At 67.8% G+C, this 56,123-nt stretch carries 48 protein-coding genes, 5 tRNA genes and 2 rRNA genes (2 of these 55 only partly in view); 20 read left to right on the forward strand and 35 right to left on the reverse strand.

Going from position 1 to position 56,123, the window contains the following annotated elements; genetic code table 11:
• The 3 genes from O5O43_RS00215 to O5O43_RS00225 all read left to right on the forward strand — a co-directional run.
• Positions 1-1,439: ribosomal RNA gene (locus O5O43_RS00215) — 23S ribosomal RNA — on the forward strand (it extends 1,344 nt beyond the left edge of the window).
• Between the two features lie 118 nt (positions 1,440-1,557).
• A 5S ribosomal RNA gene (rrf, locus tag O5O43_RS00220) occupies positions 1,558-1,672 on the forward strand.
• Between the two features lie 69 nt (positions 1,673-1,741).
• Positions 1,742-1,818: transfer RNA gene (locus tag O5O43_RS00225), tRNA-Met, on the forward strand.
• A gap of 412 nt (positions 1,819-2,230) precedes the next feature.
• On the opposite strand, the gene O5O43_RS00230 is transcribed toward O5O43_RS00225, so the two are convergent.
• Both O5O43_RS00230 and O5O43_RS00235 read right to left on the reverse strand, forming a co-directional pair.
• The gene (locus O5O43_RS00230; protein WP_271084924.1) at positions 2,231-2,455 is read right to left on the reverse strand and encodes a hypothetical protein; all 225 of its coding nucleotides are present in this window, start codon (positions 2,453-2,455) and stop codon (positions 2,231-2,233) included.
• Between the two features lie 332 nt (positions 2,456-2,787).
• Positions 2,788-2,861 (reverse strand) — tRNA-Gly (locus O5O43_RS00235).
• A 291-nt stretch (positions 2,862-3,152) separates the two neighbouring features.
• Here O5O43_RS00235 and O5O43_RS00240 point away from each other — a divergent pair.
• Both O5O43_RS00240 and O5O43_RS00245 read left to right on the forward strand, forming a co-directional pair.
• Positions 3,153-4,670 carry a hypothetical protein gene (locus O5O43_RS00240; protein WP_271084925.1) on the forward strand — a complete coding sequence of 506 codons (1,518 nt, stop codon included), beginning with the start codon at positions 3,153-3,155 and terminating at the stop codon, positions 4,668-4,670.
• Between the two features lie 78 nt (positions 4,671-4,748).
• A complete protein-coding gene (locus O5O43_RS00245; RefSeq protein WP_271084926.1) occupies positions 4,749-7,385 on the forward strand; it encodes a TonB-dependent receptor in 2,637 nt (878 codons plus the stop codon).
• 57 nt (positions 7,386-7,442) lie between these two features.
• On the opposite strand, the gene O5O43_RS00250 is transcribed toward O5O43_RS00245, so the two are convergent.
• Positions 7,443-9,107, reverse strand: a complete 1,665-nt coding sequence (locus O5O43_RS00250) for an amidohydrolase (RefSeq protein WP_271084927.1) — start codon at positions 9,105-9,107, stop codon at positions 7,443-7,445.
• Between the two features lie 672 nt (positions 9,108-9,779).
• Between O5O43_RS00250 and O5O43_RS00255 the strand changes: the two genes are divergently transcribed.
• Complete coding sequence (locus O5O43_RS00255) at positions 9,780-10,211, forward strand: DUF488 domain-containing protein (protein ID WP_271084928.1); 432 nt, start codon at positions 9,780-9,782, stop codon at positions 10,209-10,211.
• 29 nt (positions 10,212-10,240) lie between these two features.
• Here O5O43_RS00255 and O5O43_RS00260 read toward each other — a convergent pair whose 3' ends face one another.
• The 3 genes from O5O43_RS00260 to O5O43_RS00270 all read right to left on the reverse strand — a co-directional run bounded on the left by O5O43_RS00260 (position 10,241) and on the right by O5O43_RS00270 (position 13,934).
• Complete coding sequence (locus O5O43_RS00260) at positions 10,241-12,199, reverse strand: M1 family metallopeptidase (RefSeq protein WP_271084929.1); 1,959 nt, start codon at positions 12,197-12,199, stop codon at positions 10,241-10,243.
• A 72-nt stretch (positions 12,200-12,271) separates the two neighbouring features.
• Positions 12,272-13,522, reverse strand: coding sequence for a multidrug effflux MFS transporter (locus O5O43_RS00265; protein WP_271084930.1), 1,251 nt, complete (start codon positions 13,520-13,522; stop codon positions 12,272-12,274).
• Between the two features lie 91 nt (positions 13,523-13,613).
• On the reverse strand, positions 13,614-13,934 hold the full coding sequence (locus O5O43_RS00270) for a hypothetical protein (RefSeq protein ID WP_271084931.1): 321 nt from the start codon (positions 13,932-13,934) through the stop codon (positions 13,614-13,616).
• Between the two features lie 131 nt (positions 13,935-14,065).
• On the opposite strand from O5O43_RS00270, the gene O5O43_RS00275 reads away from it, so the two are divergent.
• On the forward strand, positions 14,066-15,433 hold the full coding sequence (locus tag O5O43_RS00275) for a DUF6880 family protein (RefSeq protein ID WP_271084932.1): 1,368 nt from the start codon (positions 14,066-14,068) through the stop codon (positions 15,431-15,433).
• Between the two features lie 4 nt (positions 15,434-15,437).
• Here the strand turns inward: O5O43_RS00275 and O5O43_RS00280 are convergent.
• Positions 15,438-15,522, reverse strand: a tRNA-Leu gene (locus tag O5O43_RS00280).
• Between the two features lie 144 nt (positions 15,523-15,666).
• On the opposite strand from O5O43_RS00280, the gene O5O43_RS00285 reads away from it, so the two are divergent.
• Both O5O43_RS00285 and O5O43_RS00290 read left to right on the forward strand, forming a co-directional pair.
• Positions 15,667-16,620, forward strand: a complete 954-nt coding sequence (locus O5O43_RS00285; RefSeq protein WP_271084933.1) for an alpha-L-glutamate ligase — start codon at positions 15,667-15,669, stop codon at positions 16,618-16,620.
• Entirely contained in the window at positions 16,617-17,681 is a 1,065-nt protein-coding gene (locus O5O43_RS00290) for an LLM class flavin-dependent oxidoreductase (protein ID WP_271084934.1), read from the forward strand. Before O5O43_RS00285 ends, O5O43_RS00290 begins: the two co-directional genes overlap by 4 nt.
• On the opposite strand, the gene O5O43_RS00295 is transcribed toward O5O43_RS00290, so the two are convergent.
• From O5O43_RS00295 to O5O43_RS00330, 8 genes are all read right to left on the reverse strand, one after another.
• Complete coding sequence (locus O5O43_RS00295; protein ID WP_271084935.1) at positions 17,678-18,466, reverse strand: hypothetical protein; 789 nt, start codon at positions 18,464-18,466, stop codon at positions 17,678-17,680. The genes O5O43_RS00290 and O5O43_RS00295 overlap by 4 nt on opposite strands.
• 24 nt (positions 18,467-18,490) lie before the next feature.
• Complete coding sequence (locus tag O5O43_RS00300; protein ID WP_271084936.1) at positions 18,491-19,027, reverse strand: CcdC protein domain-containing protein; 537 nt, start codon at positions 19,025-19,027, stop codon at positions 18,491-18,493.
• A 73-nt stretch (positions 19,028-19,100) separates the two neighbouring features.
• Complete coding sequence (locus O5O43_RS00305) at positions 19,101-20,108, reverse strand: fumarylacetoacetate hydrolase family protein (RefSeq protein WP_271084937.1); 1,008 nt, start codon at positions 20,106-20,108, stop codon at positions 19,101-19,103.
• A gap of 56 nt (positions 20,109-20,164) precedes the next feature.
• A complete protein-coding gene (locus O5O43_RS00310; RefSeq protein ID WP_271084938.1) occupies positions 20,165-20,866 on the reverse strand; it encodes a hypothetical protein in 702 nt (233 codons plus the stop codon).
• An 86-nt stretch (positions 20,867-20,952) separates the two neighbouring features.
• A complete protein-coding gene (locus O5O43_RS00315) occupies positions 20,953-21,210 on the reverse strand; it encodes a hypothetical protein (protein WP_348637145.1) in 258 nt (85 codons plus the stop codon).
• A complete protein-coding gene (locus O5O43_RS00320) occupies positions 21,207-22,358 on the reverse strand; it encodes an isoaspartyl peptidase/L-asparaginase (RefSeq protein WP_271084939.1) in 1,152 nt (383 codons plus the stop codon). The genes O5O43_RS00315 and O5O43_RS00320 overlap by 4 nt, the downstream gene beginning before the upstream one ends.
• Positions 22,359-22,541: 183 nt before the next feature.
• On the reverse strand, positions 22,542-23,648 hold the full coding sequence (gene hppD / locus O5O43_RS00325) for a 4-hydroxyphenylpyruvate dioxygenase (RefSeq protein ID WP_271084940.1): 1,107 nt from the start codon (positions 23,646-23,648) through the stop codon (positions 22,542-22,544).
• A 325-nt stretch (positions 23,649-23,973) separates the two neighbouring features.
• Positions 23,974-24,606 (reverse strand): exopolysaccharide biosynthesis protein, encoded by a 633-nt coding sequence (locus tag O5O43_RS00330; RefSeq protein ID WP_271084941.1) that lies wholly within the window; start codon positions 24,604-24,606, stop codon positions 23,974-23,976.
• Positions 24,607-24,695: 89 nt separating this feature from the next.
• Between O5O43_RS00330 and O5O43_RS00335 the strand changes: the two genes are divergently transcribed.
• Genes O5O43_RS00335 through O5O43_RS00345 form a run of 3 tightly spaced genes read left to right on the forward strand, consistent with a single transcriptional unit; the run spans position 24,696 to position 26,413 of the window.
• Entirely contained in the window at positions 24,696-25,271 is a 576-nt protein-coding gene (locus O5O43_RS00335) for a YqaA family protein (RefSeq protein WP_271084942.1), read from the forward strand.
• Positions 25,272-25,314: 43 nt separating this feature from the next.
• A complete protein-coding gene (locus O5O43_RS00340; protein ID WP_271084943.1) occupies positions 25,315-25,851 on the forward strand; it encodes a disulfide bond formation protein B in 537 nt (178 codons plus the stop codon).
• Positions 25,829-26,413: a demethoxyubiquinone hydroxylase family protein gene (locus O5O43_RS00345; RefSeq protein WP_271084944.1), complete on the forward strand. Its 585-nt coding sequence runs from the start codon at positions 25,829-25,831 to the stop codon at positions 26,411-26,413. The genes O5O43_RS00340 and O5O43_RS00345 overlap by 23 nt, the downstream gene beginning before the upstream one ends.
• Here the strand turns inward: O5O43_RS00345 and O5O43_RS00350 are convergent.
• The 6 genes from O5O43_RS00350 to rpmH all read right to left on the reverse strand — a co-directional run bounded on the left by O5O43_RS00350 (position 26,397) and on the right by rpmH (position 32,494).
• Positions 26,397-27,350: an esterase-like activity of phytase family protein gene (locus tag O5O43_RS00350; protein ID WP_271084945.1), complete on the reverse strand. Its 954-nt coding sequence runs from the start codon at positions 27,348-27,350 to the stop codon at positions 26,397-26,399. The genes O5O43_RS00345 and O5O43_RS00350 overlap by 17 nt on opposite strands.
• Positions 27,350-29,236 carry a cobaltochelatase subunit CobT gene (cobT, locus tag O5O43_RS00355; RefSeq protein ID WP_271084946.1) on the reverse strand — a complete coding sequence of 629 codons (1,887 nt, stop codon included), beginning with the start codon at positions 29,234-29,236 and terminating at the stop codon, positions 27,350-27,352. Before cobT ends, O5O43_RS00350 begins: the two co-directional genes overlap by 1 nt.
• A 211-nt stretch (positions 29,237-29,447) precedes the next feature.
• Positions 29,448-30,089 carry a ribosome biogenesis GTP-binding protein YihA/YsxC gene (gene yihA / locus O5O43_RS00360; protein WP_271084947.1) on the reverse strand — a complete coding sequence of 214 codons (642 nt, stop codon included), beginning with the start codon at positions 30,087-30,089 and terminating at the stop codon, positions 29,448-29,450.
• Positions 30,086-31,912, reverse strand: coding sequence for a membrane protein insertase YidC (gene yidC / locus O5O43_RS00365; RefSeq protein WP_271084948.1), 1,827 nt, complete (start codon positions 31,910-31,912; stop codon positions 30,086-30,088). The genes yihA and yidC overlap by 4 nt, the downstream gene beginning before the upstream one ends.
• Before the next feature lie 5 nt (positions 31,913-31,917).
• Positions 31,918-32,328: a ribonuclease P protein component gene (gene rnpA / locus O5O43_RS00370; RefSeq protein ID WP_271084949.1), complete on the reverse strand. Its 411-nt coding sequence runs from the start codon at positions 32,326-32,328 to the stop codon at positions 31,918-31,920.
• Between the two features lie 31 nt (positions 32,329-32,359).
• Positions 32,360-32,494 (reverse strand): 50S ribosomal protein L34, encoded by a 135-nt coding sequence (gene rpmH / locus O5O43_RS00375; protein WP_013268133.1) that lies wholly within the window; start codon positions 32,492-32,494, stop codon positions 32,360-32,362.
• Positions 32,495-32,637: 143 nt separating this feature from the next.
• Between rpmH and O5O43_RS00380 the strand changes: the two genes are divergently transcribed.
• Positions 32,638-33,360, forward strand: a complete 723-nt coding sequence (locus O5O43_RS00380; RefSeq protein ID WP_271084950.1) for a TVP38/TMEM64 family protein — start codon at positions 32,638-32,640, stop codon at positions 33,358-33,360.
• On the forward strand, positions 33,357-34,814 hold the full coding sequence (locus tag O5O43_RS00385) for an ATP-binding protein (RefSeq protein ID WP_271084951.1): 1,458 nt from the start codon (positions 33,357-33,359) through the stop codon (positions 34,812-34,814). Before O5O43_RS00380 ends, O5O43_RS00385 begins: the two co-directional genes overlap by 4 nt.
• Positions 34,815-34,878: 64 nt before the next feature.
• On the opposite strand, the gene O5O43_RS00390 is transcribed toward O5O43_RS00385, so the two are convergent.
• Positions 34,879-36,630 carry a gamma-glutamyltransferase family protein gene (locus O5O43_RS00390; RefSeq protein ID WP_271084952.1) on the reverse strand — a complete coding sequence of 584 codons (1,752 nt, stop codon included), beginning with the start codon at positions 36,628-36,630 and terminating at the stop codon, positions 34,879-34,881.
• Between the two features lie 136 nt (positions 36,631-36,766).
• Here O5O43_RS00390 and O5O43_RS00395 point away from each other — a divergent pair.
• A tRNA-Arg gene (locus O5O43_RS00395) sits at positions 36,767-36,843 on the forward strand.
• 230 nt (positions 36,844-37,073) lie between these two features.
• Here the strand turns inward: O5O43_RS00395 and O5O43_RS00400 are convergent.
• The 7 genes from O5O43_RS00400 to O5O43_RS00430 form a co-directional block, all read right to left on the reverse strand.
• Positions 37,074-38,540: a mannitol dehydrogenase family protein gene (locus O5O43_RS00400; RefSeq protein ID WP_271084953.1), complete on the reverse strand. Its 1,467-nt coding sequence runs from the start codon at positions 38,538-38,540 to the stop codon at positions 37,074-37,076.
• The gene (gene uxaC / locus O5O43_RS00405; RefSeq protein WP_271084954.1) at positions 38,537-39,952 is read right to left on the reverse strand and encodes a glucuronate isomerase; all 1,416 of its coding nucleotides are present in this window, start codon (positions 39,950-39,952) and stop codon (positions 38,537-38,539) included. The genes O5O43_RS00400 and uxaC overlap by 4 nt, the downstream gene beginning before the upstream one ends.
• A gap of 80 nt (positions 39,953-40,032) precedes the next feature.
• Positions 40,033-40,917: a tryptophan 2,3-dioxygenase gene (locus tag O5O43_RS00410; protein WP_271084955.1), complete on the reverse strand. Its 885-nt coding sequence runs from the start codon at positions 40,915-40,917 to the stop codon at positions 40,033-40,035.
• Positions 40,875-42,506, reverse strand: a complete 1,632-nt coding sequence (locus tag O5O43_RS00415) for a TadG family pilus assembly protein (protein WP_271084956.1) — start codon at positions 42,504-42,506, stop codon at positions 40,875-40,877. Before O5O43_RS00415 ends, O5O43_RS00410 begins: the two co-directional genes overlap by 43 nt.
• A gap of 1 nt (position 42,507) precedes the next feature.
• Positions 42,508-42,951, reverse strand: a complete 444-nt coding sequence (locus tag O5O43_RS00420; protein ID WP_348637146.1) for a TadE family protein — start codon at positions 42,949-42,951, stop codon at positions 42,508-42,510.
• Between the two features lie 488 nt (positions 42,952-43,439).
• Positions 43,440-43,514 (reverse strand) — tRNA-Val (locus O5O43_RS00425).
• A gap of 105 nt (positions 43,515-43,619) precedes the next feature.
• On the reverse strand, positions 43,620-43,979 hold the full coding sequence (locus O5O43_RS00430) for a response regulator (protein WP_271084958.1): 360 nt from the start codon (positions 43,977-43,979) through the stop codon (positions 43,620-43,622).
• Between the two features lie 124 nt (positions 43,980-44,103).
• Between O5O43_RS00430 and O5O43_RS00435 the strand changes: the two genes are divergently transcribed.
• Positions 44,104-44,976 (forward strand): N-formylglutamate amidohydrolase, encoded by an 873-nt coding sequence (locus O5O43_RS00435; protein ID WP_271084959.1) that lies wholly within the window; start codon positions 44,104-44,106, stop codon positions 44,974-44,976.
• Positions 44,977-45,238: 262 nt separating this feature from the next.
• Here the strand turns inward: O5O43_RS00435 and O5O43_RS00440 are convergent, their stop codons facing one another.
• The gene (locus O5O43_RS00440) at positions 45,239-45,940 is read right to left on the reverse strand and encodes a DUF599 family protein (RefSeq protein WP_271084960.1); all 702 of its coding nucleotides are present in this window, start codon (positions 45,938-45,940) and stop codon (positions 45,239-45,241) included.
• A gap of 116 nt (positions 45,941-46,056) precedes the next feature.
• Here O5O43_RS00440 and ppa point away from each other — a divergent pair, with 116 nt between their 5' ends.
• Together ppa and O5O43_RS00450 are read left to right on the forward strand one after the other, a co-directional pair.
• Positions 46,057-46,620 carry an inorganic diphosphatase gene (gene ppa / locus O5O43_RS00445; RefSeq protein WP_271084961.1) on the forward strand — a complete coding sequence of 188 codons (564 nt, stop codon included), beginning with the start codon at positions 46,057-46,059 and terminating at the stop codon, positions 46,618-46,620.
• A 253-nt stretch (positions 46,621-46,873) separates the two neighbouring features.
• On the forward strand, positions 46,874-47,875 hold the full coding sequence (locus tag O5O43_RS00450) for an LLM class flavin-dependent oxidoreductase (RefSeq protein WP_271084962.1): 1,002 nt from the start codon (positions 46,874-46,876) through the stop codon (positions 47,873-47,875).
• On the opposite strand, the gene O5O43_RS00455 is transcribed toward O5O43_RS00450, so the two are convergent.
• The 5 genes from O5O43_RS00455 to O5O43_RS00475 form a co-directional block, all read right to left on the reverse strand.
• Complete coding sequence (locus O5O43_RS00455) at positions 47,872-48,525, reverse strand: hypothetical protein (protein ID WP_271084963.1); 654 nt, start codon at positions 48,523-48,525, stop codon at positions 47,872-47,874. The two genes, O5O43_RS00450 and O5O43_RS00455, sit on opposite strands and share 4 nt — an antisense overlap.
• 4 nt (positions 48,526-48,529) lie before the next feature.
• Entirely contained in the window at positions 48,530-49,663 is a 1,134-nt protein-coding gene (locus tag O5O43_RS00460; RefSeq protein ID WP_271084964.1) for a polysaccharide biosynthesis/export family protein, read from the reverse strand.
• A 90-nt stretch (positions 49,664-49,753) separates the two neighbouring features.
• The gene (locus O5O43_RS00465; RefSeq protein WP_271084965.1) at positions 49,754-51,007 is read right to left on the reverse strand and encodes a glycosyltransferase family 1 protein; all 1,254 of its coding nucleotides are present in this window, start codon (positions 51,005-51,007) and stop codon (positions 49,754-49,756) included.
• The gene (locus O5O43_RS00470; protein WP_271084966.1) at positions 51,004-52,341 is read right to left on the reverse strand and encodes a glycosyltransferase family 1 protein; all 1,338 of its coding nucleotides are present in this window, start codon (positions 52,339-52,341) and stop codon (positions 51,004-51,006) included. The genes O5O43_RS00465 and O5O43_RS00470 overlap by 4 nt, the downstream gene beginning before the upstream one ends.
• Positions 52,342-52,535: 194 nt before the next feature.
• Entirely contained in the window at positions 52,536-53,531 is a 996-nt protein-coding gene (locus O5O43_RS00475; RefSeq protein ID WP_271084967.1) for a KpsF/GutQ family sugar-phosphate isomerase, read from the reverse strand.
• A 207-nt stretch (positions 53,532-53,738) separates the two neighbouring features.
• Between O5O43_RS00475 and otsB the strand changes: the two genes are divergently transcribed.
• Together otsB and O5O43_RS00485 are read left to right on the forward strand one after the other, a co-directional pair.
• The gene (gene otsB, locus O5O43_RS00480) at positions 53,739-54,512 is read left to right on the forward strand and encodes a trehalose-phosphatase (protein ID WP_271084968.1); all 774 of its coding nucleotides are present in this window, start codon (positions 53,739-53,741) and stop codon (positions 54,510-54,512) included.
• On the forward strand, positions 54,509-56,123 hold the 5' portion of the coding sequence (locus tag O5O43_RS00485) for a glycoside hydrolase family 15 protein (RefSeq protein ID WP_271084969.1). The gene runs 185 nt beyond the window's last position; only the first 1,615 of its 1,800 coding nucleotides appear in the window; the start codon lies at positions 54,509-54,511; the stop codon falls past the right edge of the window. Before otsB ends, O5O43_RS00485 begins: the two co-directional genes overlap by 4 nt.

The raw sequence follows: 56,123 nt of genomic DNA on the forward strand, positions 1-56,123 counted from the left end.
GCGTAAAGCTAATCTGCGCAGGGTTAGTCGGCCCCTAAGGCGAGGCTGAAAAGCGTAGTCGATGGGAAGCAGGTAAATATTCCTGCACCAGCTGGAAGTGACGGATGGCGCAACTTGTCAGGGCTTATTGGATTGTCCTGGCAGGGAAGTTGTCCCTGGAAATAACTCCAGCAGAGACCGTACCCGAAACCGACACAGGTGGTCAGGTAGAGCATACCAAGGCGCTTGAGAGAACTGTGCTGAAGGAACTCGGCAAATTGCACGCGTAACTTCGGAATAAGCGTGACTCTGCTAAGGGCAACCTCTGCAGAGTGGCACAAGCCAGGGGGTAGCGACTGTTTAGCAAAAACACAGGGCTCTGCGAAGCAGCAATGCGACGTATAGGGTCTGACGCCTGCCCGGTGCCTGAAGGTTAAAGGGAGATGTGAAAGCGTCGAACTGAAGCCCAGGTAAACGGCGGCCGTAACTATAACGGTCCTAAGGTAGCGAAATTCCTTGTCGGGTAAGTTCCGACCTGCACGAATGGCGTAACGACTTCCCCACTGTCTCCAGCACAGGCTCAGTGAAATTGAATTCCCCGTGAAGATGCGGGGTTCCCGCGGTCAGACGGAAAGACCCTATGAACCTTTACTATAGCTTCGCCTTGGCGTTAGCGACCGTATGTGTAGGATAGGTGGGAGGCTATGAAACCGGGGCGCCAGCACCGGTGGAGCCATCCTTGAAATACCACCCTTACTGTCGTTGACGTCTAACCGAGGGCCGTTATCCGGTCCCGGGACATGGCGTGGTGGGTAGTTTGACTGGGGCGGTCGCCTCCTAAAGTGTAACGGAGGCGCGCGATGGTGGGCTCAGACCGGTCGGAAATCGGTCGTCGAGTGCAATGGCATAAGCCCGCCTGACTGCGAGACTGACAAGTCGAGCAGAGACGAAAGTCGGCCATAGTGATCCGGTGGTCCCGAGTGGAAGGGCCATCGCTCAACGGATAAAAGGTACTCTAGGGATAACAGGCTGATTTTGCCCAAGAGTCCATATCGACGGCAAAGTTTGGCACCTCGATGTCGGCTCATCACATCCTGGGGCTGGAGCAGGTCCCAAGGGTTCGGCTGTTCGCCGATTAAAGTGGTACGTGAGCTGGGTTCAGAACGTCGTGAGACAGTTTGGTCCCTATCTGCCGTGGGTGTTCGAAGCTTGAGAGGATCTGTCCCTAGTACGAGAGGACCGGGATGGACATACCTCTGGTGGACCTGTCATGGCGCCAGCTGTGCAGCAGGGTAGCTAAGTATGGAATAGATAACCGCTGAAAGCATCTAAGCGGGAAACTAACCTCAAAACAAGGCTTCGCTGAGGATCGTGGAAGACTACCACGTTGATAGGCCAGGTGTGGAAGTGCGGCGACGCATGAAGCTTACTGGTACTAATAATCCGATCGGCTTGATCGTTTCTCAGCAAAACTCATTCGATCTTTTGATCACCGACAATGTCTTCTCGACATTCTTCTTTGGCCTCACGCGCGTTCGCGCTGCGCGAGCCCAAGGATCTGCATATCCGCTCGGTTGACCTGGTGGTTATGTCGGAGGTTCCCCACCCGATCCCATCCCGAACTCGGTCGTTAAGCCCTCCAGAGCCAATGGTACTATGTCTCAAGGCATGGGAGAGTAGGTCGCCGCCGGGTCTACCCAGCGGATATGCAGATCAAGAACGAATGCCTCTCTCGAACGTCTTCCTTCACCCTACCGTTCGCCGCGGGATGGAGCAGCCCGGTAGCTCGTCAGGCTCATAACCTGAAGGTCGCAGGTTCAAATCCTGCTCCCGCACCCAAACAACATAAAGCCCCGCCGCCCAGTGCCGCGGGGCTTTTTTTTGCCGCCTGCGACGCGGGCGGGTTCCCCCGGCACGATGATGGCGGCGTCCCAACGCTAGAGCCTGCCCCCAGTATTTCCCTCCGGACGCGTGAGAGACCTGCGGTGCATTCACGCCCCAGACCTGACGGTTAGCCAACCGCTGCACGGGCGACAGGGCGGGACTTCGAGCTGGCGCGGAGCTTACCTGCGCCGCGCATTGTCTTGGCCTGGACGAAAGAGGACGGCAGAAACCGTGCAAGCTCGGAACAGCAGAGTTCAAATCGATCGGGCGATAGCGCGCAATCGATTGCGAAGGGTCAATGCCTAACCCGTAGTCCGCCTCGTCGCATGCATCGAGGCGTCCCTTTGTGGGGTCGCTGACCTGCGTTTCAGACGGCCAAGCCCGCACGGGCCAGAATGGAAGCCGTACCCAGGGAGAGGCTGAACGTGGCGTCGCCGAACGTGTCGCCGAGCAATCCCATGGCGAGCGGGACAAGGACGGCGCTCACGTATGTGAAGAAGAGCAGCAGGCCCGCCGTTTGGCTCTGGCGACTTTGCTCGAAGCGACGGATGCCCTTTGAGTTGATGGTCGGATAAAGGACCGACATGAACATGCCCGAGGCGGGAAGAACGAGGGCGGCGACGCCACGACCGCAAATGCCGCGGCGACGAAGCAGACCAACACTCCGAGGCGGTAAATCGCCAACACCCTCTGCCAAGGCAGCCGAGCCAGGAGCCAGGCGCCTGGGAACCTGCCGGCCCTCGCAGGACGAAGACCATCGATACCGCGTAGAGGGCGAACCACACGAGCGGTCGGTCGTAGCCGAGCAGACAGGTCGGGGCCTCGACGTAAAGCGCTGCCTCGGCGGCGATGTTCGGGAAAGACTCAGATAGACGAACGATCTGCTCCGTGGTCGGACCCACGCCTGTGTAAGTCATTGATTTATGGAGCGGGCGGCGGGAATCGAACCCGCACGAAAAGCTTGGGAAGCTTTCAGGCTACCACTACATCACGCCCGCGGAAGCACGGGGCAACCTAGCGGAAAGTGTCGCCGGCTCAAGGCCTGGAGGCTGATTTAATCGCTTCTGTGACAATCGCTCCGCGTCCAGAAACAATGTCGCCGAAGTGACGTCAAGTATTCGTCGCGAAAGTTCGGTGAACATAAATCAGAGCTCGGATCGACTGTAATATTCGAGCGATTTTCTGTCATTTCAGCTTTGCAATGACCTCTTAAAGGCGGCCCTCGGGATCGCTGGGAACGTGTCGAACGGCGCGTGGCGATCAAACATTTCCAACCCGAGGGGATCTCGATGCTTCGTCTGACCAAGGTTCTGATGGCCGGTGCGGCCGTGATGGCGCTGGCCGCCTGCGGCTCCGCCGAAGTGGCCTCCCCCGGTGAGGGCGATTTCGGCAACGGCGGGACCGGCGGTGGCGGCACCGGTCCGACCACGCCGCCTCCGGGCACCCCGGCCGCTGACTGCCCCACGGGTCTGACCAACGTCGGCACCGTCGCCAACAACACCCTGCGCGCCTGCCAGCTGCCCGAGACGATCACGGGCTCGCTGACCCTGTCGGTCCGAGCCGGCACCATCTACGCCATCTCGGGCCGCACCCAGGTCGGCACCGACCGCGGCGCGGATCCGGCCGCTCCGGTCGCCGGCAGCGTCCAGGGCATCCTGACCATCGATCCGGGGGTGAAGGTCTTCGCCTCGGGCGGCTCGGACTACCTGCTGATCAACCGCGGCTCGCAAATCTTTGCTGAGGGCACCGCGACCCAGCCGATCGTCTTCACGAGCCGCCAGAACATCGAAGGCCAGACCAACCTGAGCTCACAAGGCCAGTGGGGCGGCATCGTGATCGCCGGTCGCGCCCCGACCGCCGTCTGCCCGGCGGGCGTCACCGCCCCGAGCGCCTCGTGCGTCGGTCAGGTCGAAGGCACCAGCGCCAACTACGGCGGCAACACCCTGGCCGATAACTCGGGTCGCCTGCGCTACGTGCAGGTCAACTACTCGGGCTTCGAACTGTCGCCGAACAACGAGCTCCAGGCCCTGACCCTGGCCGGCGTGGGCTCGGGCACGACGGTGGAGTTCTTCCAGTCCTACAACTCGTCGGACGACGGCATCGAAATCTTCGGCGGCACCGTCAACCTGCGCAACATCGTCATCAACGGCGCCGACGACGACGGCCTGGACACGGACACGGGCTGGAAGGGCGGCGCCCAGTTCGGCATCATCACCCAAAAGCCGACGGCCGTGACCAACGGTTCGCGCGGCCTCGAATGGTCGGCCGCTCCGTCGGGCACGACCTTCTACGCCGAGCCCAAGATCTCGAACTTCACCATCGTCGGCCGCAACGCCGCCGTGGCCGCCGACGCGATCATCACCCTCAACACCGGCACCAAGCCGACGATCATCAACTCGGTCTTCACCAACCCGACGACCTCGGCCGCGGCCTGCCTGGACATCGATGACGCCCAGACGGTCACCAACGCCCCGATCTTCCGCTCGGTCTACTTCGCCTGCTCGCGTCCCTACGAAGACGACTCGAACGTGAACGCCGCCGCCACCGCCGCCGTCTTCATCTCGGCGACGAACACCAACAACACGGCCGCCGGAACCTCGACGATGACGGCCCCTGCCGGCGCGACGATGACCAACAACGGTCTGAACTTCATCAACGGCGCCAACGAGACGGCGGTCGTGGCGACCAACGGGAACGCGCTGTACCCGTTCTTCACCTCGGTCACCTACATCGGCGCCGTGCGCAATGCTGCCGACACCTGGTACCTCGGCTGGACCTGCGGTCTGGCGGCCGGTTCGACCTGCTGATGACGGAGAACGGGGCGGCCCATGCGGGTCGCCCCGGCTTCGCTCTCTTTCGTTGAACCCCCCTTCAAGGCGCAGATCATGAAGACGCTCTCCCTGACCCTGAGCGGGGTCCTGCTGGCCACCAGCGCGTTGATCGCGCCGGCGTTCGCTTACGCTCAAACCGCCCCGGCTGAAGGCCCCGCACGGGTCGGGGTCCCCGCCGATCCCCAAGACGAGTCGACCCAGGTCGACGAGATCGTCGTGCTGGGCCGCTACATCCCCGAACCAAACCGCGAGAGCCCGGAAGTCGCGGCCTTCCTGACGGCGGAAGACCTGGCCCGCACCGGGGATTCCAACGCCGCCGAAGCCCTGACCCGCGTCACCGGCCTGTCCATCGTCGAAGGCCGCTTCATCTACGTCCGCGGTCTGGGCGAGCGCTATTCCTCGGCCCTGCTGAACGGCTCGCCCCTGCCGAGCCCCGAACCGCTGCAGCGCGTGATTCCGCTGGATTTGTTCCCGTCGGACATCCTGGCCGGCGTGACGGTCCAGAAGACCTATTCGGCCAACTATCCCGGCGAGTTCGGCGGCGGTCTGATCGACCTGCAGACGATCGCGACGCCGAACGAGCCTTTCTTCACCCTGAAGGCGGGCATAGGCGGCAACACCGAAACGACGGCGCAAGACAGCCTGATCTACATGGGCTCGCGGACGGACTTCACGGGCTTCGACGACGATACCCGCGACGTCCCGGGTCCGATCGCCCTGGCCTTCAACTCGGGTCGCCGGATCAACGCCAACAATTATTCGGCCGCCGAGCTGCGTCGCATGGGCCAGTCGCTGGTCAATGCGCCGCTGCGTCTGCTGCAGCGTGAAGAGGCGCCGGTGAACTTCAGCCTCGGCGCCACCGGCGGCGCGTCCATGGACACCGGCATCGGCGCCGTGGGCGCCGTCTTCGTGGCCGGCTACGATAACGCGTGGAAGACCCGCCAGGGCGTTCGCCAGACCGGCCGCCTCGACGCCGGCAATCTGGTGGTCGCCAATGACTTCGGCTTCCAGTCGACCCAGAACGACATCGGTCTGAACTTCCTGGGCGGTCTCAGCCTCGAGAGCGGCGAGAACACGATCAAGTGGACCAACCTCTACGTCCGCAACGTCACCAAGGAAGCCCGGACCCAGGAAGGCGTCGACGACGCGGCCGGCTCGACCCGTCGCACGGATCTGACGGCCTGGTATGTTCGCCAGCTGCTGTCGACCCAGCTGACCGGCGAGCATTTCTTCGGTGACGCGTGGCAGCTGAACTGGCGGGCGGCCTACGCCAAGACCTCGCGCGACGCTCCCTACGAGACCCAGTTCGGCTACGGGCTGAACGCCCAGGGCGCCTACATCCACTCGATCCAGTCGAACTCGATCGCCTTCAGCGAGCTGAACGACGACGTCGTGTCGGGCGGTGCGGACCTGTCGTACATCCTGCCGCTGTCGGACTACCGCGAAGCCAAGTTCACGGTCGGCGCCTCGACCTACGACAACAACCGCGACTCGGCCGAGCGTCGTCTGCGCTTCAACGCGATCAACACCCTGACCGCGGACCAGCTCGAATCGCGCGTCGACTATCTGTTCTCGGACTTCAACATCGGGCCGTATCTGCAGCTCGAGGAGGTCACGGGCTCGAACGGGGCCGCGGCCTATGACGGCCAACTGACGGTCAACGCCGTCTATGGCCAGGTCGAGGCCGAGGTGATCCCGCTGGTCAACCTGACCGTCGGCGTCCGCTACGAGGACGGCGAACAGACGGTCAACCCGCGCGACCTGTTCGGCGGGGTGACCGGCCTGCCGCGCACCACGATCGCCGAGCAGTACGTCCTGCCCGCCGCGACCGTGACGTGGAACTTCGCCGAGGACATGCAGCTGCGTCTGGCCGCATCGAAGACCATCGGCCGTCCGCAGTTCCGCGAACTGGCGCCGCAGCAGTACCGGGACATCGAGACGGACCGGACCTTCATCGGCAACCAGTTCCTGGTCGACACCGAGATCACCAACCTGGACGCCCGGTTCGAGTGGTATTTCGCCCGCCAGCAGTTCATCACCGCCGGCGTCTTCTACAAGGACCTGTCCAAGCCGGTGGAATCCAGCGTCGTGGATCAGGGCTCGAACATCTCGCAGACCTTCCTGAACGCTCCGAACGCCCGGATCATGGGCGCCGAGGTCGAGGCGAAGAAATACTTCGAGTTCCCTGATTCGAGCATGGAGTTCATCGCCAACAAGCGCTGGCTGGTGCAGGCCAACTACACCTTCTCGGACTCCGAGGTTCAGGTGGAGGCGGGCGACACCGTCCTGACCCAGAGCGGTCTGGGCGTGCCGGAGAACGCGGCCTTCTACGTCGTCGACGGCAGCCGCCTGCAAGGCCAGTCGGATCACGTCGCCAACCTGCAACTGGGCTGGGAAGACGATGTGGCCCGCTCGCAGGCGACGTTCATCCTGAACTACGTCTCGGAGCGGACCTCAGCCCGCAACATCGCCGGCAACCCCGACCTGGTCCAGGATCCGGGGACCTTCCTGGACTTCGTTTACCGCAAGGACTTCGACGTCGCGGGTCGCGAGCTGGGTCTGGCGATCGAACTGCGCAACCTGCTCGGCAACGACTACACCGAGTATGAGGAGCTGGGTTCGACCAAGATCGACGTCAACTCCTACGACCTGGGCCAGAGCGCCTCGATCAGCCTGACCGCCCGCTTCTAAGCCGGCGTACGATGTCAAAGACCTGGGCCGTCCACCGCGAGGTGGGCGGCCCTTTTTCTAGTCCGCCCGATAAGCGATCTCGCCGTCGACGACGGTCAGGACCGCGTGGCCCCTGGGGATGTCGGCTTCCGGAACGGTCATCAGGTCGATGTCGAAAGCGGTGAAGTCCGCGCGCTTGCCGACCTCGATCGTGCCCAGCTCATCCTCGCGGAAGGAGGCGTAGGCGGGCCAGGCGGTGAACATCTTCAGAGCCGTGGCGCGGTCGACGGCCTCGTTCGGACGCCAGTCGGGACCCTGGAAGCCTTCGAGGTCGCGGCGGGCGATAGCGGCGTAGAACTCGATCAGGGGATCGCCGCGCTCGACCGGGGCGTCGGAGCCGCCGACGACCACGACGCCGAGCTCGACCAGGCTGTGCCAGGCGTAGGCGCCGTCCAGGCGGGCGTCGCCGAGGCGGGCGGGGGCGAAGTGGAAGTCGCCGATGGCGTGGCTGGGCTGCATCGAGGCGATGACGTGCAGGTCGCGGAACATCGGCTCGTCGGCGGGCCGCAGGATCTGGGCGTGCTCGACGCGCCAGCGCGGCTCGGCGATGCCGCGCTCCCCGGCCGGGACGGCGGCCATGGCGTCGCGATACCAGTTGAGCACCTCGGTGTTGCCCCGGTCGCCGATGGCGTGGGTGGCGACCTGGATGCCGCCGCGCAGGGCCGCCTGATAGAGGGGCCCCATCTCGGCGGCGTTGGTCTGCATCAGACCCGAGGTGTGGGGCGCGTCCGAATAGGGGGCGTGGAGGGCGGCGCCGCGAGAGCCCAGGGCGCCGTCGACGTAATATTTGATGGCGCGCGTGATGATCCGGCCATCGGCGACGTCGCGCGGCCCGGAGGCGATCAGGGCGGCGGCGCCGTCGGGCGTGACGGCGTTATAGACCCGGATCGAGGCCTCCCCGTCGCGAGCCATGTCTTCCAGGAGATCGATGTCGCCGGCGGGGGCGCTCATGAAATGGACGCCGGTCCAGCCGTAGCGGGCCTCGACGCGGAAGCCGGCGCGATAGGCGTTCCGCTTCGCCTCGGGATCGGCCTGGGGCATCAGGGGCGCGAGAAGGGCCGTGGCGGCGTCGACGATGAAGCCGGTGGGCCGGCCGTCCGCGCCCCTGGCGATCTCGCCGCCCGACGGGGCGACGGTGGAGGCGGTGATGTTCGCTGCGGCGAGGGCGGCCGAGGAGGCGGTGATGGCGTGGCCGTCGGCGCGCTCCAGAAGGACGATGCGGTCCGGCGCGGCGGCGTCCAGGTCGGCGGCGGTCAGGAAGCGGGCGCCGTTCGCGCTCTCGGGCCAGCGGGTCTCGATCCAGCCGCGACCGATGATGGGGCCGTCGGGGTGGGCCTCGGCCCAGGCAGCGAGCCGGGCCATGGCGTCGGCGACCGAGGTCGAGCCTTCGAGGTTCAGCGTCAACTCCCGCCAGCCGATACCGTCGAGGTGGGCGTGGCCGTCGGTGAAGCCGGGAAAGAGGGTCGCGCCGTGAAGGTCGACGATCTCGAGGCCTTCGGCGGAGGGAGCGCCGGCCGCCGGACCGACGTAGGCGATGCGGCCGTCGCGGGCGATGACCACCTCGGCCGTCGGGGCGCTTTCGACGCCGGTGTAGATCGTCCCGCCCCGGATCAGCAGGTCCTGCGCCTGGGCGGGCAGGGCAAGGGCGGCGAGAGCGGCGGCGGTCAGGAAGGCGCGGAACATGGGGGTCACCGGGCTGGTGCAAATCGGAGGGCGGAGTTGCGGCCAAGGCGAGGGCGAGGTCAAGATTGGCCGGGCCCTTTCTCCCTCTCCCGAGGGGAGGGGGAGGCTTTTGCTCCAGGCACGCCTCATCGCTCCTCCGCTGCGAACGGGTTGGGGAAGTCGACGGAGCCTGGGCGGTCGCCCGGAACCGAGGTGGCCCCCTGCTTTCGCGTTACGGGGACCGATGAAATGTTTTTCGGCTCGCGCCGAGGCTCCGTCCCCGACCGGGTCCGCGAGCGTCGCCCAGCGGGTGTACGGACACCCCGGGAGGGGTCTGCATCATCGTCGCAACGATGATTGACCACAGGTCCCGGGTCCTTTGGACCCTCAGGCGATAGGCCCGCGACGGGCGGCGGGCTCAGGCCCGCCGGGCTCCGAGGTTTCACGCCCCTCGAACATTCGCTTCGGGAGCCAAATCGTTGGCTCCCTCCACGACTACCCGCTACGATCGGCCCCGCCGCACGTCCGGGTCCTGGGCCCAGGACGCCTTCCCCAACGACGGGATGGGGAAAAGTATACGCCCGGTTTGAGGGGCGCCTGCGATAAAGACCTTAATCAGAGCCGGGCGTTGAATTCGTTGGGCGAATTCGGGTGTCCGTTGATGGGTATAGCGATGGCCCCCATATCCCACCCATGAAACTGTTCACCATCGGATACGAAGGCGCGACCCAGGCCGATGTCATCGCGCGGCTGAAGGCGGCGAAGGTCGAGACCTTGGTCGACGTGCGGGCCGTGGCGGCGTCGCGGCGGGCGGGCTTTTCAAAGACCATCCTCGGCGAAAGCCTCAGGGCGGAGGGCATCGACTACCTGCATCTGCGCGCGCTCGGCACGCCCAAGGCAGGACGGGATGCGGCGAAGAAGGGCTATATCCGCGAGATGCGGGCCATCTTCGCCGATCACCTGGCCGAGCCGGGGTCGCAGCTTCAACTGGCTCAGCTTAAGGCGCTGGCGGGTGAGAAGCGGGTGGCGATGCTGTGCTTCGAGGCGGACCACGCGGCGTGTCACCGGGCGGTGCTGGCGGAACAGTTGGCGCGCGAGGACGGGTTCGAGGTGGTGAACCTGTGAACGATCCCTCTCCCGCCGGGAGAGGGTCCTCAAGAAGCCGGAACCCCGACGACGCCGTCCACGGAGCCCGTCGTGACCGGATGATACCCCGGACGCGCCTGGGCGTAGATGCGCGTTGCGATGGGGCGGCCCCAGTCGCCCTGGGCCCAGAGCGAGGTGTAGAGCGGCAGGACGAATTTGCGGCGGCCTTGCGAGGTCAGGAACCGCTCCAGCGTCGGGACGGCCGGCTGATAGCGGTGGGCGACGGCGATCTGAAGCCACTGGAACAGGACCTCGGCATTGCCTTCGGCGCGCAGGTTCAGGGTGGTTTCCAGGTCCGCCAACTGGGCGTTGGTGAGCCAGGGACGCGTCGCGGCGGCGCCTTCGGGACGCCAGGCGAGGAAGTGCTGGCGCTCCTGCGTCGACCAGCGCGCCCACGGAATGGCCGAGGCCGGCCCCTTGTCCTTGAAGAAGGCGCCGGCGGCGGTGTCGACGGCGGTCAGGGCGATGGAGACCGGCGCCTGGGCGTTCGAGGGCAGGCCGGGCTGATAGACCCAGTTGTCGAGCTGGAGCTCGCGTTCGAGCGCCGCATCGCCGCGCACGAGGTTGGCGCGGATATCGGTCAGGAAGCCGGCGGCCGTCATCGGCTGGAAGGCGTGACGTTCGAAATAGCCCTTGAGCCAGGCGTCGAACCGTTCGCGGCCGACGATCCGCTCGATGGTGCGCAGGAAGGCGGCTCCCTTCTCGTAGGGGATGTCGTTCAGGCCGTCGTCGGGATCGCGGCCCTCCAGATCGATGTGCAGACGGGTGTCGAGCGGCGGCATGTCGGCGAGCGACGCCTGAAGGTCGTTCCAGCCGAGAACCTGGAGCATCAGGGCGCGATCGCGGCCGTAGACGGCCTCCATGATGCGGTTCTCGAAATAGGTGGTCGTGCCCTCGTTGAGCCAGATGTCGGACCAGGTGGCGTTGGTCACGAGGTTGCCCGACCAGCTGTGCGCCAACTCGTGCGCGACCAGGGAGACCAGAGACTTGTCGCCGGCGACCACGGTCGGGGTGGCGAAGGTCAGGCGCGGGTTCTCCATCCCGCCGAAGGGGAAGGAGGGCGGCAGGATCAGCAGATCGTAGCGACCCCAGCGATAGGGGCCGTAGAGGGCCTCGGCGGCATCGACCAGCTGGCCCATTTCCGAGAACTCGGCCTTGGCGGCGTCGAGGCGGCTCGGCTCGGTCCAGACGCCGACGCGGGCGCCCTCGGAAGCGAACTTCAGGTCGCCGACCGCGAGCGCGATCAGATAGGGCGGGACCGGGTTGGTCATGCGGAAGCGATAGGAATGCTGGCCGGCGGCGGCGCTTTCGCCTTCCGGGGTCAGCATCTCGGCGGACATGACGGCGGTCAGGGCTTCCGGGACGGTGATCCGGGCGCTGTAGGTCTGGCGGATGCCGGGGCTGTCCTGGGTCGGAACCCAGGTGCGGGTCAGGATGGCCTGGCCCTGGGAGAAGAGGAAGGGCTGCCGGCCGCCGGCGGTCTGGGCCGGTGTCAGCCACTGGAGCGCCGCCGCGTCGGGGCGGGTGGAATAGGTCACGACGATCTTCTGGACCTTGCCGTCCTCGAAGGCCGGGACGGTGACGGTCAGGGGCTGGCCCTTGATCGGGTCCTCGGCGCCGAGGGCGAACTGCAGCGCATCGCCCTTGTCGTCCGTGACCGAGCGGATCTCCAGGTTCTTGACGTCGAGGATGACCTGGGTCGCGCCGGCGACGCCGGTGACGTCCAGGGTGGCCTTGCCCGAGAGGGTCTTGGTCGCGAAGTCGGCGGTCAGGTCGAGATCGACGTGCTTGACCCGGGCGACGGCGGGCTGGGCGTAGGAGTGGATGTCCGCCTCGTAGGTGATCGGGGCGGTGGCCGAGGCCGGCAGGGGCGGCATGTCGGACTTCACGTCGCCCTGGGCGCAGGCGGCGACGGCGGCGAGCAGGGCGGCGGTGGAGGCCATGACGAGAAGGCGGGCGCGGGACATCTGAGGCGAACTCCGAAACGTTTGGCGCGGAGGGAGCCCTGAAAGCGTGGCCAGATCAAGGGGGCGGGCGGACTATTCCGCCGGGGCCGGGACCCGGTTCCGGGCCACGAACAACCTGCCGCGCTCGGCCAGCAGGACGAACAACAGGGCCGCGATGCCGCAGGCCGTGATGCCCGCCGTCATCGGCACGACCGTGCCGTTGAAGGCCTGACCGATGGCGAAGCCGATCAGGGAGCCGACGATGGTCGAGATGAAGCCCTGGGCCGAGGAGGCGGTGCCGGCGATATGGCCCATCGGCTCCATGGCCATGGCGCCGAAATTGCCCGCCAGCAGGCCGAAGCAGAACATGGTGCAGGCCTGAAGAATGCCGAAGGTCCAGATGGTCTCGTGTCCGCTGAGGCAGACCATCAGATGGATGGCGCCGAAGGAGATGAAGCCCAGCAGCGCCGTGTGACCGATCATGCGCGAGCCCAGTTTCTCGACCAGTTTCGCATTGGTGATGGAGGCGAGCGCGATGCCCCCGGCGATCAGGGCGAAGACGGTGGTGAACAGGGCCGGGGCCTCGAACACGTCGAAGAAGATCTGCTGCGACGAGTTGATGAAGGCGAACAGGGCGCCCGTGATCGCCGTCATGGCCAGGGTGTAGCCGATGGAGGTGCGGTTGGTGAGCGCCTCCCTGAAGGCCAGCGCGATCCGCCGGGCCTCGATCGGGAGGCGGTCCTGCGGATGCAGGGTCTCGGGAAGGCGCAGGCCCGCCCATATCATCAGGGCGACGCCGGCGAAGGCGAGGACGCCGAAGATGGCCTCCCAAGGGGCGACCAAAAGAATCACCTGACCTAGCGAGGGCGCGATGATCGGCACGCCGAGGAAGACCAGGAAGCTGAGGCTCATCACCCGCGCCATGGTCCGGCCGGAGAACCGGTCGCGCACGATGGAGACGGCCAGGACGCGGGTCGCGGCCGAGCCCAGGCCCTGACCGACACGGGCCAGGATCAGGGTCTCGAAGGTGGGGGCCAGCATGGCGACGAGACTGAAGGCGACATAGAGGCCAACGCCGATCATGAGGATCGGCTTGCGCCCGAACCGGTCAGATAGAGGGCCATAGGCGATCTGCATGGCGCCGAAGCCGAGCAGATAGGCGGTGATGACCCACTGGCGGCTGTTCTCGTTGGCGACGCCCAGCGCATTCCCGATGTCGGGCAGGGCCGGCAGCATGGAATCGATGGCCAGCGCATTCAGCGCCATCATCAGGGCGATCATGCAGACGAACTCGGGGAAGCCCGGGCCCTTTGCGGCGGGGGGAGCGGCGCTGGGGGAGGTCATGGGGTACAGATGAGCCTCGGGCGGCTGCATCGCAACCGCCCGCGCTGTAACTTTTCGCAACTGCGAGATGGCTTGGCCGTGACGGCGAGCGCTACGGCATGAACTGAATGGTGCGGGCGAACTGATGGTCGGCGGGCGAGCGGTCGGTGGTGGCGTCACGCATCAGGGCGATGGCGGCCTCGCCGAAGCCCATGCCGGGGTGCGTCTCTTCGAGCACCTTGCAGTCGCCGACGCGGCCGTCCGCGAAGGCCGTGCACTCCAGGGTCACGGCCACGCTTTGAAGCACCGGCGGCGGGGTCGGGGCCATCGACACGGCCGGGGTCGGCTGGGCCGTCAGCGCCGCACGGGTGAGCGACGGGGCGCCGACGGTGGGATCGGCGAACAGGGCGAGGGCGACGGTGATGGCGATCATGGGACTGGCCTTTTGAACTCATTTACAAATGTTCAACGAACTGGTGCGTTCCCGAGGTTCGCGGCGCCGGTCGGAGCTAACGGGCGGGCGTGTCGTTGGGCACACTACGCTAGCGGACAGAAGGGCGACCCATGGCGAAGCGACCGGCGACGGCGAAGAAGACCCTGTCGGCGGCGAACCTGAAGGCGCTGGGCGCGGACCGTCTGGCCGATCTCCTCATGGAGATGGCGGGGGAGGACGCCGGCTGGAAACGCCGGCTGCGCATGGAACTGGCGGCCGAGGTCGGGGCCGCCGATCTGGCGCTGGAGATCGACAAGCGGCTGAACACGCTCGCGACCAGCCGGGCCAAGGTGTCGTGGCGCAAGCGGCCGGAGCTGATCTCGGACCTCTGGACCGTGCGGCGGATCATCGTCGACCGGCTGGCCGTCATGGACGCGCGGCTGGGACTGGACCGGCTGGTCGCCTGGTTCGATCTCTATCCGGGACTGTCGGCGCGGGTGAAGGACCCCAAGGGCGAACTGGCGACGATGTTCGACGCGGCTTCGGCCGATCTGGCGGCGGTCGGGGCGCTGGCGGGGGTCGAGGTCGCGGCGCCCGTCTTCGTCGAGGCCCTGAGCACCCGGCTGTCGGAATGGGCGTCGTGGGTCGGGCGCGGGGCCGCAGGCATGGAGCCCGAGCTGGCGCGGGCGGTGCTGATGGGGATCACCGACGGCAAGCCCAGGCCGACCGGGCGGCTGGCCCTGGTGGTGCGGAAACTGGCGGACCGGTCCGGCGACCTCGACGCCTGGGTCGCCTCCCTGCCCGACGAGGATCGGACGAAACCCGAGATCGGCGCCGAAGTCGCCCGCCGTCTGGCCGAGGCCGGACGGGCCGCCGAGGCGCGGGCGGCGCTGGAGGCGTCTCGGCCGGTGGTGAGGGAGACCTCGCGCTGGGGCCGGCGCGAGCCCGAACCGCCGCCCCCGCCTCCCGAGAGCTGGCTGGCCGCCGAGGTCGCCGTGCTCGAGGCCGAGGGCGACCAGAAGGGGGCGTCCGACGCGCGCTGGATGCTGTTCGAGCGGACCCTGGCCGAGGCGCCGCTGCGAGCCGAGATCGCCAAGCTGCCGGATTTCGAGGATGTCGTCGCCCTGGACCGCGCCTTCGCCCACGCCGCCGCCTATCCGGACGCCACGGCGGGCCTGCGCTTCCTGATGAACTGGCCGGCGCTGCGCGAAGCCGGGGAGATGGTCGTGGCCCGGGCAGGCGAGATTCGCGGCTCGGCCGACGAGGTCCCGCTGTGGGCCTCACGTCTGGAGGGGCGTAATCCTCAGGCGGCCCTGGCCCTGATCCGGTCCCGGGCTGTGGCGCTGACGCGACTGGCGCTGGGTTCCGGCGGGGACGAGGTGCAGCAGCTGGTCCAGCAGGCCCAGGCCCTGTCCGACCAGGTCGGCGACGAGGGGCAAGAGGGGTTCTTGCTGGCGCTGGAAGAGGCGGGGCGGCCGGTTCGGCGTGGCTGGCGCTGACCGTTGGTGCCCCCGGTCGGACTCGAACCGACACTCCTCGCGGAACCGGATTTTGAGTCCGGCGCGTCTACCAATTCCACCACAGGGGCTCTGTGCGGACGGACTGTTTAGTCGCCAGTTGGGGTTCGCGCTACGTGACCGGAAGATTTTTTGGAGGCGGCGAGAGAAACTCTGGCGGCGATTGTGCGTCCCGCCTCTTGCGTTCCATCGTGGTGTAACGCATCTGCCCTCCCATGACCGACGCATTGCCCGATCTCGCCATCGTCTATGAGCATCCCGAATGGTTCGAGCCTCTGTTCGCGGCCCTGGACCGGCATGGGGTCAGCTATGTGAAGGTCCCGCTGGCGGGCGACACCTTCGATCCGGCCGGGTCGCCGGCGCCGGGGACGGTGGTGTTCAGCCGCGTGGCCATGTCGTCCTTCCTGAGGGAGCCCGAGCATCCGATCTTCTACGCCCAGAGCCTGTTCGAGCACTGGCAGGGGCAGGGGACGCGGGTGGTGAACGCATCGGCCATGAACATCGATACGTCCAAGGCGCGGCAGATGTCGCTGATCGCCCGCCTGGGTTTGAAAGGGCCGGCGACGCGGGTGGCGCACCGGCAGGCGGACATTCCGAAGGCGGCGGAAGGGTTGCGCTATCCCCTGTTGGTCAAGGCGGACATTGGCGGGGCCGGGGCCGGCATCACCCGCTATGAAGACGCCGAGAAGCTGGCCGAGGCGGCGGGCGAGAAATGGTGCCCCGTCGGGGTCAACGGGATTTCCCTGGTGCAGGAGTACGCGCCGCGGCGAGACGGCAAGGTCACCCGGGTCGAGACCCTGAACGGCAGATATCTCTACGCCATCGACATCGAGAGCCCCGGCGACGCCTTCGACCTGTGTCCGGCCGATGCGTGTCTGGTGCGGCCCGGCGCGCCGACCCTGACCATGACGAAGACGACGCCGCCGCCCGAGATCATCGAGGCGGTCGAGCGGTTGGCCGTCGCGGCCGAGCTGGAGGTCGGGGGGATCGAGTATCTGATCGACGACCGGGACGGATCGATCCTGTTCTACGACATCAACGGCCTGTCGAACTTCGTCGCCAAGCCGGTCGAGGTGCTGGGCTTCGACCCGCACGACGACCTGGTCGAATGGCTGAAGGGCATCGTCGCCGAGGAGAAGGCGAAGCGAAACGGGGGAGCGGCGGCATGAGGTACGGATACTGGGCGCCGGTCTTCGGCGGGTGGCTGCGCAACGTCGACGGCGAGCGCGAGGCCTCGTGGGAGAACGCCTCGCGGCTGGTGAAGCGGTCCGAGGCCCTGGGCTATGACCTGACGCTGATCGCCGAGCTGAACCTGAACGACATCAAGGGGATCGAGGCGCCGGCGCTGGACGCCTGGTCGACGGCGGCGGCCCTGGCGGCCGTGACCGAGACGATCGAGCTGATGGTGGCGGTGCGGCCGAACTTCCATCAGCCCGCCCTGTTCGCGAAACAGGCGGCCAATATCGACCGGATTTCGGGCGGACGGTTGGCTTTGAACGTGGTGTCTTCGTGGTGGGCCAAGGAGGCCGAGAGCTACGGTCTGCAATTCGACCAGCATGACGACCGCTATGCGCGCACGACGGAGTGGCTGCAGGTGCTGGATCGCCTGTGGACGGAGAAGCGGGTCGATTTCGAAGGGCGCTACTACACGCTGAAGGACGCCATCGTGGAGCCGAAGCCGACGTCGAGCCCGGAACGGCCGCGTCCGGTCATCTATGCGGGTGGGGAATCCGAGGCGGCCAAGACCCTGATTGCCAGATACTGCGACGCCTATGTCATGCACGGCGACGAGCCGGAGCATATCGCGGCCAAGATCGCCGACATGCGGACGCGGCGCGAGGCGTTCGGCCTGCCGCCGATGCAGTACGGCATGGCCGGCTATGCGATCGTGCGCGACACCGACGCGGAGGCGATGCGCGAGCTGGAGCGGATCACGACCATCCCCGGCCTGGCCGAAGGAGCGCCGCCAGCCGGGTTCGCCAACTTCGACCAGTGGCTCAGCGGCACCGAGCTGGAGCGGGAACTGAAGATCCGCGAGTACAGCGTCTCGAACCGGGGTCTGCGTCCCGGCTTCGTCGGCACGCCCGAGACCGTCCGTGACCGGATGGAGGCGTTCGAAGACGCCGGTCTGGATCTGGTCCTCCTGCAGATGTCGCCGCAGGAAGAAGAGATGGAGCGGTTCTCCGCCAAGGTCATTCGCCCGAGCCAGCCGAGACGCCTCCGATCCTAGTTGGCCATCCGATAGTTGACCCGGAAACCGATCATCCGGGGCGCGTACTGGCCCACGGTCTCGCCCGGGCTGACGATGCGGGCGTCGGTCGTGGCGCGCAGCGCATTGCGGCCGAACCGGCCGTCGTCGGGATGTTCGGACTCGATCTGGCACTGGGCCAGGGCGCCGTCCGGCTGGACCACGCAGGTGACGACTGCGAAGCCCTCGGCATAGTTGGTCTGGGGATAGGACGGACGGGGCGCGCGCGCCCAGGTCACGCCGTCGGGCAGGCCGCTCTCCTCGATCTCGGGCAGGAGGGCGTCGCGGGGGTCTTGCGTCGGCCGGTTGCAGGCCGTCAGGGTCTCGTCCACGGCGGCCGAGGACGCCGGAAGCGTCAGGTTGTGGCGCAGGTTGCGACCCTCTCCGCCGCCGCCGGGAATCACGATGCCGATCTCACCGCCCTCGCGCAGATTGCGGGCCAGGCTGGCGGGGTAGTCGGCCAGGGCGACGGTGCGGTCGGTGGTCACGCTCCAGGTCGTTGAATGCGACTCGCCGTCCTCGTCTATAAACTGAAGAGTGCGGATGCGGGACCCGCGGGGGGCCTCGGGCAGGCCCCCGATCACGGCGCCGAAGCTCCCGTCCACACATCGGAAGCCAATCGTCAGGCCGGTGGTCGTCGGGACGAAGGCGAAAACGGTCTTGCGCTCCGGCTGGCGTATGATCTCCCAATCCTCGACCGTGTCCTGGGCGAGAGCGGAGCCGGCGCCGGCGAGAAGGGCGATGGAGGCCAGGGCTTGAAGACGCATACGCTTACTCTCGACAGGGGTGGATCAGGCGGCGGCCTCGACGTGACTGTCCGTTCCGCCCGCCAGAACACGCCGCGCGCGAATGAACATCTCGATACGTTGCACCACGATCATGCCGACGACAAACACCAGGAAAGCGTCGGCGATGGCGAGGGCGTTCAGACCCCAGGCGGCGGCGTGCGGCTCCAGCACCGACCGCAGGGCGCTGCGGCCCAAAAAAAGCCCGATAATCAAGATGATGCCAAGCGGCGAGGCCTGGGCCTTCAGCGTGCCGTCGGCGTGTTTCTCGATGGTGGTCATTTTGCCGCGCCACCAGCCGGCCGCGCAGCCGAGGCCGAAGCCGACCAGAAGGATCATCCAGGAGACGGCGTCGAACGGGGTGTGATCCGCGCCCGGCTCCATGCTGGTCCCCCATAGGGCCAGACCCATCAGGGGCACGATGACGGCCGGGGTGACCCACATCCATTGCGGCCGCAGGGTCCGGGGCGCGCGGTTCCTGAGCAGGATCAGCGGCAGGATGACCAGAATGACGATGAGCGGTGCGTACTGTTGCGGCGTCATGCCGAAAAATCCCCCTGCGGCGGCTTGCCGCAGGGCGCACATTAGGCCGGTCGCGGGCTGGCTGGGAAGGGGTTCAGATCGGCTGAACGGTCTGTTCGATGGCGCCGAAGATGGAGTGGTGTCTGTCGTCCAGCATCTCGATGCGGACGGTGTCGCCGTGCTTGAGGAAGGGGGTCGTCGCCGCGCCGGTGTTGATCGTTTCGACCGTGCGGATCTCGGCGATGCAGGAGTAGCCGAGGCCGCCCTCGGAGACCGGCTTGCCGGGACCGCCGTCGGCGCCCTTGTTGGACACTGTGCCCGAACCGATGATCGTGCCGGCGACGAGGCTGCGCGTCTTGGCCAGGTGGGCGATCAGGACGCCGAAGTCGAAGGTCATGTCGACGCCGGCGTCGGCGCTTCCGAAATCCTTGCCGTTCAGCTGGACCGTGAGGGCGCCCGAGAGCTTGCCGTCCTTCCAGCGGTCGCCAAGCGCATCCGGGGTGACGAAGACGGGCGACAGGGTCGAGGCGGGCTTGGACTGGACGAAGCCGAAGCCCTTGCCCAGTTCGCCGGGGATAAGGTTGCGCAGGGACACGTCGTTGACGAGGCCGACCAGACGGATGTGATTGCGGGCCTCTTCCGGCGAGACGCCCTGCGGCACGTCTCCGGTGACGACGACAATCTCGGCTTCCAGGTCGCAGCCCCAGCTTTCGTCGGCGAGCGGGATCGGATCGCGAGCGCCCATGAAGTGGTCGGAGCCGCCCTGATACATCAGGGGGTCGGTCCAGAAGCTCGTGGGCATCTCGGCGCCGCGCGCCTTACGCACCAGTTCGACGTGGTTCACATAGGCCGAGCCGTCCGCCCACTGATAGGCGCGGGGCAGGGGGGCGGCGGCGTCGCGTTCGTGGAAGCGGCCGCGTGGCACGGCCTCGTGGTCGAGGCTCTCGGCCAGGGCGCGGAGTTTGGGCTCGACCTGCTCCCAGTCGTCCAGCGCGGCCTGTAGTGTCGGGGCGATCAGGAAGGCGTCGGTGAACCAGGCGAGGTCCGAGGAGACGACCACGAGGCGACCGTCGCGGCCGTGTTTGAGCGAGGCGAGTTTCATGGCGGCAGGCTAGGCGCTTTCGCACAGCGTGCAAACCGCCGGCGGCGCGGATCGTCTCAGCGGGCGGACAGTTCCCTGTGGGCGGCCGCGATCTCGTCGATACGGGCCTCCTTGAGGCGCCAGTGATCGTTCAGGTCGGACACGGCCTTGCGGATGGCGTCGCGACGCTGGGCCTCGGTCGGAGGGGGCGCAGGCGTGGAGGGCGTGGTCGGGCGCGCCGGCGTCGGGCGGCGAGGCGGCTGGTGGATGACGACATGGCTGGCGCGTTCGATTACGATGCCTCGGGCAGCCGTGAGGTCAGTCTTGTCGGCATGGGCGTCATCGGCGTGGGCATCGTGCTTGTCGTGCGAGCCTCCGTGGTCCGGGCCATGGCCGTGGTCATGCCCGTGCCCATGATCGCCGGCGGGATCGGCCAAGGCTTCGTCGAGGGCCGCCAGCGGAGCGAAGCCCGCGCCCAGGGCCAGGGTCTTGCCCAACCTATTCTGAATGACCCGCTGCAGATCGTGGGCGCTATCGACGAGGCTGTTGGAGTGGGCGGTCATCGTCGCGCGGATGGCCTCGTCCACCGCCTTCCAGATCGCCGGCCCGTCATGACCGGCGGCGTTTCGCGGCTTCTGGCCCAGCCACCAGCCCAGCAAACCGGCCGCGAGCAGCAGGATCAGCAGGAAGGCGAGCAGCAGCGGCGGCACGCCCAGGACCAGGCCGTCCTGAGCCGGCTCGTAGAAGGAGTCCGCCGGCGCAAAATCCTGGGACATCATCGACGCGCTCCTGTCTGGCCGAACCGATCATGGATCAACGACCCATGGTCCGCCAAGCAAAAGGTTAACGCGCAAGCGTGACGGTTTCAGCGCGGGGCGTGCAGGACCGCCCGGGCCTCGACTCCCTCGCGGGCGGCGGCGTCGCGAACCTCGACCTCGACGATGATGGCGCCCTCGGGGTCCAGCGCCCACAGGTAGCGGCGCTCGACCTCGACCGTGCGGCCGGAGGGGGCGAAGCCCTCGAAGCTGTCGCCCCAGGGCGTGATCCGCTTCAGTTCGGGCCAGGTCAGGGAACAGGCCGAGTTCAGCTCCTCCTGCGCCATCTGGGTCAGTTCGTCGGTCACGGGGCCTCGTCAGCGTAGATGGCGACACGCGGGGTCGGCGTAATCGCAGAGATTTGGCCGCGATACATGCCGGAGGTCGACATGGAGAAGGCTGGATCGCCGTCCAGGCCCATGACGATGACGCCGCCCTTGCCACCGAGGTCGTCGGCGTCCGCGATCTCGTAGTCGGCGGCGGCCTGCACAGGGCGGAGTGCACGCCGACAGACGGCTTCTTCCGGACCACGGCAGGCGGCGCTGAGCCCAGCATCGTTCACAGCGCGTTCGCCATCGCTCCAGCGCCGGGTTTCGCCAATGGAAGCGCAGATGTCGCGTGCGACCGTGGCCCGGATGAAATACTCCCCGTCCCCCGTGGCCGAGACCGCGCAGCCGTCGCGGTTGGAGGCGTAGGTGCCTGCGCCGATCACCGGGACGTCGCCGACCCGGCCCCAGCGCTTGCCGGTCGTGCCGCCGGTGGACGTGCCGGCCGCGAGGTTCCCCTGCGAGTCGAGTGCGACGGCGCCGACGGTGCCGAACTTGCGCTCGTTCAGGGGCGGGGCGGGCTCCAGCGAAGCCATGCCGGCTGCGGGTGCGCCGGCCGGGCGTTCGGGGATGGGCAGGTTGTTGTCGGTCAGGAACTTCACCAAACCCTGCCAGCGGCGCTCGGTGAAAAAGAAGCTCGGATCGACCTGTTCCAGTCCCTGGGAGGCGGCGAAGCTGTCGGCGCCCGTGCCGATCAGCATGACGTGGGGGCTCTGCTCCATCACCGCGCGGGCGGCGGCGATCGGATGGCGGGTGGTGGTCAGGCCCGCCACGGCGCCGGCGGTCAGGTCCTCTCCGTTCATCACGGCGGCGTCCAGCTCGTTGCGACCAGCGGCGGTGAAGACCGCGCCTCGACCGGCGTTGAAGAGCGGATCGTCCTCCATCAGCTGGATCGCGGCCTGGACGGCGTCCAGGGCCTCGCCACCGTTTCGCAGGACCTCGGCGCCGGCCTCCAGCGCGCGGGTCAGGGCCGCGCGATAGGCGGCGTCCTGTTCGCCGGTCAGGTTCGCCCGCTCGATCACGCCCGCCCCGCCGTGGATGGCGAAGGACCAGGTCGGCGCCTCCTGCGCGACGGCCGGGGCGGCGAGCGCGAGGGCGGCGAGCGTCCCCATGAGAAGACGCTTCATCATCAGGGTTCCCGCTTGTGATGCGACCATTTCCAGAGGCGATAGGCGACGATCGGGGTGAAGCCGCCGATCAGGGCGCCCGCCAGCACCGGCCAGAAGCCGGCCTGGAGCCACTGGCCGATCAGGCCGCCGACGACGGCGGCGACGACCGGCCCGAGGAAGGGCAGCCAGGAGGGCGGTGCGATCTTAATTGGCGTCGACCTTGATGACGCCGCGACGGATCTGGTCCAGCTCGATGGAATCGAACAGGGCCTGGAAGTTGCCGTTGCCGAAGCCTTCGTTGCCCTTGCGCTGGATGATCTCGAAGAAGATCGGGCCGAAGGTGTCCTGGGTGAAGATCTGCAGCAGCAGGCCTTCGTCGTCCGAGCCGTCGATCAGGATGCGGTTCTTGCGCATGCGCTCCACGTCATGCCCGTGGTTGGGCAAGCGTTTGTCGATCAGTTCGAAATAGGTCTCGATCGTGTCCTGAAACTGGACGCCGCGTTCGCGCATGGCCTCGACCGTGGCGAAGATGTCGTCGGTCGCCAGGGCGATGTGCTGGATGCCCTCGCCGTTGTAGCGACGCAGGAACTCCTCGATCTGGGAGTTGTCGTCCTGGCTCTCGTTCAGGGGGATGCGGATGGCGCGGTCGGGCGCGATCATGGCCTGCGAGAACAGGCCGGTCGCCTTGCCCTTGATGTCGAAATACTTCTGCTCCTCGAAGGCGAAGACGTCGCCGTAGAAGCCGGACCAGGTGCGCATCTGGCCGCGCTTCACATTGTGGGTCAGGTGGTCGAGCAGGTGCAGGCCGACGTTGTTCTTGCGCTCGGCCTCTTCCCAGCCCTCGATCTCGTCCCAGCTGTCGTACAGGGAGCCCGTCTCGCCATAGGCGTCGATGATGTAGAGCAGCGAGCCGCCGATGCCGCGCAGGACGTAGGCGCCCTCGCCCAACGCGCCGCCGTTGTGCATATCGGCCGGATGGGCGCCGCGGGCGACCGCCTCGTCATAGGCCTTCTTCGCGTCGGCGACCCGGAAGGCCATGCCGTTGGCGGACGGGCCATGATCCTTGGCGAACTCGCCGGCGTGACCCTCTGGCTTCGTGTGGACCAGGAAGGTGATATCGCCCTGCTTCATGCGGACGACGCCGTTCCTGGGGTTCACGTGTGTCTGGACGAAGCCCATGACCTCGATCTGCTTGATCATGGCCTGGGGGTCGGGGCCGGTGAACTCGACGAACTCGAAGCCGTCGACGCCCAGCGGGTTCTCGAGAGCGGGGATGGTGGCGTCGGGGGTGGTCGTGGTCAGGTCGTCCATGGGGCGTCTCCTGCAAGGGTCGGGACCCGGTCCGGCCGGGTCGATTGGCGCGGAACCTAGAGGCGCAACCGCGACAAGCCAAGCCGATGACGCGCAGACGTGATGCGCCAGGTTCATCACAGCGATCACGGCGGGTTCACGGCGGGCACGACGCGATCCGTGTTCGCTGTGCTGTCGCCGTGCCCGCCGTGACGAACCAACCCTCTGTCTCAGCAGGATGTCAGACGTTTTAAATTCCGCTGACGCGGGAAAGAACGACCCACACTCAACGTGACGTCAGTAATAAGGACTGGGGAGCGGCTCGTTCGTTGAGTGTCGATTGAACCTAGACGAAGACCAGCCGGGACGTCCATTCCGCGCCGATCAGGAGGCCAAAGGCCAGCACCCCCAGCAGGGTCAGCCAGGCCGTCGTCACCGCCGCCCCGCCCAGCACGAACAGGCCATCGCGCTGGATCAGCCCGACCGACAGGAGGGCCAGGGCGATCGAAGGAATGGTGTTGGTCATCGGCAGGACGATGGTCAGGGTCGCCAGGATCATGAACAGGGCGGTCATACGCTCCCCGGCTCCGGTCGCGAACATCAGCAGGCGCGGGCGGGACAGGCGGTCGATCCAGCCCAAACGGGTCTCGGCGAACTCAGCCATGGCCTTCAGCCATTTGCCCCTGGCGCGCAGGTTCAGCACCCAGCCGGGTAGCCAAGGCTCCTCGCGCCCGATCAGCAACTGAGCCGCGATCAGGATGATGATGACCCCGACGACCTGGGGCACGCCGTAGAGACCAGGCACGAGACAGGGGATCGACAGGATCAGGATGAGGAGGCCGTAAGCCCGCTCGTCCAGCCGATCGCGAATCTGGTGCAGGGTCAGGCCCCGATCGGCCCCGTCATCCGCCAGACGGCGCAGCAGGCGGCCGAGGTCGTGCGAGACGTCATCCTGATGGCGGGAAGGCGGTCGGGTCATCGCGGCCTCCTTACCCGGCGCCGACGGCCGCCTCAGGTGACGCGATGCCGCAGCGATGCTAACGCCCGGGCGTCGATCTCGGGGATCCCATGCTGCGCAAACTCTACGACTGGGTCTTCGAACAGGCGCGCAAGCCCTATGCCGAGAAGACCATGGCGGCGGTGTCCTTCGCCGAGGCGTCGTTCTTCCCCATTCCGCCGGACGTCATGCTGGCGCCGATGATCCTGTCGCGGCCGGACCGGGCCTATCGCTATGCGGCGGTCTGTTCGATCGCGTCGCTGCTGGGCGGCCTCTTGGGCTACGCCATCGGGGTGTTTCTGGAGCCCGTGGCGATCCGGCTGCTGGAGATTTTCGGCCATGGCATGGACATGGGCGTCTATCAGTCGTGGTTCGCCGACAACGGCTTTCTGGTCATCCTCGGCAAGGGCCTGACGCCGATCCCGTTCAAGCTGGTGACCATCGCGGCCGGTCTGGCGAAGTTCAATCTCGGCCTGTTCGTCCTGGCCGTGGCCATCACCCGCTCGGGCCGGTTCTTCCTGGAAGCCTGGATCCTCAAGACCTGGGGGCCCTCCATGCTGGAGATCGTCGAGAAGCGGCTGGCCCTTTCGTTCGTGATCGGCCTGGTTCTGCTGATCGGCGGCTTCCTGTTGCTGAAGCTGCTCTAGCCATCCATCGACGGACGCGCGCGCTGCGGCTAAGAACGTGGGCATGAGAACCGCCTACCGTTTCCTGACCCGTTGGTGGACCGTCGTCGCCTTGGCCATTTCGCTGGCGATGCTGGGCGCGGCCCATGCCTTCGAACGGTTCGCGGGGCTGAGCCCCTGCAACCTCTGCCTCAAGCAGCGCGAGGTCTTCTGGGGCGCGGTCGCCGTCTCCCTGGTCGCCACGATCTGGACCGTGATCAGCCAGGCGCGACGGGGCACGCCCCGCATCGCCGCCTTCCTGCTGTTCGCCGTCTTCGCCACAGGAGCGATCACCGCCGGCTTCCACGCCGGGGGCGAGATGAAGTGGTGGGCGCTGCCGGCCCTGTGCTCGGCCGGGGGCGCCCCCGCCGATCTGGAGGGCCTGACGTCGCTGGCGCTGGGCACCGGCCCGGCCATTCGCGTCGCCATGTGCGACGCGGTCGCCTGGAGCTTCCTGGGCCTCTCCATGGCCGGATGGAACGCCCTGATCTCCGCCGTCCTGGCCGGCTTCAGCCTGGTCGCCGCCAAGAGGCCCAAGGATGCTCGTGCCCCCCGAAACTAAGGTCCGCCGCACGACGCTCGCTCGGCCCGGCCGTGGCGCGATGCGCGCCCGGATGGCCGAGATCCTGCGGGTCGATCACGCCGGGGAGTTCGCGGCGGTCAAGATCTATGAGGCGCAGGCGAGGGTCTTCGGCGGCGTGCGCGGCAAGGACGCGATCGCCGCCGACATGGTCGAGATGAAGGCCGGCGAAGAGGTGCACAAGGCGCGCTTCGACGCGTTGCTCACCCAGCACCGAGTGCGGCCCACGGTCATGCTGCCGCTGTGGTCGTTGGCGGCGACGGGTCTGGGCGCAGCCACGGCCCTGATGGGCGAGAAGGCGGCCCATGCCTGCACCGAGGCGGTCGAGAGCGTGATCGAGGAACACTACGCCGACCAGGTCGCGGAACTGGCCGAGCGCGAGCCGGAGCTGGCCGCCGAGCTGGACAGGTTCCGGCAAGAGGAGCTGGACCATCACGACCACGCCGTCGCCCATGGCAGTCGGGAGGCGCCGGCCTATCGGCTGTTGAGCGCGGTGATCAAGACCGGATGCCGGGTGGCGATCAAGCTCAGCGAACGGGTCTAGAGACGTCGAACGCCAGCAGCAGCGTCTTCTGGAAGACGTTGTCATTGTCGTCGCTGAGCAGATAGAGGCGCACGCCGGACGGCGTGCGAACCGCCGCGATCCCTTCGAAATTGTCGGTCGAGGCTGGTGGCCGCAGACGGATCAGCGGCTCCGACAGCGTCCCGTCCGGAGCCATGTGGCGGACGCGCGCCTGCATGTTCAGGGGCGGGACGAACAGGCGCTGGACGATGAACCAGCCGCCCGCCGGATCGACGTCCGCGCCGGTCGTCAGGAAGCCGTCGGTGTGGGCCCTCGGGGCGTTGGGCAGGGGCGCGCAGGCGTCGGCGTCGCAGAGCCAGGCGCCGCCCGACTCGCCGAGCGCCAGCCATTTCCCGTCCGGCGCGGCGGCCAGGCCCTCGACGCCCTGATTGTCCTCGAACGGGTGGTGGGGGGTGGAGACGAGGGCCGGCCTTTCGTTCGCCCCGGCGCCGTAAGACCAGATGCGGTGGTCGCGCTCGAAACTGACCAGGACGCGGTCGTCGGGCAGGAGCGCCAGCCCCTCCGCATCGGCGTTCTCCTTGGGGGCCAGGGCGACGCCGTCGAGGCCGGTCAGGGGACGGGTGACGGCGCTGTCGGCCGAGGTCAGGCGACCGTTGCGGTCCAGCCGAATCGTGAAGCGGACCAGATGGCCGAAGTCGCTGATCGCCCAGGCGCGGTCTGCGTCGATCTTCAGATCCGACAGGCCGTGGAGGTCCGGCCCGCGCAGGATCAGACCGCCCGCATAGGAGACGCCGGGCGCCAGAGTCGCGCCGCCGACGCCGAGCGGGACGTGGCGCGCCTCCATCCGGACGGCGCGATCGGGACCGGCGACGGGGCCGGGCGTGGCGGTGACGACGGCCGCGCAGGCCGCCAGACCCACCAGGGCCAGCGAAAGCCCTGCGCGAAGGGCGAGACGCATCACGCCGCGCGCTTCAGGCGGCGTCCGCCCTTCTGCGTCGTCTGTTTGGGCGCGGCGTCGAACAGTTCGGCCAGCTTCTCGATCATCACCCCGGCCAGCTGTTCCACATCGACAATGGTGACGGCGCGGCGATACCAGCGGGTCACGTCGTGGCCGATGCCGATGGCGATGAGTTCGACCGGGCTCTGGGTCTCGATCCGCTCGATCACGGCGCGCAGGTGTTTGTCGAGATACAGCGCCGCGTTGGCGGACTGGGTCGAGTCGTCCACCGGCGAGCCGTCGGAGATGACCATCAGGATCTTGCGGCTCTCGGGCCGGTTCTTCAGCCGGTCATGGGCCCAGGTCAGGGCCTCGCCGTCGATGTTTTCCTTCAGCAACCCCTCGCGCATCATCAGGCCGAGGTTCTTCTTGGCCCGGCGCCACGGCGCGTCGGCGGCCTTGTAGATGATGTGTCGCAAATCGTTCAGGCGGCCGGGCATGGCGGGCTTGCCGGCCGTGATCCAGGCCTCGCGCGCCTGTCCGCCCTTCCAGGCGCGGGTGGTGAAGCCCAGGATCTCGACCTTGACCCCGCAGCGCTCCAGCGTGCGGGCCAGGATGTCGGCGCAGACGGCCGCGACCATGATCGGGCGGCCGCGCATGGAGCCGGAGTTGTCGAGCAGAAGGGTGACGACCGTGTCCCGGAAGGGGCTTTCGCTTTCCATCTTGAACGACAGAGGACTGGTCGGATCGGTGATGACGCGGGTCAGGCGGGCGGTGTCGAGGACGCCCTCTTCCAGATCGAAGGCCCACGAACGGTTCTGCTGCGCCATCAGACGGCGCTGCAGCTTGTTGGCCAGGCGGGCGACGACCGAGGACAGGATGGTCAGCTGCTGGTCCAGCAGGGAGCGGAGGCGCTCCAGCTCCATCGGGTCGCACAGGTCCGCCGCATCCACGACCTCGTCATAGGCGGTGGTGAAAACCTTGTAGAAGTCCACCTGACGGCCGTCGTCGGCGTTCTCCTGACGGTTCGGCAGGGCGCCTTCGGCCACATCCGGGCCGTCGTCGGCGGCATCACTGTCGCGCTCGGCGGGAGCGCCGTCCGGGCGGGCGTCGCGGTCCTGTTCCGAGGTCGGGTCCTCGGACGAGCCGTCCATCGACTGGCCGCCTTCGCCGCCGCTCTCGTCCTCTTCGTCGTCCTGATCTTCCGAGGCTTCGGGTTCCTGCGGATCGGGTTCGTCCTCGCCCTGATCGTCGGAGGCGTCGTCGCCGCGCCCATCGCCGGGGTCGAGGTCCAGGGCGCGAAGCACGTCGCGCAGGGCCTTGCCGAAGGCGGCCTGGTCGCCGGCGGTCTCGGCCAGTCTGTCGAGCTGGACATGGGCCTTGGCCTCGATGTCGGTGCGGACGAGGTCGAGCATGGCGCCGGCGCCGTCGGGCGCGCGCTGGCCGGTGACCCGTTCGCGCAAAAGCAGGGCCACGGCCTCGGCGACCGGCACGCGATCGGCCTCGGTGACGCGGAGCGCCCCCATCTTCTCCAGACGGGTCAGGAGGGCCGCGTTCATGTTGTTGCGGACGCCGGCCAAGGCGGTGGAGCCGTGGGCCTCGACCCGGGCCTGTTCGACGGCCTCGAACACCTCGGCGGCGCGGCTATCGGCGGGACGCAGAGTGGAGTGGATCGCCGGGTCGTGGTTGGCGAGGCGCAGGGCGAGCCGGTCGGCCTGGCCCCGGATGGTGGCGCTGTCGCCCTCGGAGGGCGTGCGCGGCGGGTGGGGCAGGGTCAGGACGCCGCCCGTCAGCTTGGGGCCGTCGGAGCCGAAGACGACTTCGAGTTCCGACTGTTCCGCCAGGGCGCGGGCCGCATGGGCGAGCGCGCGCTTGAAGACCTCGGCGGGGGTGTCGGCGGGGGGCATGGATCGTAACTAGTGGGTCAGGCGTGGGGAGGCCAGAGAGGGTTTTCTCCCTCCCCGTTCGGGGAGGGTGGCTGAGCGAAGCGAAGCCGGGTGGGGGCGGCAAGGCGAGGCCCCACGGACACATCGCCGCCTTGTCGCCCGGCCACCCCCACCCGGTCTCCGCCTACGGCTCCGACCACCCTCCCCCGAGGGGGAGGGAGAAGCCTGCGCCTTAGAGCTCCGCGCCGGTCGTCCGCATGATCTCGGCGCGGAGTTCCGGCAGGCCATAGCCCTTCTCGGCAGAGGTCACCGCCACCGCCGGGAAGGCGGCCGGACGTTTGGAGATGGCCTTCAGAGTCTGTTCGGCCACCGTCACCCGCTCGTGCGCCTTGATCTTGTCGGCCTTGGTGAGAACGATCTGGTAGCTGACGGCGGCCAGATCGAGCGCGTCCAGCGCCTCGGTGTCGACCGACTTCAGGCCATGACGGCTGTCGATCAGGAGATAGACACGCTTCAAAGTGACGCGACCGCGCAGATAGTCGCGACCCAGGTTCTGGAACTGGCGCACCGTCGACTTGGACGCCTTGGCCCAGCCGTAGCCCGGCAGGTCGACCAGGCGCATCTTGCCGTCCAGGTCGAAGAAATTGACCTCGCGCGTCCGGCCCGGCTCGTTGGAGGCGCGGGCCAGCTTGTGCATGCCGACCAGTCCGTTGATCAGGCTGGACTTGCCGACATTGGACCGCCCGGCGAACGCGATCTCCGGCAGATCCGGCTCGGGCAGTTGTTCGAGCTTGGCGGCCCCCATGACGAAGGTCGCCTGACGCTGGAACAGGACCCGCGCGGCCTCGATCTCTTCGTCCGTGAACTCGGTCAAGACGCCGTCTTTTTGAGCTTGGAGAAGAAGGTGTCGATCGGGTTCTCGGCCTTGAAGCGGTGCATGATGAAATACTGCTGGCCGATGGAGAGCACGTTGTTCCACGCCCAGTAGACCAAGAGACCCGCCGGGAAGCCGGCCATGATGAAGGTGAAGACGATCGGCATGAACATGAAGATCTGGCGCTGGACCGGATCGGGCGCAGGCGGGTTCATGGCCTGCTGCAGCCACATGGTGAAGCCGTATATGATCGCCAGGACGCTGAGCGCCAGGGTGAAGCCGCCGGCGTGCGAACCGATCAGGCCGCCGACCAGGGGCGCCGACGACGGATCCCACGGGATCAGGCCGAACAGGTTCCAGATGTTGGTCGGGTCGGGCGCCGACAGGTCGCGGATCCAGCCGAAGAAGGGCGCGTGCCGCATCTCGATGGTGACGTACAGCACCTTGTAGAGGGCGTAGAAGACCGGGATCTGGACCAGGATGGGCAGGCAGCCCGCCAGCGGATTGATCTTCTCCTTCTGGTACAGCTCCATCGTGGCCTTCTGCTGGGCCTGCGGGTCGTCCTTATGCTGTTCCTTGATCTTCTCCATCGCGGGCTGGAGCTTCCGCATCTTGGAGAGGCTTTCGTAGCTCTTGTTCGCCAGCGGGAACATGATGAGCTTGATCGTCAGGGTCAGCAGCAGGATGGCGACGCCGAAGTTGCCGACGAGACCATAGAAGAACTCGACCAGGAGGAAGATCGGGCGCGTCAGGAAGAAGAGGAAGCCCCAGTCGATCGCATAGATGAAGCGCGGCAGGTCGTACGACTTCTCATAGGCCGAGAGGATCTCGTTGCGCTTGGCGCCGGCGAACAGGTGCTGGACCTCGGTGATCTGGCGACCGGGGTTGATGGTGCGCGCCTCGCCCAGGATGCGGGCCTCGTGGATGTTGTAGCGGTCGGCGTCGGTGACGACGAACTCGGCCTTCACGGTCTCCGTCTGGGGCGGGATCAGGGCCGCCATCCAGTATTTGTCGGTGATGCCCAGCCAGCCGCCGGTGGATTCGAACGCCTCGCGCGGGTTCTTGGCCCAGTCGCCGTACTTGAGCTGGGTCGTGGCGAAGCCGTCGCCCTTGGAGAAAGTGCCGATGCCGCCTTCGTGCAGGATCTGAGTCTTGCCCAGGTGTGCCGGCACGCCCTGGCGCTCGATGCGGCCATAGGGGGCGATGGTGATGGCCTGGGTCCCCAGGTTGGCGACCGTGTCGGTGACAGTGAACATATACTGGTCGTCGATGGCGACGACACGGGTGAAGCGCAGGCCCTGCCCGTTGTCCCAGGTCAGGGTGATCGGGGTGGTCGGGCTGAGGGTCGATCCGGACGTCAGCCGCCAGATGGTGTTGGGGCCCGGAACGCCGCCCGCGATATTCTGGCCCGTCCATCCGAACTGGGCGAAATAGGCGTGCTCCATGCCCTGCGGTCGGAACAGCTCGACCGGCGGCGCGTCGGCGTCCAGCGTCTCGCGATAGGTGGTCAGGAACAGGTCGTCGATGCGGCCGCCCTGAAGCGACAGCGAGCCCTGCAGGCGATCGGTGCGGACCGGCACGCGGGCGACCGTGCCCATGGCCTGGGTGCGGTCCGTGACGAAGATGGCGCCCGACGAGGCCGGCGACGAGCCCGGAACCTGGTCGGCGGCGTCGGGCGAGGCCGGGGCGGCGGCCGCGGCGGCTTCCTGGGCGGCCTTGCGGCGCTCCATCTGCGGGCCCATGACGAAGATCTGGTACAGGATCAGGATCGCCGCCGTGGCCACGGCGAAGATCACCATATTCCGGGTGTTCTCGTTCTTCATTCGGGTCAGCGGTCCTGAGACGTCGTATCGGGGGAAATAGAGGCCGGCCGGGCGGATTTCGAGCCGTCGGCGGGGGTCGCGAGCCTTGTAAGGGCCGATTTCACATCGTCAAGCAGACGGTCCCAGGGACGGTCGGCCGTGCCCTGTCGGGCGATGAAGACATAGTCGCTGCCGGGGACGCCGTACTGGCCGACCATGGCGCGAGCGGCCTCGCGCAGGCGGCGCTTGCAGCGGTTGCGCACCACGGCCCCGCCGACCTTGCGGGTCGCGGTGAAGCCGATCCGCATCGTCGCATCCCCATCGGCTCGGTCCAGTCGCTGGACGACCACGGCGCCGCGGGCCTGAGAAACGCCTTTCGCGGCCGCCAGAAACTGGGGCCGCGACGTCAGGCGATGGATTGTGCAGGCAATCGTCATCGATCCCCTCCGGGAGAGGGGAGCCGACCGCTTAGGCGGTCAGCTTCTTGCGGCCCTTGGCGCGGCGGCGGGCGACGATCTTCTGACCGTTCTTGGTGGCCATCCGCGAACGGAAGCCGTGACGGCGCTTGCGCACGAGTCGCGACGGCTGATAGGTCCGCTTCACGGTCGGCTCCAGAGTTAAAGGGTTGCGCGGGGGACGAACTGTCCTCTGCGGGAAGGGCGGGCGTATAAGGGGCGAGGCTTCGGCTGTCAACGCCGGGGAACGCTCTCCGGCAGCTTCGAACGGCCGGGAGCGTTGGGAAGACTATGGATCGCGTAAAACGGTTTCTGCCCCTGGTGGTCCTGGCGTGCGTCATCGCGCTGATCTTCGGCATGGGCTGGAACCGATATCTGTCGCTCGAGACCCTGCGTCTGCATGGGGGCGAACTGCGGGCCTACGCCGCCGAGCACTATGTCCTGGCCCTGCTGATCCTGATGTCGATCTTCGCCATCGCCACGGCCAGCGTGGTGCCGGGCGTCTTCTTCGTCACCATCACGGCCGGATACCTCTTCGGGCCCTGGGTCGGCGGGGTGTCGACCTCCATCGCCGCCACGTCGGGCGCCCTGATCGTCTATGCGGTGGCGCGTTCCGCCCTGGGTCGGGATTTGCGCGACAAGGCCGAGCGCGATCAGGGGATGCTGAAGAAGGTCTGTGCGGCCATCGACAAGGACACGTTCTGGTATGTGCTGGCCTCGCGGCTGGCGGTGGTGGTGCCCTTCCACATGATCAACATCGCCGCGGGGATCATGTCGGTGCGGCTCTTGCCCTACACGATCGCCACGGTGGTCGGCCTGCTGCCCGCCCACATCATCTATTGCTGGATCGGCGCGCGGTTGAACCAGCTGCTGGCCGAAAACCCCGATCCCGACATCCAGGCCCTGTTCGGCCAGTTCTGGGCCCCGATGGCGGGAGTGTTCGTGCTGGCCGTCGTTCTGCCCCTGGTGCTCAAGGCCGTCCAGAAACGCCTGCCGGGAGCCGCCACGCCGTGAGCGGTCTTCTGGACCGGCTCAAGGCGCGTTTGCCCGGGGACTGGCGCGAGCGGTTCATGCCGCACGGGCCAGACGGCCTGTCGTCACGCCTGTTGCTGCTGACTGTCCTGTTCACCCTGGCCGTGCAGGCCCTAATCCTGGGGCCGAACGCGGCGAGCTTCCACGAGCGCTGGCTGATGGACCGGCTGCAGGCGGCGGAGCTGGCTTCCGTCGGGGTCGAGGCTCTGCCCTACAGCGCAGTTGACGATCAGACGGCCGAACAGCTGCTGCGCATCGGCGGCGTCTCGGCCGTGGCGATCAGCGACCAGGGCGTCATGCGCCAGCTGTTGCAGGCCCCGAACCTGGCCCGGACGCCCGACTTCATCGACCTGCGGCGTCGCAGTCTGGGGGCGCGGCTGCTCGACCCCATCCGCACCCTGTTCGGACCCGAGGACCGCTCGATCCGGGCGCGGGCGGCGCCCCGCTATCGCTCCGGCGACTTCATCGACGTGGTGGCGCCGGCCCAGCCGCTGAAGATCGAACTCCGCGCCTTCCTGCTGAACAGTCTTCTGGTGTCGATCCTGATCTCGGTGGTGGCGGGCGGGCTTCTCTATGCCGGCCTCTCCTTCCTGGTGATCCAGCCGCTGCGCCGGGTGACCCGTTCCATCGAAGGCTTCGCCGCCGATCCGCAGACGGTCGCCCCCACCCCCTCGGACCGACATGACGAGATCGGTCGGGTCGAGCGCGAACTGGCCGTCATGCAGGAGGAGGTGCGTCAGGCCCTGCGCTCCCGCTCCCGCCTCGTAGCGCTGGGCGAGGCGGTGGCCAAGATCAACCACGACCTTCGCAACATGCTGACCTCGGCCCAGATCGCGTCCGAGCGTCTGGCCGATTCCGCCGACCCCCAGGTGGCCAAGGCCCTGCCGCGTCTGGAACGGGCGTTGGGACGGGCCGCCGCCCTGACCCGCAATGTGCTCGACTACGGCAAGTCGGAGGAGCCGGCGCCGGTGCTGGATCGGGTGTCGCTGGCCCCCGCCGTCACCTCGGCGGCCGAGGATGCGGGGCTGGAGAGCCACGGCGTGCGTCTGGTGAAGGCCCTACCGGCCCGGTTCGCGGTCCAGGCGGATGCCGACCAGCTGCACCGCATCCTGGTCAACCTGATGCGCAACGCCCGTCAGGCGATCGAGGGCGACGCCGGGCGGGCGGCGAGAAAGAAGGGGCCGCTGGGCTCCATCCTGGTCGAGGGCGCCAGCGAACCCGGCTGGTCGGTCGTGCGCATCGTGGACGACGGCCCGGGAATCCCGCCGCGCCTGTCGGGCAAGCTGTTCGAACCCTTCGTCTCGGGCGGGTCGGCCGAGGGCACGGGTCTGGGCCTGACCATCTCGCGCGAACTGGCGGCGGCCCATGGCGGCGAGCTGCGGCTGGTCGAGACGGGGCCGACCGGCACGACGTTCGAGCTGCGCCTGCCGGGGTAGTTTCGGCTGGTAGAAGATGGAGATTGAAGGCGAGCACGATGGTCTGGATCGTGCCCCTCTTTAACTACTCCGTGCGGGCCACGCCCTCGCGACGGTCGTCGGCGCCGCCATCCCAGTGGTCGCCACGCCAGATCGCGCCGTGCAGGCCTGAGGTCTCCGAGGCGTTGGGCTCCAGCCGGATGCCCCGCTGGGCCAGCTGTTCGGTCAGGGTCGGGCCGAAGCGCGACGTGTCGGCGCCGAAGCCCGGTCCCTTGGCGACCAGATTGGGCAGGTCGAAGGCCGCCTGCATCGGCAGGCCCCAGACCAGGCTTCCGATCAGGGCCTTGGCATTATAGGCCAGGATCGACGGCCCGCCGGGCGAGCCCAGGGCGCCGACGAGACGCCCCTGATGATTCAGAATGATGACCGGCGACATCGACGAGCGCGGCCGCTTGCCCGCCGCCACGGCGTTGGCGACCGGCGCCCCCTCCGGCGTAGTCGGCGAGAAGGAGAAGTCGGTCAGCTGGTTGTTGAGGAAGAAGCCCGCCGCCATCCGGCCCGACCCGAAGATGCTCTCCACCGTCGTGGTCATGGAAACCGCGTTCCCGGCTGCGTCGACCACGACCATGTGCGAGGTGCCGGCGGGCTCGGTCGTGGCGTCGGGCGCACGGAAGATCCCGCCCGGAGGCGTCCCGGCCGTCGCCGCGCCGGTCAGGCCGGGAGCCAGGGCCGCGCGCTGGGCCACATAATCGGGGTCCAGCAGGCCGGCGACCGGCACGCCGACGAAGGCCGGGTCGGCGACATAGCGGTCGCGGTCGGCGTACATCAGCCGCTGCAGCTGGGCGAACATGGTCCAGGCGTCGGCGCTGGTTTCGCCCTCGGCCAGGACGGGGGCGGCGGTCGGGGTCTCGGCCATGGCCAGAAGCTGCAGCAGGGCCACCCCGCTGGACGGCGGCGGCGGGATGCAGACGACATAGACGCGGAACGGCCGGCAGAGGGCGTCGCGGACGACGGGGCGATAGGCGGCCAGATCGGCGGCGCTCAGCGTGCCGGGGCGCGGCTCGGCGTGGACCGTGTCGACGATGGCCTGGGCGATCGGGCCGGTGCGCAGGGCCTGGATGCCGTCCCGCGCGATCGTGGCCACCGTCTGGGCGTAGGCGGGGTTCCTCAGGGTGTCGCCGGCGACGTAGCGGGTCCCGTCGGGCTTGGTGAAATATTCGGTCGCCCAGCGCGTGCGAGCCTGACCCTGCCCTGCGATGAAGCCGGCCAGACGGGGGCTGACGACGAAGCCCTCGCGGGCCAGCCGCTCGGCGTCGCCGAACAGGCTGGACCATTCCAGCGTCCCATGGGCCTCCTGCGCCATCGCCAGGGCCGCCACCGCGCCCGGCGCGCCCGTGGACCGGCCGCTGAGGACCGCGTCCATGAAGGGCAGGGGGCGGCCGTTCTCGTAGAACAGTTCGGGCGTCGCATCGGCCGGGGCGGTCTCGCGCCCGTCATAGGTGGTCACCGCCTGGGTCGCGGCGTCATAGACCATGATGAAGGCCCCGCCGCCGAGGCCCGACGACTGGGGCTCGACCAGACCGAGCATCGCCTGCACCGCCACCGCCGCATCCACCGCCGACCCGCCGCGTCGCAAGACCGCCATCCCCGCCTCGACCGCCAGCGGATTGGCCGCCGCCACGAAGGGGCCGCGTGCCGGGGCGGGCGCGGGAGCCTCGACGGCCGGCGCTGTTCCGGTCGCGCCGCCGATGGGGGTCTGGCACCCCGCCAGCGACAGGGCCAGGACGGCGACGATCAGGGGGCGGAACGGCGAATACGTCATGGCGGTCCGAGGCATGGGGCGATAGCGCGATCCGATGGACCTAAGCCCCTGTGTCCGCCTCGCCAAGCACCGGTTTCAAACTTCCTCGAAAACCGGGTTGCGCCCGCGAGGGCGACCCGCTAGATACCCGCCCTCGCCGCAAGGCCAGTGCGCACCCGTAGCTCAGCTGGATAGAGCATCAGACTACGAATCTGAGGGTCGGACGTTCGAATCGTTCCGGGTGCGCCATTCTCTTTCAAGACATCGATGATCGAACGGGCCTCGCGTCCCGAGGCTTGGTGCGCCTGTCAGGGCACGAGGCTTGAGCGCAGTTCCGGCACGGCGATCATCAGGTCCCGCGCGCCATGGCGGCGAATACATCGGCGCCGTCGCGGCCGAGATGGATGTCGTCGAACACGGCCGGCGCCTGAGCGAGGCGCTCAGAGGCGACAGGCGCGAGCATGGCCGATCCCCCTCCGTCAGACCTGCGCGGCCAGATGCGCCGCGACGCCGGATGTCATGACGGCGTCGAGCTGGCGCGTGACCGTCTCGATGAAGCGGGGGTCGGACGCCAGCCGGGGCGAGACGATCCCCGAGAGGGCGGAGACGGCGCGGACGCGGGCCTCGGCGGTCTCGGCGTCTGACAGGGCCTCGGCGATCGCTGCGGCCATCGGGTCGTCGACGGTGAAGGGTTCGCCGGTCTCGGTGACGCCCTCCTGCCATTTGATCCAGCCGGCGACGCCGAGGGCCAAGTCGTCGATCGACTGGTCGGCGTCCAGTCGGGCGGCGATGGTGGCGAGCAGGCGCTGGGGCAGCTTCTGCGAGCCGTCCATGGCGATCTGGCGCGTGCGGTGTTGCAGCGACGGGTTGGAGAAGCGGGCCATCAGGTCGGCGCGGTAGGCCGGAATGTCGAGGCCCGGCGGTGGGTCGAGCGTCGTCTCCGCCTCGTCCCACAGGCGTTCGACGAAGGCCTTGAAGGCGGGGATGGCGACGACCTGGTGGACGAACTCGTGGCCCGCCAGACCGCCCAGATAGGCGATGGAGGAGTGGGCGCCGTTGAGCAGACGCAGCTTGGCGTCCTCCCACGGCGGGACCTCGGCGGTCAGCTGGACGCCGAGCGAGGCGAAGTCCGGACGCGGGCCGGCGAAGGTGTCTTCGACCACCCACTGGGTGAAGGGTTCGGTCTTGACCATGCCCTCGTCACGGACGCCCAGAGTGGCGGCTTGCGTGGCAATGTCTTCGGGCGTCGTGGCCGGGACGATGCGGTCGACCATGGTCTGGGGGAAGGCGCCCTCGGCGGCGATCCATTCAGCCAGGGCCGGGTCGTGGGCCTCGGCCATCGCGAGGACGGCGGAGCGGACACGGGCGCCGTTGTGGGGGAGGTTGTCGCACGACACCACGGTGAACGGCGGCAGGCCGGTGCGGCGGCGCTCTGCGAGGGCGGCGACGAGGAAGCCGGGCGCGGTCTTGGGCTGCGACAGGTCGGCGAGGTCTGCAGCGACGTCGGGGTCTGCGGTCAGCAGGCCGCCCGAGGCCGGATCGAGGCGATAGCCCTTCTCCGTCACCGTCAGGGAGACGATGTGCACGTCGGCGGAAGCCATGGCGGCGACCACGACGGCGGGGTCTTCCGGGGCGACCAGCACGCCCTGAACCGCGCCGATGATGCGGGTGCGATCTTCGATGCCGTCGCGGACGACGACAGAGTAGAGGCCGTCCTGTGCGTTCAGTTGGTCGCGAACGCCGGGCGAGCGGAGCGACACCCCGAGGATGCCCCAGCGCAGGTCGCCGGACCTCAGGGCGTCGTCGAACACCACCGCCTGATGCGCCCGGTGAAAGGCGCCGATGCCCAGATGGACCACGCCCGTCTTCACGGCGGCGCGGTCGTAGCCGGGGCGTTCGACGTCCGATGGGAGGTCGGCGAGCGTGGCGTTCGACAGACGGGTCACAGCTTGTAGGCCGCCTTGACCAGATCATAGGTCAAGGCGCGAGCCAGCTCGTGCGCCTCGTCCTCCTCGATCCGGTGCTCGACAACCAGCTGGGCTAGCCAGCCGCAGTCCATGCGGCGGGCCACATCGTGACGGGCCGGGATCGACAGGAAGGCGCGGGTGTCGTCGTTGAAGCCGACGGTGTTGTAGAAGCCGGCCGTCTCGGTGATCTGCTCGCGGAAGCGGCGCATGCCCTCCGGGCTGTCGTGGAACCACCAGGGCGGGCCGAGACGCAGCGCCGGATAGTGTCCGGCCAGGGGCGCTAGCTCGCGGCTGTAGGAGGTCTCGTCCAGGGTGAAGAGGATGATGGTCAGGCCGGGGTGGGAGCCGAAGGCGTCCAGCAGCGGCTTGAGGTCGGCGACGTAGTTGGTCTGCGTTGGGATGTCGGCGCCCTTGTCGCGACCGAACCTGTCGAACACCACCTGGTTGTGGTTGCGCGACGAACCGGGGTGGATCTGCATCGTCAGGCCGTCGTCCACGCTCATCCGCGCCATCTCGGTCAGCATCTGGCCCCGGAACAGCTCGGCCTCCTTGGCCGAGACCGGGCCGGTTGCGACCTTGTGGTAGAGGGCGGCGGCGTCGGCCTGGCTCAGGTTGGCGGTGAAGGCGGTCGGGTGGCCGTGGTCGGTCGAGGTCGCGCCGTAGGAGGCGAAATAGGCCCGGCGGTTCCGGTGCGCGGCGAGGTAGCCCTCCCAGGTCGAGACGTCCTCGCCCGTGATCGCGCCGAACTGCACCAGATTGTCGCGGAAGCCTTCGTAGTCCGGGTCCAGCACCGGGTCGGGGCGATAGGCGGTGACCACCTTGCCCGACCAGCCGGAGGCCTTGATCGCGGCGTGATGCGCCAGCGGATCGAGCGGGCTCTCGGTCGTGGCGATGACCTCGATATTGTAGCGCTCGAACAGGGCGCGGGGCTTGAAGGCCTCGGTCTTCAGGGCTGCATCGATGATGTCGTAGTAATGGTCGGCGGTCTCGGCCGAGAGGCGGACGTCGATGCCGAAGACTTCGGAATAGACCCAGTCGTGCCACATCCGCGACGGCGTGCCCCGGAACAGGTGATAGCGCTCCGCGAACAGCCTCCAGATCTTGCGGGGATCGGTCTCGACGGGGCCGCCGTCGGCGCGCGGCACGCCCAGGTCCTCCAGCGCCACGCCCTGGCTGAACAGCATGCGGAAGACATAGTGGTCCGGCGTGATCAGGAGCTCGGCCGGGTTGGCCCAGTTCTGGTTCTGCGCGAACCAGGACGGATCCGTGTGGCCGTGGGGGCTGACGATCGGCAGGTCCTTGATCTCTGCGTACAGACGCCGCGCCACGTCCCGCGTCGCGGGATCGGACGGGAACAGGCGATCGGGGTTGAGGCGCAGGGGATGGGGCATGCGAAACTCGCGGACGGAAACCGGTGTCAGTCGCCCTGATAGCGGGCGGGCGTGAGGCCCGTCCAGTTCAACCTCTGCATCTATAGCTTGGTGCGCAGCGACCAGAGCTCGGGGAAGCAGCGACGCGCCAGGGTGGAGGACAGGTAGCCGACGCCGTCGGTGCCGCCGGTGCCGCGACGACGACCGATGATCCGCTCCACCGTCACCACATGCTTGTGCCGCCACGTCAGCAGCGCGTCATCCAGATCGACCAGCTTTTCCGCCAGCTGATAAAAGGGCCACCAGCGCTCGGTGTCGCGATAGACCGCCAGCCAGGCGGCCTCCACGGCCTCGGACGGCTCATAGGGCTGGCTCACGTCGCGATTCAGCACCTCGGCCGGAATGGGCAGGCCGGCCTTGGCCATCTGGGCGAGCGCATCGTCATAGAGGCTGGGCGCGGCCAGCGCCTCGGACAGGGCGGCGTGCGCCTCGGGCCGGTCTTCCTGGAAGGCCAGGAATTTCGGATCCTTGAGGCCCAGCATGGTCTCGAAGCGCCGGAACTGATCGCTCTGGAAGCCGGAGGAGGAGCCCAGGCCGTAGCGGAAACGCAGATAGTCGGCGGGCGTCATGGTGGCCAGGATGTCCCAGCTCTGGGTCATGACCGACTGGATGCGGCTGACCCGCGCCAGGCTCTTGTAGGCCGGAACCAGATCTCCGGCGCGAACCAGCGATTGGGCCAGGGCGACCTCGTGCAGGATCTGCTTGAGCCACAGCTCCTTGGTCTGGTGGATGATGACGAACAGCATCTCGTCATGCTGGTCCGTCACCGGGCTCTGGGCGGCCAGCAGCCGGTCCAGATCCAGATAGCGGGCATAGGTCATGTCGGCGGCGGGCGTGTCGGTCATGGGGGGCTGTATCGACCGGTTCCCCGGCCGCCTCAAGGTCAGCCGACCAGAACCGGCCGCTGTTCTCGCGCATCCGGGCATGAGAGGCCATGGACGCGGACATCGGCCTGACCCAGCCGCAAACCGAGCATGTCCAACAGCGGATTGATCGCGCCGTCGAGCACCGGGCCGAGCGGAGTCAGCAGAACGCCCAGCGCCTGGACGATCCCGCCCAGGCCGAACCCGAGACCTAAGGCCTGGACCGTGACGTCGAGCCTCTGGATCAAGGTGGTGATCAGGCCGCTCGCCAGGTTGCCGGAGGTGACCGTCTTGATCCTCTGGTCGGCGATGTCGGGGGCGCTGAAGCGCACGGGTCGAAACCCTGTGTCCGCGATCTCCGCATCGGCCTTGCCGGTCAGTCGGACGACACCGAGCACCGACAACAGGGTCGCGGGCGTCGGCGTCAGGGCATGCTTGAAGTCGTCGAGCTTCGCCTCGTCGATCTCGCCGATCTTCGCCGAGGCGAGGCCCGGCCGGACGCCCAGCTCCACCCCCTCGGGATCGCAGGTGATGCTGTTCAGCTTCGCCTCCGACGCCGCCAGCTCGATCAGGATCGGCAGATTGACCTGCGCCAGACCCGACAGCTTCTGCGCCGTCTTCGACTTTATATAGAGCCGCGCCTGAGCCGTCCGCACGATGGGCGATCCCGTCCCGGTGACGGTCAGCCAGGGCGAGTTGTCAGGCCGTTCGCCTATGGCCAGCGACACGTCCAGCGCGGCGATCCCCGTCCTGGCCCCCAGGTTGAGCGCCACCTGACGCTCGCCGCCCGTCTCCAGCATGGCCATGACCAGATCCATGACCGGGACAGAGGCGTCCAGCCCGCTCTTCAAGCCTTCGCCGGCCGCAGCCTCCACCCCGATCAGGTCGCCGACCCTGAAGGTGACGTTCGCCGCCGCCCCGGTCAGTTTCGACAGGGTCGAGTCCGCCTGATCCCCGGCCAGATCCTTCAGCACCCGCAGCGCACGGCCGGCATCGACCTCGTGGGCCAGCAGGGCGTCATAGTCGCCGGCATGGACCCCCAGCTCCGTGGCCAGGGCGTCGGAAAAGCCCAGCAGATTGACCCGCGCATCGGCCAGTCGGTTGTAATCGCTGACACTCAGGGAGACGGTCGATCCCGTCAGCGCGCTCAGCAGGGCGTTCGCCACTCCGCCGTCCAGCGCCGCCAGCCGCGAGCCGATCGAGAACATGGCCCGAGGCGGATCGACCTCCGTCGCCGCCGTAGCCGTCCGGGTCAGCCGGACCGAGTCCTTGCCCAGGATCCAGCGGCCGAAATACAGGGGAGAGGCCTGCGACAGGGTCACGCGCGCCGCGTTGGGACGGGTTGTCGTGGCTGAGAACCGCGCGGCCGGCGCCAGTCCGGGGTCAGCGATATAGAGGCCGGTCACGACCTGGGTCGTCACGTCCTCGACATTGGCCTGCGCCGTCGCCTGACCCGCCATTTGGGCCCGGTCCAGATCGCGGGCGGCGGACAGGGCGGCCAGATCCGCCGCGCCCTGGAGCGTCCGCCCGTCCAGCGCCAGCGACCCGAGATCGACCACGATGGCGGCCAGGACGCAGAACAATCCGCCCGCCGCGGCCGCCATGATGGCCACGCCGCCCCGCTCGTCGGCGCCGAACGCGCGCCGGCGCATCTCAATACCCGCCGGTCCGCACGATGGCCGTCCGCTCGATGACGGAGGGCGGGGCGGGCAACAGGCCGGCCATGGTCATGACCCAGTGGTCGCGGGCGTCGAAGGCGATGTGGACGCGGATCGCCGCCGCATCGCTGTCGACCGTGACCGTCAGATGATCGCGCGCCAGCCCCGCGCCCTCCTCGGCCTCCGCCGCCACGAAGGCCTTGGCCAGGCTGACCCGCTCCGCCGCGTCGAGCCCTCCGACCGCCGCCCGCGCGCTTTCGGTCGCCAGGGTCTGCACGCTCTGCGCCAGCCACATCCAGCCGCCGTACACCACCATCCCGACCAGCATCAGGATCAGCAGCGGCCCCACGAGCGCGAACTCGATAGCGGCGGAGCCCTGGCGTCTAGCGCCCGTCGATGAAGCCCAGCTCCTCATGAGATGAATGTCCGATAGATTCATCTCCAAACGATGAATGGTTGTGTCGATCAACCTAGACGAGAGTCGGTCGGTAGAGATGTGGGGCGGTCTTCCGGCTCGGAGGCGTCACATCTCCGGCGCGGCCTCCATGGTTGGCGCAAAGGCGCCGGGCCGACCTGGTTCTCGCGGTTTCCCGTTGCCGTCGTTCTATCCGGCGCAGCCTGAACCCAGGCTGACCTTTGCCTTAGCGATGGTCATTGAGCCCAATGCCCGGCAGTCAACCCGATCATCGCCGCCGCCGCGACGACCATCATGGCCACCCAGAAGATTTCGCGCTTGGAGAACATGACTGTGGAAGCCGGGAGAGCCTCCGCGGTTGCGTTAAAACGCCGACAGGGTCAGGGACCGTCAGCCCCGAGGCCGTCATAGAGAGGGCTCAGGCTCCGCCAGGCCAGGGACGGGAGGTCCCGCAGGTTTGCCGACCGAGAACCGATCAGCGCCTGACAATCAATAATGGCTTGGAGGAGGAATGGTGGACGCGACAGGGATTGAACCTGTGACCCCTTCGATGTCAACGAAGTGCTCTCCCGCTGAGCTACGCATCCGCCAAGACGGTTCCGGATGGCTCCGGAACGGGAAGGAGGGGTCTATACCCAGCCTCCGCAGAGGCCGCAAGGGTGTTTTCCCCGAAACGTCGGTCGATCAGCCGTCTAGGCGGCCGCGCACATCTTCTCGACTTCGCTGACCAGGTCGCGCAGGTGGACGGGCTTCGACAGGACCTTGGCCTGGGGGCTGGCCTGGGCCGCCGACAGGGCGACGGCCGCGAAGCCGGTGATGAACATGATGCGCAGGCCAGGCTGGCGGGCGGCGGCGACGCGCGCCACCTCGATGCCGTCGGCTCCGGGCATGACGATGTCGGTCAGAAGAAGGTCGTAGGGGCCGTGTTCCAGGGCGTCGATGGCGTCGTCGCCGTTCTCGCAGTCGATAACCTGGTGGCCGGCGCGCTCCAGCGCCCGGGTCAGGAAGCCTCGCAGAGATGCATCGTCCTCGGCCAGCAGAATGCGCGCCATGCGTGGAAGTCCCCCCGTTTCGAGCGCCAAGCCTAGTGCCGGAACGGTAAACCGGCGATGAAATTCCCGCCTCAGGTGCAGCGCCGCCGGGGACGAGACGGTGGAAAACCCTTATGCGGGACGAATGACGCCGCCGTTCGACGCCAGCCTGTCCGTCCCGGATCCCCTGACCGCCTTCGCCGTGACCCCGGCGCGCGGGGTGGCGGGGGCCATCGTCTTCGCCTCGCCGCATTCGGGCGTGGCGCGCCCCGCCGATATGGGCGAGGCCGCGGGCCTCAGTCTTTCGGCCCTGCGCAGCGCGGAGGACGTCGGGGTGGACCGGCTGGTCGCCGGCGGTCCGGCGCGGGGCGTGCCGGTCATCGCCGGACTGATCTCCCGGGCCTATGTGGATCTGAACCGGTCGCCGGGCGAACTGGATCCGCTGCTGGTCGAAGGCGAGATGGAGACGACGCCGACGGCCAAGGTCTCGGCCGGCTTCGGCGTCATCCCGCGCAAGGCCGGGGACGGCAGTCCTCTGTACGACCGGCGGCTGTCGCGGGACGAGGCGGACGCACGGCTGGCGCGGGTGCATGCTCCCTATCACGCCGCTCTCGGCGATCTGATGCAGGCGGCGCGTGACCGGCATGGGGCGGCCCTGCTGATCGACTGGCACTCGATGCCGTCGCGGGCCGTCGCGGCCGGAAAGGGTCGGCGCGGCGTCGATATCATCCTGGGTGATCGGCACGGATCTTCCTGCCGGGGGGCGACGATGCGGCGGCTACGCGCCCTGTTCGAGGCCCAGGGCTGGCGCGTCGGTCTGAACGCCCCCTATGCGGGCGGCTTTTCCACCGAACGGTGGGGCCGACCCGACGAGGGGTATCAGGCCGTTCAGGTCGAATTGAACCGGGCGCTTTATCTGAATGAAGAGACGCTGGAGCCGTCTGCGGATCACGACCGCTTCGCCCGCGCGCTGGATCGGGTCGTCGCCGCACTCGCCGCAGAGCGCTGGTCTCGCTGAAGTCGGCTCGAGAGCGAAAAAAAGCCGCGCCCGAAGGCGCGGCATAAAAGTCTATAGGGAGGAAACGCCCAGGAAGGGCAAGACGCCCGCAGGCGTCGAAGGTCAATCTAGGTTGCGGTGCACAACGCGTCAAGCGGGCTTTTGTTATCAATGATCACGCCTTGTTACTGGAAAGAGTGACCGTTCCGCCTTGATGTAAGCGTTTTCAGAACACGTTTCGTGCACGATCCGCCTGCTGAATGAATGCTGCAGTGCGAAATGGTCAAGCTCCGCGCTGACGTTCGGCCTCCAGAAGCCGTCTGGCGGTCCGAATGGCCCTCGCGGCGGGCGAACCCGACTGGCGCCAGACGAGAAGCGAGAAGGCCAGGATGACCCCGGCGCACAGCCACAAGGGCCCGAACAGCCACGCGGCGGCGGCCAGGGCGAAATAATAGCCCCGCACCCCTTGGCTGAAAGCGCCCAGTGCGGGATTCAGCACATCCGCCGCGGCCTCGCCGAATGCGACCTTATCGGCCTCGCTGTGGATTTCCGGCGCCGCCCCGATAAGGGCGAGGGCGTAGTTCATCTGCCGGATCGACCAGATGAAATCGAGCAGACCCCGCGCAAGGCACAGAAGCACCAGACCCAGCTTGGCCTCCAGCAACTGGGTCGGCACGGCCTCCGCCCCAACGGCGGAAAAGCCGGCCAATGCTTGATCGCCGCCGAACAGAATGCCCGCCACCCCCGCGATCAGCAGCAGGTTGGACGAGGCGAAGAAGGAGCCGGAATTGATCGAGTGCCCCAGCAACTGACTGTCCAGCAGCCGGATTTCTCGGTGCGTCATCGCCGTCATCCACGCGTGACGGACGGTCAGCATGTCGGTGTTCAGCGACCCCGAACGGTGCGCCAGACCCTTCAGCAGGGGGTCGTAACCCAGCCAGCACAGGAAAAAGAGGCCCAGGCCCAGCCAGTCGATCATGCTCATTCCGGTCGAACTCCCATGGGCATCCGCTCTGGCGAGCGGCCGTTCCGCTTGCTGTTCCGCGCCGAGAGGCTTATCACGCCCGCCTCCCTTCGCAGACGCACAAAACCGAGCCGACCATGAACATCGACGCCATTCCCGTCGGTCCGAACCCGCCCTGGGACCTGAACGTCATCATCGAGATCCCGCAAGGGGGCCTGCCGGTCAAATACGAGATGGACAAGGCGTCGGGCGCCCTGTTCGTGGACCGTTTCCTGCACACCGCCATGTACTATCCGGGCAACTACGGTTTCGTGCCGCACACCCTGGCCGACGACGGCGACCCCTGCGACGTGATCGTCCTCAACCCGACGCCGGTGGTCCCGGGCTGCGTCATCCGCTCGCGCCCGATCGGCGTCCTGATGATGGAAGACGAGGCCGGCGGCGACGACAAGATCCTGGCTGTGCCGGTGGATTCCCTGCACCCCTATTACACCGACATCGCGTCGTACCGTCAGCTGCCGACCATCATGGTCGAGCAGATCGAACACTTCTTCACCCGCTACAAGGATCTGGAGAAGAACAAGTCGGTGCGCGTGAAGCGCTGGGGCGACGCCGGCGAGGCCGCCGAACTGATCGCCCAGGGCATGAAGGCCTATGACGAAAAGGCCAAGAGCGAAGGCAAGGCGGCCAACGCCGCCTGATCCTTTCGCACCGCGCCTCCCTGTCCGTGGAGCCCCGCGAGGGCTGGGGTCCACGGAGTGGGACGGCTGGACGAGACGCCTGCCTGCTGATTGGGGGTGGGATTCGCAATCTGGACCCAGCCATCGCGGCGGCGACGCTTTCGTCCGTTACGTCCGTTTCGTCATGGTGCTTTTCGTCCGGACCGACGGACGAAAGCCGAACGGTCCGAGGCGACTGATTGCGGGGTCGGTCGTCGACCCCATATGGCGGGGGATGGCAACGCTCTCTGTTCTCGATCTCGCCCCGGTGCCCGAGGGCTCCGACGTCTCGCAGGCTCTGGCCAACACGCTCGACCTGGCTCGGCACGCCGAGCGGCTGGGCTACAACCGCTACTGGTTGGCCGAGCATCACAACATGGCGGGTATCGCCTCGGCGGCCACCTCGGTGGTGATCGGGGCGGTGGCGGGGGCGACGAAGACGATCCGTGTCGGCGCCGGCGGGGTCATGCTGCCCAACCATGCACCGCTGGTGATCGCCGAGCAGTTCGGGACCCTGAACGCCCTCTATCCGGGCCGGATCGACCTGGGTCTGGGGCGCGCGCCGGGATCGGATCAGGCCACCGCCCGCGCTCTTCGCCGCACGCTTCAGGGCGATGTCGACGCCTTCCCCCAGGACGTGATGGAGCTGATGCACTGGTTCGAGCCCGCCGAGGCCGATCAGCGCATCCGCGCCAACCCCGGCGAGGGTCAGGACATCCCGGTCTGGATCCTCGGCTCCTCGACCTACGGCGCCCAGCTGGCCGCTCATCTGGGCCTGCCCTACGCCTTCGCCAGCCATTTCGCCCCATCGGAAATGATGTCGGCGATCCGCATCTACCGCGAGACCTTCCGGCCCTCGGCGCGCCTTGCGAGGCCCTATCTGATGCTGGGCTACAACGTCTTCGCCGCCGAGACCGATGCGGCGGCCCAACTGCTGTTCTCCTCGGTCCAGCAGGCCTTCGTGAACCTCCGGACCGGCCGGCCCGGCAAGCTTCCGCCGCCGAAGCCCGGATATGCCGAAAGCCTCGGGGACGCGGAACGGGGCATGATCGCTCAGGCCCTGGCCTGTTCGGCGGTGGGCTCGCCCAAGACTGTGCGCGCGGCGATCGACGCCTTCGTGGGCCGGACGGGCGCCGACGAACTGATGATCACCAGCCAGATATGGGACCACGCGGCGCGGGTGCGCTCGCTGGAACTGCTGTCGGAAGCGATGGGCGAGGGTCGCGCGGCCGCCTAGACGGGCTTCTTCTTCCTCGGCGCGCGGGGCTTGCGCGGCGGCTTGGCGGGGGCTTCGGGATCGGCCGCCGCTTTCGGTACGGGGCCAGGATCCGGCTGCGGAGAGGGCAGGGCGTCCGACGGCGTCGTCAGCTTCAGCTTGGACGTCTCCCGCCAGGAGATCAGGTCCTGAAGCTCCCGCCAGTCGACGCCCAGACGGATCGCGGTTTCGATGTCGTCGCCCGGCTCACCGGGTTCGCGACCCAGCAGGCGCTGTTTCAGATGCCGACAGGTGGCCAGGAGGTTCGAGGCCGCCTGCAACTCGGCCGGCGCGCCGGAAAAGCGACCGATGTCCTCCAGGGTCGCATAGCGCCATCCTTGCTCAGGCGGGTTGGACAGCAGCATCGACCACCGCATCCCCGCGTCGATGTGCTCGCCCAGGAAGACCCATCCGTCGGTCGAGGGCCCGCGCCGGTAGTGGCCGGGCTGGGTCGGAAGGCCGTACTCGGCGTAGACCTGCAAGGCCAGTTTCTCGACCTTGGCCATGATCGGCAGGACAGCGGTCGACGCCTTGCCCGCGCGTTCCCAGACATCGGCCGCCACTGCCACTGCCGACCGTTGGCGATCGCGGAGACCGCGATTGCCCAGAAGCCAGTCTTTCCAGGCCGGCATCCGGCTAGTCGTTGTTCAGCGTGCTCGCCACCGTCACATCGTAGGCGACGCGGGTGACCTGTTGGACGAGGCCGAAGAACTTGCCGATCTCGGCCGACAGCGCGCGCGGGGCGTAGATGATGTCGCGCGGCTGGATCAGGAAGCTCGAGGCCGTGAAGAAGCCGACGCCTTCCTCCAGGTTCAGGCGATAGACGATCGGCACCCCCTGGGTGGTGGCAGGCTGGGTGACGCCGAGCGCCTGGGCCACCTCGGGACGCTCGAAGCGGAAGATCAGCACCGAGCGCGCGTTCGCCGCCGAGTCGTTCAGGCCGCCCGAGCGGCTCAGCGCGTCGGCCAGGGTGAATTCGCCGGCGGGCATGTCCTGCTGGGTGACCGCGCTCAGGGCGCCGAAGGAGGAGAAGCGACGCGGCTGGTAGACGAGGTTGATCTGGTCGCCGCTCTGCAGGCGGACATTCTCTTCGAAGCGGCTCGTGACGGCCGTCAGCGGCGCCGCGAAGGTCTGATCGCCGCGCCGGATCTGGACTTCGACATCCTGGTTCGGCCGCGAGGCGCCGCCCCTGGCCGCGATGACGTCCAGGATGGTGTCGGCGTTGGTCGAAAGGGGCGCGCGGCCCGGTTGACGGACCTCGCCCAGAACGGTGACGGCGTTGGAGACGTTGGTCGCGACGGTGACGCTGACCTGAGGATTGCCGACCCGGCCGATCAGGGCCCGGCGGATGGCGCCCTGCGCCTCCGTCGTGGTCATGCCGGCCACTTGAACGGCGCCCGCGAAGGGCACGGTCACCGCACCGCTGCGGTCCACCGTCACCGGGGGGAGGCTCTGACTGCCGGACCGGATATTGGACGCGCCGCCGCCGAACAGGGAGCCGCTGGGCTCGAAGATGGCGATCGCGAGCTGGTCGCCCTCGCCGATGACATCGACGGGGGCAAGGCTGGCCGCCCCGACGAGGGAGCCGTACGCCCCGCCGCCGACGGCCTTGATCCGCTCCGCCGCAGCGTAGTCGAGGTCGACGATCGCATAGTCGGCGTTCTCGACCGCTCCGCGCACGACGGCGCTGTTCGAAGGCCCGTCGCGGGGAAGGGTCGAGCAGCCGCCGAGGATGGCGACGATCGTGAGGGCGAGGATGGATCGCGTCATGGTGTTCGAACTCAGCAGCACAGCGTTGTGATTACCGGCCTTTGGGCGGCGGCGCCAGCGCGGTCGTTGTCCCGACCGCAGGGAAACGTCTCAGTCGGTGAGCCCGACCCGCCGCCCGACCTCGGCGAAATGGCTGGCCCAGGTCGGCGGCGTGAACGGCCCGGCCTCGGGGCGATGGCGCGTGGCCTTCTCCAACGCGTCGAGCCAACCCAGTCCGTCCAGAGGATCGATCAGCTGTGCGCCGGGGACCAGCTCGCGGTGGACCGGGATGTCGGAGGCGATAAGGGGCACGCCGAGCGCCGAGGCCTCGACCGCCGGCAGGTCGAAGCCCTCCACCGAGGACGGAGCGACCAGTGCTCGCGCGCTGGCCATCAGGGTGGCGAGCGCCGAATCCGGCAGGTCGGCCGCCTGATGCACCAGGCCGCGCAGAGCGGGCGAGCGTTCCAGGTGGTCCAGCACCGCCTCGTTCTCCCAGCCATAGCGGCCGACGAGAACCAGCTGGGGCGCGGCGTCGCCCATCCGCTCGTACAGCCGCCGCCACAGGGTCAGGAGAAAGGCCAGGTTCTTGCGCGCCTCGATCGTGCCGATGTGCACAAAATAGGGCCGGGGCGTCGCCGCCGTCAGCGGCGTCAGGAAGGTGGGCTCCAGTCCGAGGTGGACGGCGTGAATGGGCGGCGGCTGGACGCCCTCACGCGCCGCGAAGGCGGCCAGTTCTTCGGCGGTGTACTGCGAGTTGACCACGATGCGGGAGGCGTTTCGAAGGGTGTTCAGCACCCGCTTGCGGTGCTTGTCCTCGTCGCCGGGGCGACAGAACTCGGGGTGGGTGATCGGGATCAGATCGTGCAGGAAGACGATCCGCTCGATGTTCCGCTCGTGCAACTCGGACAGGATTCGCCCGTCGCCCAGGCCGGTGTGGCCCACGTTGAAGTAGACGGCGCTGTCCGGCAATTTCTGGGCCCAGCGAGACCGGAAGAACTGCTTCCACACCCGGCGACGGCGGCCCAGGGTCTTCGCCGGATCGGCCGGCGGCGTACCGATGACGGACTCTGACGATTTCGCATCGCTGCTGAGGGCGGTCATCAGCCGCATCTCGTCCTCGGTCAGGGAGCGTTCGAAGAAAGCCCCCGTCCAGCGGGACCGCAGCGTCGCCACGCATTCGCGGAACCAGGCCTCGTCCACGGCGACGAGCTGGTCGTTGCGTCCGCGCACCGGCGTCACCTGGACGTCGGGCAGGGACAGCAGCCACTCGGCGTAGGCCAGGCAGACGCGGTCCACTCCCGTCGGCGCGGTTCGTTCGACCCGGCTCAGCAGTCGGCTGGCGTCGAAGAGGACCGACCGCGTCACGACAGGCCGAGGCGGCCGTACATGTCGGACAGCCGTCCCTGATAGGCCTCGACCGAGAATTTCGCGGCCTGGCCCAGGCCGCGACGGACCAGGTCTTCGCGCAGGGCCTCGTCGGCGTCCAGCGCACGCAGGCCCCGGGTCATCGCCTGAACGTCATAGGGATCGACGCTGATCGCGGCGTCCCCGGCCACCTCGGGCAAGGAGCCGCCGGTCGAGGTCAGGACAGCGGTCGACAGGGCCATCGATTCGAGCACCGGCAACCCGAAGCCTTCGTACAGAGAGGGGAACAAGGTCGCCTTCGCCCCGCGTATCAGGCTGATCAGCAGGGAGAAGGGCATGAACTCGTAGCGACGGATGCGTTGGGCGCTTGGCCCGCCGTCGCGCATCACCTGGTTCAGCAGGGCGGTCTCGCCCTCGTCAAGCCAGGCGCGACCCCCGACGATGACCAGAGGCGTCTCCAGACCCGAGGCCAGATAGGCCTCGACGATCCGGCCGAGGTTCTTCTTGGGCTCGATGGCTCCGAAGTGGAGGAAGTAGTCCTTCCAGCCGAGGTTGAAGACGCCTTCCAGCTCGATGGTCACATCGGCCTGCGACCGGTTCGTCAAGGCTTCGGGCAGGTCGACGGCTTGATAGGTGTTGGTGACCCGGTCTTCGGGGACGTCCAGCATCCGGATCACGTCCTGGCGCGTCGTTTCGGACACAACGGCGATGTGGTCGGCGCGCCGGGCGATCATCTTGCACAAGGCCATATAGGTCGCCTTGTCTTCCATCGTCGTGTGCGGCAGGCGCAGCGGGATGAGGTCGTGGATCGTGTAGATGTTTGGCACGCCGCGTGCGTACAGGGGCACGGTGGCGGTCCACTGCATGGCGTCAGGCTTCCGGACCCCGCCAGAGACCTCGAATTCGACCGGAGTTTCCTTGCCGTAGGCGTTGAAGCTGCGGTTGGCGACGTGGAACAGGTCCTGCACAGCCCAGTAGGCGCTGGCTTCGGGGCGGCCGCCGCCGCGTGACGGCCAAACCACCTCGCCACTCGGCGTAATGGGCCAGGCCGTCTGTCCGAACCGGGTCATGAAGGTCCGGCGGAAACGTTCGAATTTCCTCAACTTGGTCGGCGGCTTGTCGGCGTCGACCAGGGCCGCCTCGTTCACCACATTGCTAGTCGAGCGTTTGGCGGCAGGCCCATAGAGCACCTGTCCATTCATGCCCAGGCGTTGGATCGTCGACAGCAGGTTCCGCCCGTAGGTGGCGATCCCCGAGCCCTTGGCGAGGGCGATGTTGAAGCCGTCTATGCAGAGAGTGGCGTGGGATTTCGTCGGGGCGGCGCTGACCGTCACGCCCGGCGATCCAGATGCGGTCAGGTTCACAGAATCACGAGCAAGATCAGAGCTCAAGGGCTGATCTGCAGCAAAAGGCGACGTGTTCAAATCCAGCCTTCGGCGTGGTTTTTCCGGACCGGCGCTAAGGTCGCGCGGCTGGCTTGCGGGGTAGACCCTTGCCTGTCGGGGGTCAACCGCAACCCGCTTGGCCGTCAGGAGACGTAACCCGCCTGCATCAGTTCGGCGACGTGGACGATGGCGACGGGCCGGCCGTTGTCGATCACGAACAGGTTGGAAATCTTGTTGGCGGTCAGCAGGTCGACGACGTCGCTCATCCTCTGGTCCGGAGACACCGTGATCGGGGACCGGCTCATGATGTCGGCGGCGGTGATGCGGCCGATGTCCTGGGCAAAGGCGCGGCGGATGTCGCCGTCGGTGATCATCCCGGCCAGGGTTCCGTCGTCGTCCAGCACGGCCACCGCGCCCTTGCGGCCCTCGGTGATGCGGGCGACAACATCGGCGAAGACGGCGTCCATCGACACGGTCGGCGGCGGAGCGTGGTTGTCGCCCATCCATTCGCGCACGCTCTGCAGGCTCATCCCCAGCGAGCCGCCCGGGTGGTGCATGCCGAAGTCGGTGGCCGAGAAGCCCCGCCGATCCATCAGCACCATGGCGAGCGCATCGCCGAGCGCCAAGGTCATCAGGGTCGAAGTGGTCGGCGCCAGGCCGTTGGCGCAGGCTTCGGCCACGCTGGGCATGATCAGCGGAACGGCCGACATTCGGGCCAGGAAGGACGACCCGCGCTGCGTCATGCCGATGACCGGGATGTCGTTGCGCTGGCAGAACAGCAGAGGGTCGCGCAGTTCCCGGCTCTCGCCCGAAGAAGAGATCGCCAGAAGGGTGGTGTCGCCGCGCAGCATGCCCAGGTCGCCGTGGCTCATCTCCGCCGGGTGGACGAAGAAGGCGTTGGTGCCGGTGGAGGCCAGGGTCGCGGCGATCTTGCCGCCGATGTGGCCAGACTTGCCCATGCCGGTGACGACGACATAGCCGCGGCGCGACAGGATGACGTCGCAGGCGCGGGCGATGCTGGAATCGACCGTCCGCTCCAGCGCCTGCAGGGCCTCGATGTTCAGCCGGATCACCTCGCGTGCGCGGTCGGTCATGGCGCCGACGGCTTCGGGCGTGGAGACGGGGGTGTCGAGGGGCATGGCGGTGGTCCTTGGGCGGCGCTTTTTCGCGGCGTCTATCTTTGTGATCTGCGGGAATTGCCCCATTCGACCGGGTTTCACAATCCGGCCGGACGGAGGGATCCACCTGGCGAGGATCGGCCGTAACGCAAGTTCACGGTAAAAGCGGTCAACCTTTGCCGGACGGGCGCGTTGGGGATGGGGGCTGCACAACACGTCTGGAATTTCATGCCGTCTGACACCGGAACCCTGATCAGGACTCTGCCCGCGCCCCCCGTGGCGATCACGCGACCGCTGGCGCTATTCCTTGACCTGGACGGCGTGCTGGCGCCCATGGCTCCCACCCCGGACGCGGTGATCGCAAATCCGCGTCGCACCGCGGTGCTCAGCCGGCTGGACCGGGCTCTGGACGGGCGTCTGGCGATCGTAAGCGGTAGGACCCTAGCCGAGATCGATCGCATCGCCGAAGGCGCGTCGCCCGCCGCTGCGGGCGTCCACGGCCTGGAGCGGCGTCGCCGCGACGGGGACATCGATCGTCCCGCGCCCTCGCCCGGCGTGGCCGAGGCCTTGGCCGCCTTCCGGGATTTCGCGGCCGATCGGCCCGGCGTCATCGTCGAGGACAAGTCGATCTCGACCGGTCTTCATTATCGCCAGTCGCCCGACAGCGCGGACGAGGCGTTGGTTCTGGCCCGGACTCTCGCCAGGCGCACGGGCCTGACGCTGCAACCCGGACACATGGTTCTGGAACTGCGCACGCCCGGCGCGGACAAGGGCGGGGCGGTGACCGCATTCATGGCCGAGGCCCCGTTCGCCGGTGCGACGCCGGTCATGCTGGGTGACGATCTGACCGACGAGGCGGGCTTCCGCGCCGCAGAGGCGTTCGGCGGCTTCGGCGTTCTCGTCGGCCCCTACCGCAACACGGCTGCCCGCTACGGCCTGAGCGGCGTGCCCGAGGTGCTCGACTGGCTCGAAGCCGTCGCCGATGCGGAGATTTCGGCATGAGCGCGCCCCAGAACCAGCCGAACCTCGACCTCGCCCCCATCGGCAACTGTTCGATCTCGGCCCTCATCGATCGCAGCGGCCGATTCGTCTGGGCCTGCGCCCCGCGTGTGGACGGCGACCCTGTCTTCTCCGCCCTGATGAACGGCGATGCGCCCGATCACGGCTTCTGGGACATCGAGCTGGAGGGGCTGAAGCACGTCAGCCAGGCCTATATCGACAACACCCCGGTGCTGCGGACCGTGCTCACGGCCGAGGACGGGGCGGCGGTGGAGATCATCGACTTCGCCCCTCGCCACCTGAAGCATTCGCGCACCTATCGACCGCTGGCGTTCGCTCGGGTGGTGCGTCCGCTGGACGGGGCTCCGCGCATCCGGGTGCGGCTTCGGCCATCCGCCGATTGGGGCGCGCGTCGGGCTGAGGTCACCTCCGGCTCCAATCACATCCGCTATCTGTGCAGCGACGTGACGCTGCGTCTGACCACGAACTGTCCGGTGTCGCATGTGCTGGAGGAACGCGCCTTCAGGCTCGAGAGCCCGCTCGCCTTCTTCCTCGGGCCTGACGAGGGCTACGACCAGGAGGTGGGGCCCGGCGTCTCGGCGACGCTGGATCGCACGGTCGCCTACTGGAAGGACTGGGTCCGCACCCTCTACATCCCTCTGGACTACCAGGAGGCGGTGATCCGGGCGGCCATCACGCTGAAACTCTGCGCCTACGAGGAGACGGGCGCCATCGTCGCGGCCATGACCACCTCGGTGCCGGAGTTCCCCGAGAGCGGGCGGAACTGGGACTACCGCTACTGCTGGATCCGCGACGCCTACTACGTGGTGCGCGCCCTGAACCGGCTGGGCGCCGTCGACATGCTTGAAAACTACCTCGTCTACCTGAGGAACCTCGTCGACGCCTCGGGCGGCGGCCACGTCCAACCCGTCTACGGCGTGGGTCTGGAAGAGGACATCGACGAGCGGATCGTGACCTCGGTCGAGGGCTATCGCGGGATGAAGCCGGTTCGCGTCGGCAATCAGGCGCGCGAACACCTGCAACACGACGTCTACGGACAGATCGTCCTGCCGCTGGTCCAATCCTTTTACGATCAGCGTTTGCTGCGCCCCGGCACGGTCGACGACTTCTATGCGCTGGAGAAGGTCGGCGAACGGGCCTTTGCCATGCATGACCAGATCGACGCCGGTCTGTGGGAGTTCCGGACGATCGCCCGCGTCCACACCTATTCGTCCGTCATGTGCTGGGCCGCCTGCGACCGTCTGGGCAAGGCGGCGGACCACCTGGGACTGGAGCATCGAGCCCACGTCTGGCGCGAGCGAGCCCAGACCATCCGGGAACGGATCGAGAAGGAGACCTTCATCCCCGAGGAGGGCCGCTTCGGCGCATCCTTCGGGGGCGAGGAGTTGGATGCGTCGCTGCTGCAACTGGTCGATCTCGGCTTCCTCGCGCCCAACGATCCCCGCCAGGTCGCCACCTTCAACGCCATCGAACGCGACCTGAAGAAGGGCCCCTACCTCTTCCGCTACGTCATCCCCGACGACTTCGGGGAGCCCGAGACGGCGTTCAACTTCTGCACCTTCTGGTTCATCGAGGCTCTGCACCAAAACGGCC

Origin of the sequence: Brevundimonas sp. NIBR11 (assembly GCF_027912535.1) — a bacterium.
GTDB lineage: Bacteria > Pseudomonadota > Alphaproteobacteria > Caulobacterales > Caulobacteraceae > Brevundimonas.

Coding starts and splice junctions, on each gene's coding strand:
- O5O43_RS00230 (WP_271084924.1), bottom strand. CDS start 2,455: ATGTTCATGTCGGTCCTTTATCCGACCATCAACTCAAAGGGCATCCGT.
- O5O43_RS00240 (WP_271084925.1), top strand. CDS start 3,153: ATGCTTCGTCTGACCAAGGTTCTGATGGCCGGTGCGGCCGTGATGGCG.
- O5O43_RS00245 (WP_271084926.1), top strand. CDS start 4,749: ATGAAGACGCTCTCCCTGACCCTGAGCGGGGTCCTGCTGGCCACCAGC.
- O5O43_RS00250 (WP_271084927.1), bottom strand. CDS start 9,107: ATGTTCCGCGCCTTCCTGACCGCCGCCGCTCTCGCCGCCCTTGCCCTG.
- O5O43_RS00255 (WP_271084928.1), top strand. CDS start 9,780: ATGAAACTGTTCACCATCGGATACGAAGGCGCGACCCAGGCCGATGTC.
- O5O43_RS00260 (WP_271084929.1), bottom strand. CDS start 12,199: ATGTCCCGCGCCCGCCTTCTCGTCATGGCCTCCACCGCCGCCCTGCTC.
- O5O43_RS00265 (WP_271084930.1), bottom strand. CDS start 13,522: ATGACCTCCCCCAGCGCCGCTCCCCCCGCCGCAAAGGGCCCGGGCTTC.
- O5O43_RS00270 (WP_271084931.1), bottom strand. CDS start 13,934: ATGATCGCCATCACCGTCGCCCTCGCCCTGTTCGCCGATCCCACCGTC.
- O5O43_RS00275 (WP_271084932.1), top strand. CDS start 14,066: ATGGCGAAGCGACCGGCGACGGCGAAGAAGACCCTGTCGGCGGCGAAC.
- O5O43_RS00285 (WP_271084933.1), top strand. CDS start 15,667: ATGACCGACGCATTGCCCGATCTCGCCATCGTCTATGAGCATCCCGAA.
- O5O43_RS00290 (WP_271084934.1), top strand. CDS start 16,617: ATGAGGTACGGATACTGGGCGCCGGTCTTCGGCGGGTGGCTGCGCAAC.
- O5O43_RS00295 (WP_271084935.1), bottom strand. CDS start 18,466: ATGCGTCTTCAAGCCCTGGCCTCCATCGCCCTTCTCGCCGGCGCCGGC.
- O5O43_RS00300 (WP_271084936.1), bottom strand. CDS start 19,027: ATGACGCCGCAACAGTACGCACCGCTCATCGTCATTCTGGTCATCCTG.
- O5O43_RS00305 (WP_271084937.1), bottom strand. CDS start 20,108: ATGAAACTCGCCTCGCTCAAACACGGCCGCGACGGTCGCCTCGTGGTC.
- O5O43_RS00310 (WP_271084938.1), bottom strand. CDS start 20,866: ATGATGTCCCAGGATTTTGCGCCGGCGGACTCCTTCTACGAGCCGGCT.
- O5O43_RS00320 (WP_271084939.1), bottom strand. CDS start 22,358: ATGATGAAGCGTCTTCTCATGGGGACGCTCGCCGCCCTCGCGCTCGCC.
- hppD (WP_271084940.1), bottom strand. CDS start 23,648: ATGGACGACCTGACCACGACCACCCCCGACGCCACCATCCCCGCTCTC.
- O5O43_RS00330 (WP_271084941.1), bottom strand. CDS start 24,606: ATGACCCGACCGCCTTCCCGCCATCAGGATGACGTCTCGCACGACCTC.
- O5O43_RS00335 (WP_271084942.1), top strand. CDS start 24,696: ATGCTGCGCAAACTCTACGACTGGGTCTTCGAACAGGCGCGCAAGCCC.
- O5O43_RS00340 (WP_271084943.1), top strand. CDS start 25,315: ATGAGAACCGCCTACCGTTTCCTGACCCGTTGGTGGACCGTCGTCGCC.
- O5O43_RS00345 (WP_271084944.1), top strand. CDS start 25,829: ATGCTCGTGCCCCCCGAAACTAAGGTCCGCCGCACGACGCTCGCTCGG.
- O5O43_RS00350 (WP_271084945.1), bottom strand. CDS start 27,350: ATGCGTCTCGCCCTTCGCGCAGGGCTTTCGCTGGCCCTGGTGGGTCTG.
- cobT (WP_271084946.1), bottom strand. CDS start 29,236: ATGCCCCCCGCCGACACCCCCGCCGAGGTCTTCAAGCGCGCGCTCGCC.
- yidC (WP_271084948.1), bottom strand. CDS start 31,912: ATGAAGAACGAGAACACCCGGAATATGGTGATCTTCGCCGTGGCCACG.
- rnpA (WP_271084949.1), bottom strand. CDS start 32,328: ATGACGATTGCCTGCACAATCCATCGCCTGACGTCGCGGCCCCAGTTT.
- O5O43_RS00380 (WP_271084950.1), top strand. CDS start 32,638: ATGGATCGCGTAAAACGGTTTCTGCCCCTGGTGGTCCTGGCGTGCGTC.
- O5O43_RS00390 (WP_271084952.1), bottom strand. CDS start 36,630: ATGCCTCGGACCGCCATGACGTATTCGCCGTTCCGCCCCCTGATCGTC.
- uxaC (WP_271084954.1), bottom strand. CDS start 39,952: ATGCCCCATCCCCTGCGCCTCAACCCCGATCGCCTGTTCCCGTCCGAT.
- O5O43_RS00410 (WP_271084955.1), bottom strand. CDS start 40,917: ATGCCCGGATGCGCGAGAACAGCGGCCGGTTCTGGTCGGCTGACCTTG.
- O5O43_RS00415 (WP_271084956.1), bottom strand. CDS start 42,506: ATGCGCCGGCGCGCGTTCGGCGCCGACGAGCGGGGCGGCGTGGCCATC.
- O5O43_RS00420 (WP_348637146.1), bottom strand. CDS start 42,951: ATGAATCTATCGGACATTCATCTCATGAGGAGCTGGGCTTCATCGACG.
- O5O43_RS00430 (WP_271084958.1), bottom strand. CDS start 43,979: ATGGCGCGCATTCTGCTGGCCGAGGACGATGCATCTCTGCGAGGCTTC.
- O5O43_RS00435 (WP_271084959.1), top strand. CDS start 44,104: ATGACGCCGCCGTTCGACGCCAGCCTGTCCGTCCCGGATCCCCTGACC.
- O5O43_RS00440 (WP_271084960.1), bottom strand. CDS start 45,940: ATGAGCATGATCGACTGGCTGGGCCTGGGCCTCTTTTTCCTGTGCTGG.
- ppa (WP_271084961.1), top strand. CDS start 46,057: ATGAACATCGACGCCATTCCCGTCGGTCCGAACCCGCCCTGGGACCTG.
- O5O43_RS00450 (WP_271084962.1), top strand. CDS start 46,874: ATGGCAACGCTCTCTGTTCTCGATCTCGCCCCGGTGCCCGAGGGCTCC.
- O5O43_RS00455 (WP_271084963.1), bottom strand. CDS start 48,525: ATGCCGGCCTGGAAAGACTGGCTTCTGGGCAATCGCGGTCTCCGCGAT.
- O5O43_RS00460 (WP_271084964.1), bottom strand. CDS start 49,663: ATGACGCGATCCATCCTCGCCCTCACGATCGTCGCCATCCTCGGCGGC.
- O5O43_RS00475 (WP_271084967.1), bottom strand. CDS start 53,531: ATGCCCCTCGACACCCCCGTCTCCACGCCCGAAGCCGTCGGCGCCATG.
- otsB (WP_271084968.1), top strand. CDS start 53,739: ATGCCGTCTGACACCGGAACCCTGATCAGGACTCTGCCCGCGCCCCCC.